Annotated in this window: 50 protein-coding genes, 1 pseudogene and 1 riboswitch (1 of these 52 cut by a window edge); of the genes and pseudogenes, 21 read left to right on the top strand and 30 right to left on the bottom strand. The window is 69.8% G+C overall.

Going from position 1 to position 55,855, the window contains the following annotated elements; all coding sequences use genetic code 11:
• Positions 1-44, top strand: the 3' end of a protein-coding gene (locus ACGFJ2_RS53105) for a helix-turn-helix transcriptional regulator (RefSeq protein WP_357646300.1). The gene continues 292 nt to the left of window position 1, outside the view; the window shows 44 of its 336 coding nt (coding positions 293-336); its start codon lies off the left edge, out of view; it ends in the stop codon at positions 42-44.
• Here ACGFJ2_RS53105 and ACGFJ2_RS53100 read toward each other — a convergent pair.
• Positions 15-707, bottom strand: a complete 693-nt coding sequence (locus tag ACGFJ2_RS53100; RefSeq protein ID WP_358184820.1) for a permease prefix domain 1-containing protein — start codon at positions 705-707, stop codon at positions 15-17. The genes ACGFJ2_RS53105 and ACGFJ2_RS53100 overlap by 30 nt on opposite strands.
• 92 nt (positions 708-799) lie before the next feature.
• Between ACGFJ2_RS53100 and ACGFJ2_RS53095 the strand changes: the two genes are divergently transcribed.
• Genes ACGFJ2_RS53095 through ACGFJ2_RS53085 form a run of 3 tightly spaced genes read left to right on the top strand, consistent with a single transcriptional unit; the run spans position 800 to position 1,918 of the window.
• Entirely contained in the window at positions 800-1,153 is a 354-nt protein-coding gene (locus ACGFJ2_RS53095) for a VOC family protein (RefSeq protein ID WP_357952545.1), read from the top strand.
• Positions 1,150-1,491 carry a metalloregulator ArsR/SmtB family transcription factor gene (locus tag ACGFJ2_RS53090; RefSeq protein WP_358184814.1) on the top strand — a complete coding sequence of 114 codons (342 nt, stop codon included), beginning with the start codon at positions 1,150-1,152 and terminating at the stop codon, positions 1,489-1,491. The genes ACGFJ2_RS53095 and ACGFJ2_RS53090 overlap by 4 nt, the downstream gene beginning before the upstream one ends.
• Complete coding sequence (locus tag ACGFJ2_RS53085; protein ID WP_393481940.1) at positions 1,484-1,918, top strand: SRPBCC domain-containing protein; 435 nt, start codon at positions 1,484-1,486, stop codon at positions 1,916-1,918. The genes ACGFJ2_RS53090 and ACGFJ2_RS53085 overlap by 8 nt, the downstream gene beginning before the upstream one ends.
• A gap of 72 nt (positions 1,919-1,990) precedes the next feature.
• On the opposite strand, the gene ACGFJ2_RS53080 is transcribed toward ACGFJ2_RS53085, so the two are convergent.
• Positions 1,991-3,424: a pentapeptide repeat-containing protein gene (locus tag ACGFJ2_RS53080; protein ID WP_393481937.1), complete on the bottom strand. Its 1,434-nt coding sequence runs from the start codon at positions 3,422-3,424 to the stop codon at positions 1,991-1,993.
• Positions 3,425-3,530: 106 nt separating this feature from the next.
• On the opposite strand from ACGFJ2_RS53080, the gene ACGFJ2_RS53075 reads away from it, so the two are divergent.
• Positions 3,531-5,213 carry an ExeM/NucH family extracellular endonuclease gene (locus ACGFJ2_RS53075; RefSeq protein ID WP_393481934.1) on the top strand — a complete coding sequence of 561 codons (1,683 nt, stop codon included), beginning with the start codon at positions 3,531-3,533 and terminating at the stop codon, positions 5,211-5,213.
• A gap of 298 nt (positions 5,214-5,511) precedes the next feature.
• Positions 5,512-7,122 carry a DUF6880 family protein gene (locus ACGFJ2_RS53070; protein ID WP_393481931.1) on the top strand — a complete coding sequence of 537 codons (1,611 nt, stop codon included), beginning with the start codon at positions 5,512-5,514 and terminating at the stop codon, positions 7,120-7,122.
• 119 nt (positions 7,123-7,241) lie between these two features.
• On the opposite strand, the gene ACGFJ2_RS53065 is transcribed toward ACGFJ2_RS53070, so the two are convergent.
• On the bottom strand, positions 7,242-8,276 hold the full coding sequence (locus ACGFJ2_RS53065) for an iron-containing alcohol dehydrogenase family protein (protein ID WP_357952863.1): 1,035 nt from the start codon (positions 8,274-8,276) through the stop codon (positions 7,242-7,244).
• A 352-nt stretch (positions 8,277-8,628) separates the two neighbouring features.
• On the opposite strand from ACGFJ2_RS53065, the gene trxA reads away from it, so the two are divergent.
• Positions 8,629-9,003 carry a thioredoxin gene (trxA, locus tag ACGFJ2_RS53060; RefSeq protein WP_357952551.1) on the top strand — a complete coding sequence of 125 codons (375 nt, stop codon included), beginning with the start codon at positions 8,629-8,631 and terminating at the stop codon, positions 9,001-9,003.
• Between the two features lie 104 nt (positions 9,004-9,107).
• On the opposite strand, the gene ACGFJ2_RS53055 is transcribed toward trxA, so the two are convergent.
• The 3 genes from ACGFJ2_RS53055 to ACGFJ2_RS53045 form a co-directional block, all read right to left on the bottom strand.
• Positions 9,108-9,884 (bottom strand): SAM-dependent methyltransferase, encoded by a 777-nt coding sequence (locus ACGFJ2_RS53055; RefSeq protein ID WP_357952552.1) that lies wholly within the window; start codon positions 9,882-9,884, stop codon positions 9,108-9,110.
• A 122-nt stretch (positions 9,885-10,006) separates the two neighbouring features.
• The gene (locus ACGFJ2_RS53050) at positions 10,007-11,344 is read right to left on the bottom strand and encodes a class II 3-deoxy-7-phosphoheptulonate synthase (protein WP_393482178.1); all 1,338 of its coding nucleotides are present in this window, start codon (positions 11,342-11,344) and stop codon (positions 10,007-10,009) included.
• Positions 11,345-11,432: 88 nt separating this feature from the next.
• Positions 11,433-12,632, bottom strand: coding sequence for an FAD-dependent oxidoreductase (locus tag ACGFJ2_RS53045; protein ID WP_393482175.1), 1,200 nt, complete (start codon positions 12,630-12,632; stop codon positions 11,433-11,435).
• Between the two features lie 120 nt (positions 12,633-12,752).
• On the opposite strand from ACGFJ2_RS53045, the gene ACGFJ2_RS53040 reads away from it, so the two are divergent.
• A complete protein-coding gene (locus ACGFJ2_RS53040) occupies positions 12,753-13,613 on the top strand; it encodes an anti-sigma factor domain-containing protein (RefSeq protein WP_393481927.1) in 861 nt (286 codons plus the stop codon).
• A 58-nt stretch (positions 13,614-13,671) separates the two neighbouring features.
• Complete coding sequence (locus tag ACGFJ2_RS53035) at positions 13,672-15,918, top strand: M64 family metallopeptidase (RefSeq protein ID WP_393481924.1); 2,247 nt, start codon at positions 13,672-13,674, stop codon at positions 15,916-15,918.
• Here the strand turns inward: ACGFJ2_RS53035 and ACGFJ2_RS53030 are convergent.
• The 9 genes from ACGFJ2_RS53030 to ACGFJ2_RS52990 all read right to left on the bottom strand — a co-directional run bounded on the left by ACGFJ2_RS53030 (position 15,862) and on the right by ACGFJ2_RS52990 (position 25,516).
• Positions 15,862-16,860 (bottom strand): phosphotransferase family protein, encoded by a 999-nt coding sequence (locus ACGFJ2_RS53030; RefSeq protein WP_393481921.1) that lies wholly within the window; start codon positions 16,858-16,860, stop codon positions 15,862-15,864. The two genes, ACGFJ2_RS53035 and ACGFJ2_RS53030, sit on opposite strands and share 57 nt — an antisense overlap.
• A 54-nt stretch (positions 16,861-16,914) precedes the next feature.
• A complete protein-coding gene (locus tag ACGFJ2_RS53025) occupies positions 16,915-17,757 on the bottom strand; it encodes an aldose 1-epimerase family protein (protein ID WP_393481918.1) in 843 nt (280 codons plus the stop codon).
• Positions 17,758-17,801: 44 nt separating this feature from the next.
• Positions 17,802-18,803, bottom strand: coding sequence for a LacI family DNA-binding transcriptional regulator (locus tag ACGFJ2_RS53020; RefSeq protein WP_357952558.1), 1,002 nt, complete (start codon positions 18,801-18,803; stop codon positions 17,802-17,804).
• The gene (locus ACGFJ2_RS53015) at positions 18,784-20,193 is read right to left on the bottom strand and encodes a GH1 family beta-glucosidase (protein WP_357952559.1); all 1,410 of its coding nucleotides are present in this window, start codon (positions 20,191-20,193) and stop codon (positions 18,784-18,786) included. Before ACGFJ2_RS53015 ends, ACGFJ2_RS53020 begins: the two co-directional genes overlap by 20 nt.
• Entirely contained in the window at positions 20,190-21,020 is an 831-nt protein-coding gene (locus tag ACGFJ2_RS53010) for a carbohydrate ABC transporter permease (RefSeq protein WP_357952560.1), read from the bottom strand. The genes ACGFJ2_RS53015 and ACGFJ2_RS53010 overlap by 4 nt, the downstream gene beginning before the upstream one ends.
• Entirely contained in the window at positions 21,017-21,937 is a 921-nt protein-coding gene (locus ACGFJ2_RS53005; RefSeq protein ID WP_357952561.1) for a sugar ABC transporter permease, read from the bottom strand. The genes ACGFJ2_RS53010 and ACGFJ2_RS53005 overlap by 4 nt, the downstream gene beginning before the upstream one ends.
• Before the next feature lie 57 nt (positions 21,938-21,994).
• Positions 21,995-23,335, bottom strand: coding sequence for an ABC transporter substrate-binding protein (locus tag ACGFJ2_RS53000; RefSeq protein ID WP_393481913.1), 1,341 nt, complete (start codon positions 23,333-23,335; stop codon positions 21,995-21,997).
• Positions 23,336-23,730: 395 nt separating this feature from the next.
• A complete protein-coding gene (locus tag ACGFJ2_RS52995; RefSeq protein WP_393481910.1) occupies positions 23,731-24,975 on the bottom strand; it encodes an RNA polymerase sigma factor in 1,245 nt (414 codons plus the stop codon).
• 109 nt (positions 24,976-25,084) lie between these two features.
• Positions 25,085-25,516: a YciI family protein gene (locus tag ACGFJ2_RS52990; protein ID WP_393482172.1), complete on the bottom strand. Its 432-nt coding sequence runs from the start codon at positions 25,514-25,516 to the stop codon at positions 25,085-25,087.
• 640 nt (positions 25,517-26,156) lie between these two features.
• On the opposite strand from ACGFJ2_RS52990, the gene ACGFJ2_RS52985 reads away from it, so the two are divergent.
• Positions 26,157-26,891, top strand: a complete 735-nt coding sequence (locus tag ACGFJ2_RS52985) for a hypothetical protein (protein ID WP_357952564.1) — start codon at positions 26,157-26,159, stop codon at positions 26,889-26,891.
• A gap of 90 nt (positions 26,892-26,981) precedes the next feature.
• Here the strand turns inward: ACGFJ2_RS52985 and ACGFJ2_RS52980 are convergent, their stop codons facing one another.
• From ACGFJ2_RS52980 to ACGFJ2_RS52965, 4 genes are all read right to left on the bottom strand, one after another.
• The gene (locus tag ACGFJ2_RS52980) at positions 26,982-27,146 is read right to left on the bottom strand and encodes a hypothetical protein (RefSeq protein WP_214641500.1); all 165 of its coding nucleotides are present in this window, start codon (positions 27,144-27,146) and stop codon (positions 26,982-26,984) included.
• 288 nt (positions 27,147-27,434) lie between these two features.
• Positions 27,435-28,121, bottom strand: a complete 687-nt coding sequence (locus tag ACGFJ2_RS52975; RefSeq protein ID WP_393481906.1) for a CHAP domain-containing protein — start codon at positions 28,119-28,121, stop codon at positions 27,435-27,437.
• Between the two features lie 12 nt (positions 28,122-28,133).
• Positions 28,134-28,272: riboswitch (cyclic di-AMP (ydaO/yuaA leader) on the bottom strand.
• Between the two features lie 118 nt (positions 28,273-28,390).
• Positions 28,391-29,344 carry a Gfo/Idh/MocA family protein gene (locus ACGFJ2_RS52970; protein WP_393481903.1) on the bottom strand — a complete coding sequence of 318 codons (954 nt, stop codon included), beginning with the start codon at positions 29,342-29,344 and terminating at the stop codon, positions 28,391-28,393.
• Positions 29,345-29,363: 19 nt separating this feature from the next.
• Positions 29,364-30,191 (bottom strand): aldo/keto reductase, encoded by an 828-nt coding sequence (locus ACGFJ2_RS52965; RefSeq protein WP_393481900.1) that lies wholly within the window; start codon positions 30,189-30,191, stop codon positions 29,364-29,366.
• 120 nt (positions 30,192-30,311) lie between these two features.
• Between ACGFJ2_RS52965 and ACGFJ2_RS52960 the strand changes: the two genes are divergently transcribed.
• On the top strand, positions 30,312-31,232 hold the full coding sequence (locus tag ACGFJ2_RS52960; protein WP_393481897.1) for a hypothetical protein: 921 nt from the start codon (positions 30,312-30,314) through the stop codon (positions 31,230-31,232).
• 174 nt (positions 31,233-31,406) lie between these two features.
• The gene (locus ACGFJ2_RS52955; RefSeq protein WP_393482169.1) at positions 31,407-32,567 is read left to right on the top strand and encodes a DUF6716 putative glycosyltransferase; all 1,161 of its coding nucleotides are present in this window, start codon (positions 31,407-31,409) and stop codon (positions 32,565-32,567) included.
• Between the two features lie 45 nt (positions 32,568-32,612).
• Here ACGFJ2_RS52955 and ACGFJ2_RS52950 read toward each other — a convergent pair whose 3' ends face one another.
• The 5 genes from ACGFJ2_RS52950 to ACGFJ2_RS52930 all read right to left on the bottom strand — a co-directional run bounded on the left by ACGFJ2_RS52950 (position 32,613) and on the right by ACGFJ2_RS52930 (position 39,128).
• Positions 32,613-33,851, bottom strand: coding sequence for a polysialyltransferase family glycosyltransferase (locus ACGFJ2_RS52950; protein ID WP_358184798.1), 1,239 nt, complete (start codon positions 33,849-33,851; stop codon positions 32,613-32,615).
• Positions 33,848-34,828: a glycosyltransferase family 2 protein gene (locus ACGFJ2_RS52945; RefSeq protein ID WP_358184795.1), complete on the bottom strand. Its 981-nt coding sequence runs from the start codon at positions 34,826-34,828 to the stop codon at positions 33,848-33,850. The genes ACGFJ2_RS52950 and ACGFJ2_RS52945 overlap by 4 nt, the downstream gene beginning before the upstream one ends.
• A gap of 11 nt (positions 34,829-34,839) precedes the next feature.
• Positions 34,840-36,876, bottom strand: a complete 2,037-nt coding sequence (locus ACGFJ2_RS52940; RefSeq protein ID WP_393481894.1) for an N-acetylneuraminate synthase family protein — start codon at positions 36,874-36,876, stop codon at positions 34,840-34,842.
• Between the two features lie 72 nt (positions 36,877-36,948).
• Entirely contained in the window at positions 36,949-37,614 is a 666-nt protein-coding gene (locus ACGFJ2_RS52935) for a response regulator (protein WP_393481891.1), read from the bottom strand.
• A complete protein-coding gene (locus ACGFJ2_RS52930) occupies positions 37,611-39,128 on the bottom strand; it encodes a sensor histidine kinase (protein ID WP_358184792.1) in 1,518 nt (505 codons plus the stop codon). The genes ACGFJ2_RS52935 and ACGFJ2_RS52930 overlap by 4 nt, the downstream gene beginning before the upstream one ends.
• Before the next feature lie 105 nt (positions 39,129-39,233).
• Here ACGFJ2_RS52930 and ACGFJ2_RS52925 point away from each other — a divergent pair, with 105 nt between their 5' ends.
• Positions 39,234-40,574 (top strand): cation:dicarboxylate symporter family transporter, encoded by a 1,341-nt coding sequence (locus tag ACGFJ2_RS52925; RefSeq protein WP_357952574.1) that lies wholly within the window; start codon positions 39,234-39,236, stop codon positions 40,572-40,574.
• Between the two features lie 40 nt (positions 40,575-40,614).
• On the opposite strand, the gene ACGFJ2_RS52920 is transcribed toward ACGFJ2_RS52925, so the two are convergent.
• The 3 genes from ACGFJ2_RS52920 to ACGFJ2_RS52910 form a co-directional block, all read right to left on the bottom strand.
• Positions 40,615-41,433, bottom strand: a complete 819-nt coding sequence (locus tag ACGFJ2_RS52920; RefSeq protein ID WP_393481888.1) for an SAM-dependent methyltransferase — start codon at positions 41,431-41,433, stop codon at positions 40,615-40,617.
• Between the two features lie 77 nt (positions 41,434-41,510).
• Positions 41,511-42,851: a HAMP domain-containing sensor histidine kinase gene (locus tag ACGFJ2_RS52915; RefSeq protein ID WP_357952576.1), complete on the bottom strand. Its 1,341-nt coding sequence runs from the start codon at positions 42,849-42,851 to the stop codon at positions 41,511-41,513.
• A gap of 79 nt (positions 42,852-42,930) precedes the next feature.
• On the bottom strand, positions 42,931-44,418 hold the full coding sequence (locus ACGFJ2_RS52910) for a glycoside hydrolase family 13 protein (RefSeq protein ID WP_358184786.1): 1,488 nt from the start codon (positions 44,416-44,418) through the stop codon (positions 42,931-42,933).
• A gap of 267 nt (positions 44,419-44,685) precedes the next feature.
• Here ACGFJ2_RS52910 and ACGFJ2_RS52905 point away from each other — a divergent pair, with 267 nt between their 5' ends.
• The 5 genes from ACGFJ2_RS52905 to ACGFJ2_RS52885 are packed head-to-tail and all read left to right on the top strand — an operon-like array spanning position 44,686 to position 51,464.
• A complete protein-coding gene (locus tag ACGFJ2_RS52905) occupies positions 44,686-45,969 on the top strand; it encodes a maltose ABC transporter substrate-binding protein (RefSeq protein WP_358184783.1) in 1,284 nt (427 codons plus the stop codon).
• Positions 45,970-45,973: 4 nt separating this feature from the next.
• Positions 45,974-47,542, top strand: a complete 1,569-nt coding sequence (locus tag ACGFJ2_RS52900; RefSeq protein ID WP_393481883.1) for an ABC transporter permease subunit — start codon at positions 45,974-45,976, stop codon at positions 47,540-47,542.
• On the top strand, positions 47,539-48,378 hold the full coding sequence (locus ACGFJ2_RS52895; RefSeq protein ID WP_358184781.1) for a sugar ABC transporter permease: 840 nt from the start codon (positions 47,539-47,541) through the stop codon (positions 48,376-48,378). The genes ACGFJ2_RS52900 and ACGFJ2_RS52895 overlap by 4 nt, the downstream gene beginning before the upstream one ends.
• A gap of 6 nt (positions 48,379-48,384) precedes the next feature.
• The gene (locus ACGFJ2_RS52890; protein WP_393481880.1) at positions 48,385-50,160 is read left to right on the top strand and encodes a glycoside hydrolase family 13 protein; all 1,776 of its coding nucleotides are present in this window, start codon (positions 48,385-48,387) and stop codon (positions 50,158-50,160) included.
• A 59-nt stretch (positions 50,161-50,219) separates the two neighbouring features.
• Positions 50,220-51,464 carry a right-handed parallel beta-helix repeat-containing protein gene (locus ACGFJ2_RS52885; protein ID WP_393481877.1) on the top strand — a complete coding sequence of 415 codons (1,245 nt, stop codon included), beginning with the start codon at positions 50,220-50,222 and terminating at the stop codon, positions 51,462-51,464.
• 8 nt (positions 51,465-51,472) lie between these two features.
• Here ACGFJ2_RS52885 and ACGFJ2_RS52880 read toward each other — a convergent pair whose 3' ends face one another.
• Together ACGFJ2_RS52880 and ACGFJ2_RS52875 are read right to left on the bottom strand one after the other, a co-directional pair.
• A complete protein-coding gene (locus ACGFJ2_RS52880; RefSeq protein ID WP_393481874.1) occupies positions 51,473-52,591 on the bottom strand; it encodes a hypothetical protein in 1,119 nt (372 codons plus the stop codon).
• Entirely contained in the window at positions 52,588-53,088 is a 501-nt protein-coding gene (locus ACGFJ2_RS52875; RefSeq protein ID WP_358184775.1) for a SigE family RNA polymerase sigma factor, read from the bottom strand. Before ACGFJ2_RS52875 ends, ACGFJ2_RS52880 begins: the two co-directional genes overlap by 4 nt.
• Before the next feature lie 145 nt (positions 53,089-53,233).
• Here ACGFJ2_RS52875 and ACGFJ2_RS52870 point away from each other — a divergent pair, with 145 nt between their 5' ends.
• Both ACGFJ2_RS52870 and ACGFJ2_RS52865 read left to right on the top strand, forming a co-directional pair.
• A complete protein-coding gene (locus ACGFJ2_RS52870; RefSeq protein ID WP_393481870.1) occupies positions 53,234-54,877 on the top strand; it encodes a family 43 glycosylhydrolase in 1,644 nt (547 codons plus the stop codon).
• Positions 54,861-55,049: a helix-turn-helix domain-containing protein gene (locus ACGFJ2_RS52865; protein ID WP_358184845.1), complete on the top strand. Its 189-nt coding sequence runs from the start codon at positions 54,861-54,863 to the stop codon at positions 55,047-55,049. The genes ACGFJ2_RS52870 and ACGFJ2_RS52865 overlap by 17 nt, the downstream gene beginning before the upstream one ends.
• Positions 55,050-55,094: 45 nt before the next feature.
• On the opposite strand, the gene tnpA is transcribed toward ACGFJ2_RS52865, so the two are convergent.
• Entirely contained in the window at positions 55,095-55,523 is a 429-nt protein-coding gene (gene tnpA / locus ACGFJ2_RS52860) for an IS200/IS605 family transposase (RefSeq protein ID WP_393481867.1), read from the bottom strand.
• A 23-nt stretch (positions 55,524-55,546) separates the two neighbouring features.
• Here tnpA and ACGFJ2_RS52855 point away from each other — a divergent pair.
• Positions 55,547-55,855 (top strand): annotated as a pseudogene (locus tag ACGFJ2_RS52855) (RNA-guided endonuclease TnpB family protein); the annotation flags it as partial.

Below are 55,855 nucleotides of genomic sequence, written 5' to 3'. Positions count from 1 at the left end.
TGATCGGCGGAGTGCTACGGCCGGGGATCAGGCAGTCCGGGTGAGGCGCAGACGGCCCGGGTGAGGCGCAGGCAGCGCGTCGCGCCGTAGAGCTGCAGGCCCCAGCAGGCCGACGTCACGAGGTTGGCGAGCACGGTGGGCAGGAAGAAGTCGACGCCCTGCGGCAGATCGGCTCCATAGTTGAGCAGCAGGCTCAGCCCGCCGACCACCGGCAGCATCGCCCAGACGACGATCCCCAGCCCTTTGGTCACCAGATGCGGCCTGAGGCGCCACCGGCCGCCCCGGCTCAGCGCGAACAGCGATAGCCCGCCGAACACGCCCGTGCCCAACTGCAGGATGTCGAGCGCCCGCGAGACGGGCGAGAACCAGGCGGGCCTGTTGGTCCAGGCGGTGGGGTCCATGGGGTAGAAGCGCCAGAGCACCGACCACATCAGCGCGGTCATCGGCACGCTGATGAGCAGCAACGTGCCCAGCATCCGGCCGGCCGCGACGGTCAGCTCTCTCTGGTAACCGGAGACGATCTCGGGGATCGCGCCGAACTGCCGCACCGCCAGCCGCTCGGCCTCGGCTCGGGTCAGGCCCTCGGCCTCCAGCGCGTCGGCGGTGTCGGCCAGGCTGTCACGCGCCTCGACGACCAGGTCGCGCTTGGGCCCCGGCGGCCCGGCCAGAGACCTGCCCAGCTCGGCCACGTAGTCGTCGATCCGCATGCCCCCATCCTACGAAGGCGGAACCCGGTACGTAATCAGGGATCTCCCCGATACCTTGATGCGTAGGGAAATTCCTACATATACTGGCCCACATGCCAATCTCCAGCATCACGACTGTGACCGTGCCGGTAACGGACCAGGAGCGAGCGCTCGCCTTCTACGGTGGCGTCCTGGGCTTCGAGACCCGCACCGACAACCCGTTCCCGATGGGCCGCTGGCTCACGGTCGCCCCGAAGGGGGCCGAGACCACGCTGCTGCTCGCCTCCTGGTTCCCGGACATGGCCCCCATCGGCGGCCTGGTGGTCGCCGCCGACGACCTCGACGCGCTGGCCGGGCGCCTGCGCGAGCACGGTACGGCCTGCGAAGGCCCGACGGACGAACCGTGGGGCAGGCAGTTGCTGTTCCAGGACCCCGACGGCAACGGGTTCGTGGTCAGTCAGGCATGACCGCCGACCACGTGTTCACCGCGCTGGCCAGCCCGGCCCGGCGGGAGTTGCTGCGGCTGCTGCTCGATGAGGGCACTCAACCGGCCGGGCGGTTGGCCGAACGCTTCGACATGAGCCGTCCCAGCGTCTCGGAGCATCTCAAGGTGCTCCGGGACGCCGGGCTGGTGGCCGAGACGCGCCGGGGGAGAGAACGGCTCTACCGGCTGGAGGCGGCGCCGCTCATGGAGATCCGTGAGTGGCTCACGCCGTACGAACGCTTCTGGAGAGAGAAGCTCTCCGGCCTGAGCGACCTGCTCGACGAGATGGAAGACGATGAAAGGGAAGACAGGGATGTCTGACGACCTGCGCTCGATCCGGCTGGACCAGTTCCTCGGGCACCCGCCCGCGAAGGTGTGGCGGGCGCTGACCGAGCCCGAACTGGTGGCCCGCTGGCTGATGCCCAACGACTTCAGCCCGCAGGTGGGGCACCGGTTCACCTTCACCACCACGCCGGTGAAGCAGACCGGCTTCGAGGGCATCGTCTACTGCGAGGTGCTGGAGTTGGAGCCGGAGAAGCTGCTGAAGATCAGCTGGAGCGATGGCAGGCTCGCCGACTGGACCGTCACCTGGCGGCTGGAGCCCGAGGGCACGGGCACCAGGCTCTTCCTCGACCACGAGGGCTTCGACCCCGACGACGCCATGCAGCAGATGGCCCGCAAGATCATGGGCGGCGGCTGGCGCTCCATGCACTTCACCGCCATCGGCAAGGTCCTCGACGAGCTGTGACGGACGGCTTGTGATGGACGGCTTGTGACGGACGGCGTCTATGGGCGGGCGGCGTCCGCGGGTGGACGGCCGCTATGGGTGGACGGCGGGTGCGGGTGGTTGTTCGGCGCCGCGTGCGGCGTGTGAGGTCGAGGTCCAGAACAAGGCGGCCACGGTGATCGCCATCAGCAGGGCGAGCCAGCCCGCGGCCCGGCCCATCCGCATGCCGTACCCCCATAGAAGCCACGAAAGGGACAGCCACCACCGGCGGCCCGCCTGGCGGCGCATCTCCATCGCCGCGAACGCGAAGTCGGCCGAGGTGCCCACGTCGTCGACCTGGGCGCGCAACCCGGAGTAGAGGGCGGCCAGCCGGTCGGGTCCGGCCGGCGGGTCCTGCGCCGCCGGAGCGCCGTACGCGGCCGGCGGGCGGGCCGGGCTCTTGTCCGGAGCGGGGGCGGGGGGAGCCCAGCCGCGCATCGTGTGCTCGTCGGCCAGCGCGCTGCGCCGGGAGAACCAGCGCAGCATCGGCCAGTGCAGGCTCACCCGCACCCCCCGCGGGGTCAGCGCGAAGGTGCAGTTCTTGACCCGGACCGCGGCCGGGCGGGCCAGCCCGGCGAACCGGCAGCCCGACAGGTCGAGGCCGAACAGCGCCAGGTCGGCCGCGTCGACGTGCCGCAGCGAGGTCAGCGCGGACCCGCCGCGCCCGGTCACCATCGCGGGCCCGCGCAGCACCGACCCCTCCAGGTCGGCATCGGAGTCGGCGAGCCGGATCGTCGTCGCGCCGGTGACCTCCATCCGCCGCAGGTTCGCGCGGCCGGCGGCGACGGCCACGTCGAGCGTGCCGTCGGCCCGGGCCCGCGAGGCGGACAGCCGCCCGGTGACCGACAGGTAGGCGTCGGCCGCGAAGTGCGCGGTGTCGAACCAGGCGGGGCCGCTGACCTTGCGGAAGGACAGCGTACGGCCGAACCTGGCGCCGCGGAAGCTCGCGCCGTCGCCCAGCGCGGCCCCGTCGAAGGTGGCGTAGCCGTCGAACCTGGCCCGCTCGCACGACAGCCCGTGGCCGAACACGGCCTGGCTGAACAGCGCGTCACGCGACATCACCGCCCGGTCCAGCGACACGTGGCCGCGCACTCGGACGCCGTGGAAGGACAACTCGCGGGCGAACCCGGCCCCGGCCAGCGAGACGTTGCCCTCGAACCGGGCGCCGAAGAAGGAGGCCAGCCGCTCGAACCTGGCGCCGTCGAGCGACACGTCGCCGGCGAAGGTCACGCCGGACAGCCGTACGTCGCCGGTGAACGTGACCCGGTCCAGCCGGGCCCGCCCTGGTCGGCCGCCCGTCACCTCGATGATCCTGCTGAGCAGCGCGCCGTTGATCGGCGTGCCGCGCAGGTCGAGCAGGCGGCCGGGAGCCATCTCGTCGAGGATCTCGGCTACTTCGTCCGGTTGCAGATGTGCCAGGCAACGGTCGTACGGCTGGTGGGCGATTCCCGAGCAGGCTGCCGAATAGGCGCAGGTGACCCAGTCCATGCAGTGCTCATACCCGCAAGGGGGCAGTGTCAAGGTTCGATGATTTAATGTTCTAGCCACTTTTTGGTGGAAATCTGTGACCGCAATTCCCTCTAAAGTGCTGGTCATGCGTGTTTTATCCAGAACTTTTCTCGTCGCGTTCGTCGTAGCGGCCGCCCTCCCCGGCACACCGGCGCTCGCCGCACCGGCCAGCGCGTGCGACACGCCGCCGAGCCGGCGCATCTCGGAGGTGCAGGGGAGCGGTGACGCCAGCCCCCTGGCCGGGCAGACCGTCACCGTCGAAGGCATCGTCACCGGCGACTTCCAGCGCGGCGACCAGCTGAGCGGTTTCTTCCTGCAGGACCCGAAGCCGGACGCCGACCCGAAGACCTCCGAAGGGCTGTTCGCCTACGCCCGCGACACCTTCAAGGACGTCGCGGCGGGCGACCGGGTGCTCGTGACGGGCAAGGTGACGGAGTACAACGGCTGGACGGAGCTGTCACCGGTCACCACGGTGGACGTCTGCGGCACCGGCTCGGTGGCGGCTCAGCCGTACAAGCTGCCGGACGACGGGCGGGAGTCCGTCGAGAACATGCTGCTCACCTTCCCGCAGCCGCTGACCGTCAGCGAGCACTACAACCTGGGCCGTTACGGCGAGGTCACCGTCTCCTCCGGCGGCCGGCTGTTCCAGCCGACGGACCGGCCCGGCGTGGACGCGGCGCTGAACAAGCGGCGCTCGCTGCTCATCGACGACGGCTCCAGCAGGGAGAACCCGGCCACCCTGCCGCCCATCGTGCGTACCGGCGACCTGGCCGCGGGCATCACCGGCGTACTCGGCTACGGCTTCGGCACCTACCGCCTGCAACCCACCAAGCCGATCAACTACCACAACACCAACCCCCGGACGCCGCGGCCCTTCCCGGTCATCGGCAACGTCAAGGTGGCCTCGTTCAACACGCTGAACTGGTTCACCACCCTCGGCTCGCGCGGCGCCTCCAACGCCGTGGAGCAGCAGCGGCAGCTCGCCAAGCTGGTGGCGGCGCTGAAGGGGCTCAACGCCGACGCCGTGGGCCTCATGGAGGTCGAGAACAACGGTCAGACGGCGCTCCAGGCCCTCGTGGACGCCGTCAACGCCGAGGTCGGCGCGGGTACGTACGCGGCGCTCCAGCACCCGTACCCCGGCACGGACGCCATCCAGGTCGCGGTGATCTACAAGCCGGCCAAGCTCACGCCCGTCGGCGCTCCCCAGGCGTCGCAGGACGCGGTGTTCAGCCGGCCGCCGCTGATCCAGACGTTCCGCAGGACGGCGGGCGGCCAGCCGTTCACGATGGTCGTCAACCACCTCAAGTCCAAGGGCAGTTGCCCGGCCGACGGCCCCGACGCCGACCAGGGCGACGGGCAGAGCTGCTGGAACGCCACCCGCGTCAAGCAGGCGCAGGCGCTGCTCGGCCTGGTGAAGGACCTGCCGAACCCGGTGGTGCTCGGCGACCTCAACGCCTACGGCGAGGAGGACCCGATCCACACGCTGGAGGCGGGCGGGCTGACCAGCCTGACCAAGAGGTTCGTGCCGGCGCGGCAGCGCTACAGCTACCTGTTCGACGGCCTGGCCGGGGAGCTCGACCACGCGCTGGTCGGCCGGCAGCTGCTCAAGCGGGTCACCAGCGCGACGATCTGGCACATCAACTCGGACGAACCACGCATTCTCGATTACAACACCGAGTACAACCCGGCGTCCCTGTACAAGCCGGACGCCTTCCGGTCCACCGACCACGACCCGCTCGTCATCGGCCTCACCCTGCCGGGCCACTGATCCTTTCGTCACGGGCGGCCTGTATTCCGTACGGGCCGCCCGCTTGCGTTGCGTATGGGCGGCCGGTGTTGCGTACGGGACGCCCGCCTGTGTTGCGTACGGCGGCCTGGGGGTTCCCTACGGACGCCCGCCTATGTTGTGTATGGGCGGCACGTGTTGCGTGCGGTCGCCCATGTTGCGTAGGGGACTCCTGTTCTGTATAGGAGCCTGTGTCCCTTACGGGCCGCCTGTGGCGTGGACATCGAGTGCTCACCTACCCGGGGCGACCACAGTTGATCATTGCGGGATAATCGAAATCATGGCGCTCATCCAGGTTGACGAGGAAGCCGTACGGAGCCAGGTCAGCGAGCCGGTGTTCGCCGAGGCTCTGGCGCTGGTCGCCGGCGGCATGGTCGCGGGGTTGACCGAGAAGGGTCCGTCGGTCGCCGCGCTGGTGAGCGGGCGTTCGGTGACGGTCACCTTCACCGCGCGCGGGATGCGCGCGGTCTGCGAGTGCCTGGATCCGGAGTTGTGCGCCCATGCGGCCGCCGCGGCGGTGACCTGGGTCTGGATGGGCGATGTGCGGCCCGCGCCCGACCTGTACGCGCTGCTGCGTACCCAGGACTCCGACTGGCTGGCCCGCCGCCTCGCCACTCTGGCCGCGACGGACCCCGCGCTCGCCGACCGGCTGCGGACCGAGCTCGCGGAGACCATCATCGGCGAGGAGTCGACCGACCTCCTCGCCGACCTGGAATCGATCATGGCGGACCTGCTGGCCGAGGCCGCGGATGTGTGCGACTCCTGGTACGAGGGTGAGTGGTATCCCGATCTCGAGGACCTGGAGGAGATCCTCGACGAGATCGACGACCTGATCGAGCCGTCACCGGACACCGCTCGCGAGCTGACCGTCCGCGCGATCGACCTCATCGAGGAGGTGCTGGACACCGGGGAGGTCTATGGCGGCCAGCTCGTCGACGATCTCGAACGCGTCCAGGGCATGCATCGGGACGCTTGCCTGGCCGGCTCGCCCGACCCGGTGCGGCTGGCGGAGTGGCTGATGGGCAAGGTGCGGACCAGCAACTGGTGCACCTTCGAGAGCTCGCTGCCCGGCTATGCTCCCGTGCTGGGCGACCAGGGCCTGCGCCACTGTCACGAGCTGCTGGACGGGACCCTCGCACGCGGGATCCGCGACTACAAGCTGAGCACGCTGCGCGAGTCGCTCGCCCGCGCCGAGGGCGGCACCGACGCCGTGATCGCCTTGCTCGCCCAGCGGGCCGCCGGCAGCGGTGACATCGAGAAGATCGCCCGTCTCCTGATCGGCGAGGAGCGCCACGACGAAGCCCTGGCCTGGATCGATCAGGGGATCGGCCGCTACGGCCGCGATCAGCACCTCCTCACCCTCGCCCTTGACTGCCATCAGCGCGCCGGACGGACCGAGCAGGCGCTCGAGACCCGCTGGCAGCTCTTCACCCTCTCACCGTCCACGCACACCTATCAGAGCCTGATCCGCCAGGCCGCCCCGGACACGGCCCCGTGGCAGGCCAAGGCCATCACACACCTCCGCTCATCGCCCGCCATGGCCCCCACACTGGCCGAGGTGCTGCTGATCAACGGGGACGTGGCGGGCGCCTGGGAGGTCCTCCAGACGTACGGACTGGACTCTGACCTGCGCATGCGCGTGGTCAACGCCCGTGCCCAGACCCATCCGCAGGACGCCATCCCGGTCTACCGGGAACTGGCCGAATCCTGCGTCAGCCGGGCGAGCAGACCCGGTTACCAGGAGGCGATCCAGTATCTCTTCACGCTACGGACCCTGTTCGAACGCGCCGGAGATCAGACCGAGTTCGCCTCCTACGTCGCCCGCCTCCGCGCCGCCCACCCAGGCAAGAAGGCTTTCCACACCCAGCTGGACGGTGCGGGCCTCCTCTGACGCCATCACGCGCACGCCGACTCAGACGCCATCACGCCCCTCCCCCTTGTACGTGGGCTAGTCCGCGACGTGCGCGGGTTAGTCCGCGACGTGCGCGGGTTAGCCCCGACGTACGTGGATCAGTCCGCGACTGTCTTGACGTAGGCCCCCACGTGGTCGGCGAGCTGGGCCTCGGATAGGTCGAGATGCTCGAGGATGGTGTATCGGCCCGGACGGGTTCGCGGCGCGTACGCCACGGCCTTGGCGAAGTCGGCGTCTGACAAGCCGAGATCGCCGGGGGTGCGCGGGAGGCCGTGCCGTCCCAGGCATGCGGAGATCAGCTCGACCTTGGCTTCGTCCTGACGCAGGTAGCTGCAGAACAGCGCACCGACTCCGGCGAGTTCTCCATGGCTGGCCGTGCCGGGGTAGAGCTGATTGATGGCATGCATGATCTCGTGGTCCCCGCCGCTGGCCGGTCGGCTCGATCCGGCGACCGCCATCGCCATGCCGGACAGGATCAGCGACTCGGCCAGTACGGTGAGGAACTCGTCGTCTCGAGCCAGACCTGGCTGGTGCAGGACCACCAGCGCCGCTGATCTGGCCATCGCCACCGCCAGCCCGTCGATGTGCTCGCCGGCCTCGGCAGCGGCCAGTTCCCAGTCGGCCACCGCGGACAGGTCGCTGATCGCATCTCCGATCCCGGCCGTGGAGAGGGCAGCCGGGGCCGACCGGACGCGATCGAGATCCACCAGGACGGCCGCCGGCATCACGACGCCGTAGGAGCCCGTGCCCGACTCGTGTCGCAGCGTGCTGACCGGTGAGGCGATGCCGTCGTGGCCCAGGCTCGTGGTCACCGCCACCATCGGGATGCCCGCCATGTGCGCGGCGAACTTGGCCACGTCGATGGTCTTGCCGCCGCCGATGCCCGCGATCGCCTCGAACTGCCCGGCCCGCAGTTGCTGTCCGAGCTCAACAGCGGCGGCAAGGGTTCCGTTGGGAATACGGAGCACCTCGGCCCCATCGATCCGCAATTCCTCGCAGATGCCGTCACCCTGACTGGGGCCGACGGCGACGGCCACCCTGCCCTGCCGGGCGATCTGCAGGTCGGTCAGCAGCGTGCCGAGGCTGGCGACCGCACCGGCCCGGACGTCGACGAACAGGGGCGCGGAGAGCATGCGAGCCAACAGCGGCATAGGTGTCCTTGTCCTCGGATGAATGTCGACGTCTGCGACCGGGCTGAGCTGATCGAATGCGTGAGATTAGCAGCATCTATCGATCTTCGTGTCCGGGACGTCAACAGTCGTCATCCGCGCTGCAGCTGGAGGTCGCCTTCATGGCCGATCGAGGCATTCGCCGTGTTCAGTTCGCTAGTGCGTGGTCCGGACAGGTCGCTGTCGAGGAAATCCCCGCGCCCGTTATGTGAGGCCCGACGGCGTGGGCATGGAATGCTGGTGGCGGGTACGTGGTTGACAGCTTTGCACCCTGGGATGACATACAGACTTCACGCGACGATAAGAGGAGCCACTTGTGGCGACTATCGAGGTAACCGAGACGAACTTCAACGACATCGCCGACAAGGGGATCGTCCTGCTCGACTTCTGGGCCGAGTGGTGTGGCCCGTGCAAGATGTTCGGGCCGATCTTCGAGAAGGCGTCCGACAAGCATGAGGACATCACCTTCGGCAAGATCGACACCGATGCGGAGCAGGCCCTCGCTCAGGGCTTCGACATCAGCTCGATCCCGACGCTCATGGCGATCCGCGATGGGATCGTGGTCTACGCGCAGCCCGGCGCGATCCCGGCGCCCGCGCTCGAGGACCTGATCAGCCAGGTGCGCGCGCTCGACATGGACGCGATCAGGACCGAGCTCAACGAGGAGATGAAGAACGCCGAGCAGAACTGACCGTCGCACCACGAAGCCCCGCCATTCCAGCGGGGCTTTTCTCGTTCTACGGGGCCGCCAACGAGCGACGGGGCCGCCAACGATCTGCGGGGGCCGCCAACGATCTACGGTTTGCGGCCGACTCCCGCGTAGCCGACGTCGGTGACGGCCTTCGTGCCCAGCAGGGGTTCGCCGGGGTCGGGGCGCCAGTCCTGTGGGTAGACCAGGCCGGGCTCGGCCAGCTCGTACCCCTCGAAGAAGGCGGCGATCTCCTCGGCCGTCCGGAGGTTGAGCGCGGCCGTCGCCTGCTTGTAGATCTCCAGCGCCTGCGGAGTGGAGTCGGGCGCGGCGTCCACGGCGTGGCTGATGACCAGCCGGCTGCCCGCGGGACCCGCGTCGCGCAGCCTGCCGACGATGCCGTACGCGGCCTCGTCGGGCAGGAAGTGCAGCACGGCCAGCATCAGGAACGCCACCGGGCGGCCGAAGTCGATCGTCTCGGCCAGGGTCTCCAGCAACTGGTCGATGTCCCTGATGTCGGCCTCTACGAACTCCACGTTCGCGCCCCTGGACAGCAGGGCCCGCCCGTGCGCGCACACCACAGGGTCGTAGTCGACGTAGACGACGCGCGCCTCGGGCGCGATCTCGTGCGTGTTGCCCTGAGTGGGCAGTCCGGCGCCGAGGTCCACGATCTGGTCGACGCCGGAGTCGACCAGGTGGCGTACGGCCCGGCGGAGGAAGTCGCGGTTGGCCCTCGCGGAGTCCCGCGTGCCGGGGAACAGCTTCAAGATCTGCTCGGCCGCTTCCCGGTCGGAGGCGAAGTTGTCCTTGCCGTCCAGGAAGTAGTCGTACATCCGGGCGATGTTGGGCACGCTCGGGTCCACGCCATCGGGGGCGCTGTCCACGATTTCTCCCAATAGTTGAGGAATTCTCACCTTTGTCAGGCCGATCATAGAAGATCGCGGACGGGCGTGACCGAAGAATCCTCTGGCAGCCCCGGCCCGACCCGGGGCTGCCGCCTACGTACTCAGCTGGAGCGGTAGAGCTCCGCCACCCGGAAGGCGAGGTCGAGCGACTGGCCGCGGTTGAGACGCGGGTCGCAGGCCGTCTCGTAGCGGCGCGAGAGGTCGTCCTCGACGATCTCGTGGCCGCCGCCCACGCACTCCGTCACGTCGTCGCCCGTGAACTCGATGTGGATGCCGCCGGGATGCGTGCCGAGCGAGCGGTGCACCTCGAAGAAGCCCGTCACCTCGTCGAGCACGTCGTCGAGCCGGCGCGTCTTGTGGCCGCTCGGCGCCTCCCACGTGTTGCCGTGCATCGGGTCGCAGATCCACGCGACCTGCGCGCCCGCCGCGGTGACCTCCTTGACCAGCGCGGGCAGGTGCTCGCGGATCTTGGAGGCGCCCATCCGGGTGATGAACGTGAGCCGCCCCGGCTCGTTCTCGGGATTGAGCTTCTCGACCAGCGCCAGGGCCTCGGAGGGCGTGGTGGTCGGGCCGAGCTTGACGCCGATGGGGTTACGGATGCGGGAGAAGAAGTCGACGTGCGCGCCGTCGAGCTGGCGGGTGCGCTCGCCGATCCAGACCATGTGCGCCGACACGTCGTACGGGCGGCCGGTCCGCGAGTCGATGCGCGTGAGCGCCCGGTCGTAGTCGAGGATCAGCGCCTCGTGCGAGGAGTAGAACTCGACGGTGTGGAACTCCTCCGGGTCGGCCCCGCAGGCGCGCATGAACGCGAGCGCCTGGTCGATCTCCCTGGCCAGCTGCTCGTAGCGGCGACCGGCGGGGGACTCGCCCACGAAGTCCTGGTTCCAGGCGTGCACCTGGCGCAGGTCGGCGTAACCGCCCTTGGTGAAGGCGCGGGCCAGGTTGAGCGTCACAGCCGAGGAGTGGTAGGCCTTCAGCAGCCGCCACGGGTCCGGCGTGCGGGACTCAGGGGTGAAGGCGAAGCCGTTGACCATGTCGCCTCGGTAGGCGGGCAGCTCCAGGCCGTCACGCGTCTCGGTGCCTTTGGAACGCGGCTTGGCGAACTGCCCGGCCACGCGGCCGATCTTGACCACCGGCACCTTGGCGGCGTAGGTCAGCACGATGGCCATCTGCAGCAGCGTCTTGAGCTTGTTGCGCACGTTGTCGGCGGTCGCCCCGGCGAACGTCTCGGCGCAGTCGCCGCCTTGCAAGACGAACGCCTCGCCTCGGGCGACGGCGGCCAGTTGCTCCTTGAGCTGGTCGCACTCGCCGGCGAAGACGAGTGGGGGCAGGCCGCCGAGCTCGGCGACGACCTTCTCGAGCTCGCTGCGGTCAGGCCAGTCAGGCTGCTGGGCCGCCGGCAGGGCTCGCCAGGAATCGAGTTCCTCGGGATTGCTCAGTGCGCTCACGACATACGAGGGTATGCTACCGGCTCGGCGTCACCGACCCCGATGTCCACGTTGTGAGAAAGCGGGCCCGCGGGGCGGGTCAGAGTTCGGGTGTCCGTACGTGCTCAGGGCGCACCCCCAGCCCGAGGAAACGCCGAAACACCCCGCCGACCAGGGGATTCTGCGGCAGCTTCGCCGGAATGCGCGGCGGCCCCACTCGGCTGTCGATCGTCGGGCCGATCAGCCGGTCCTGACCCACGCGCTGCGCGGCCTGGGTGATCCTGGTGGGCAGCATGCGGCGGCGCTCCAGCTGCCGCAACATGGCCTCCGGGATGGGCCGGCCCGCCCGCAGCGGCTCGGCCAGCAGGTTGGCCGTGGCGACCGCGTCCTGCACCGCCAGGTTGATGCCGACGCCGAACATCGGCGACATCGCGTGCGCCGCGTCTCCGATGGCCAGAAATCCGGGCCGGTACCACCGGCGGAGCCGGTTGATCGCCACCGTGAGCATGCTGACGTCGTCGAAGCTCGCGATCTGCCCGACGCGCCCCTCCAGGTACGGCAGCAGCCGCGCCACCGTCTCACGGAACGCGTCGATGCCCCGATCGGTCAGCTGGTCGTAGCCGCCCTTGGGGATGAGGTAGGCCAGCTGCCAGTACGTCTCCCTGTTGATGCCCACCATCGCGTTGCCGGTGGAGATCCGCAGGAACGTCTGCTCAGGGTCGCTGCCGAGGCGCGGCAGCCGGAACCACAGGACGTCCATCGGCGCGCCGAACTCCTGCGGCACCAGCCCGGCGGCCGCGCGCAGCGTCGAGCCGCGGCCGTCCGCGGCCACGGTCAGCTCCGCCCTGATCTCGTGCTCGCCCGACTTGTCGCGGTAGCGCAGTCCGCGGGCCGCGCCGTCCTCGCGGATCAGGCCGTACGCCTCGGAGTTCATGAGCAGCCGGAACGTCGGGTACTTCTCGGCGGCCGACGTAACGAGCTTCAGGAAGTCCCATTGCGGGACGAACGCGATGTAGTTGTACTTCCCCGGCAGCCGACGAAGGTCGGCCATCTGGATCGGCCCGTCGTCGGTCAGCAGGGTGAACCCATACGTCTTGCGGTGGGGGATCTTCAGGAACTCCGCGGCCAGCCCGAGCTCGTCCAGCACCTGAAGCGTGGACGGGTGGATCGTGTCGCCGCGGAAGTCGCGGAGGAAATCGGCGTGCTTCTCCAGCAGGGTCACCTCGACACCCGCTCTGGCCAGCAGCAGGGCGAGCATCGCGCCCGCCGGGCCGCCGCCGGCTATCACACAGGAATTCATCACGTATTGAGTTTAACCCCGTCTATGGAGAAATGCACTTGCCCGGTGCCATCCGGCACGCCCGAAACGCCGAAGTACTACCGAAGTAATGACGTGACCCCGACCGACGTGGAGTGCGACATGAGCGATGAGCTCCACACCCTTTCCGGCGCCTATGCCGTGCACGCGTTGCCGGACAGCGACGGGGTGCTGTTCGAAACGCACATGGAGGAATGCCCGTCGTGCCGGACGGAGGTACGGCGGCTGCGCGAGACGGCCGTCCTGCTCTCCCTCGCGGTCGCCGAGCCACCCCCCGCCGCCCTGCGTACCCGCGTTCTCACGGCCGTCGCCCGCACGCCCCAGGCTCCCGCAGGCTCGCCCCGACAGACTCTCCGCGACGTGCGGCGTCCGGCGGGTGACGTGACCGTCTGGGCGGCGGGGCCGTCCTCGGGTGACGCGACGGTCTGGTTGCCGAAGCCGTCCTCAGCCGGTCAGGCGGTGACCGGGAGTGACGTCGTGCCCCTGCGGCGTCGGCGAGGGCGGGGGAGGGCGGTGGCCGGGTTGGCGGCCGTGTCCACGGCGGCGGCCGTCGCGCTCGGCGTCGTGGTGTTCGACGCCCGCCGCGACCTGGGCGACCTCCAGGCCAGGGACGGCGAGGTCGCGGCGGTCCTGGCCGCGCCCGACGTCCGGACCGTACGTCTGCCGGTCACCGCGGGTGGCAGCGGCACCGTCGTGGTGTCACGCGCGCGGGGCCGGATGGTGTTCACGTCGTCGGGCCTGCCCGAACTGCCCCGGTCGAGGGTGTACGAGCTGTGGCTGATGGGCCCGGACGGCATCCGCTCGGCGGGACTCCTGGACCGGCGCCCTGACGGCGTCACCACGCCCATGCCGGCCGCGGCGGCCAAGGGGGACGAGCGCATCGGCCTCACCGTCGAACCGGCGGGCGGCTCCAAGCAGCCCACCACCCAGCCGGTCCTGTTGGCCGAACTCCCCACAGCCTGACCAGATTTATCGGCTTTGGGATGAGACGCCGGCACACAACGGGCCGATAATGCGGATCATGCGTAGATCCGCGGCCCTGGTCCTGGCCGCCGCCGTCTTATACATCCCCCCAGCCAACGCAGACGCAGCCGCCGCGCCCGGCGCTGCCACCGTCGTGCCGGTCCAGGTCACCGGTACGCCCGCCAAACGGTTCAACCTGGTCATCATGGGCGACGGCTACACCGAGTCCGAGCAGGCGAAGTTCCAGGCGGACGTCGACCGGCACCTCAACGTGATGTGGTCCATCGAGCCGTACAAGTCCTACCGCGCCTACATCAACGTCTACCGGGTGGACATCGTCTCCGGCGAGTCGGGTGTCAGCTGCGACCCCGCCTTGACCTCACCGAAGAAGACCACCCCGCTCAGCATGGGCTTCTGGGGCCAGTGCAACCCCAGCAGCGTCCAGCGGCTGATCACCATGGACAACACCGCCGCCACCCGCTACGCGAACCTGGTCACCGGCACGACCTCGGCCAACCGGCAGATCCTCGCGCTCGCCAACAGCGGGACGTACGGCGGCGCGGGCGGTTCCTACGCGACCGCCTCCGGCAGCAACTCCATGTCCGCCCTGATCAGCCCGCACGAGCTGGGCCACTCCCTGGGCGGCCTGCAGGACGAGTACGACTACTACCAGCGCGGCGTCCCCGGCGGCCCGTACACGGGGCCCGAGCCCGCCTCCGCCCACCACACACTGCTGACCGAACAGCAGATGCTCGACCAGAAGAAGAAGTGGTGGCGCTGGCTCGGCGAGCCCAGCGAGTCCGGCGGCCCGATCGGCCGCTACGAGGGCGGCATGTACGCCACCACGGGCGTCTGGCGGCCGAGCCGGCACTCGATGATGAAGACGCTCGGCTACTACTACGACCAGGTGAGCCGGGAGGTGATGGCGCAGCGGATCACCGGCAAGACGACGGTGATCCAGGACGCCACCCCCTCGGCCGCGCCCGTCGGCGCCGACCGGGTGCTCTGGGTGGAGCCGATGCGCCCGAACGGCCACGCGCTCACCGTCACCTGGAACGTCGACGGCACGGACCGGCCCGCCGGACAAGGCACGGCCCTGGACTTACGCGCGCTCGGCCTCACCCCTGGCACCCACACGGTCAAGGCGACGGTCAGCGACCCGACGAACTTCGTCAGGGACCCGGCCATCCGCGCCGCGATGTCCGCCTCCCGCACCTGGACCGTCGACACGTCAGTGACCACCCCGCCCGACGGCGTCACCCCCGGCATCGTCTCCGCCACCTCGGTGGAGCGGCCGCTGGGCCGTACCGAGGTCGTGTACGTGGAGACCACGCACCCGGCGGCGAGCGTTCCCGCGGTCGCGTGGGCGCTCGACGGGAAGCGGGTCGGCGAGGGCGACAGCGACCTGGACCTCGGCGCGCTGAAGCCGGCCGACGGCACGCACACCCTCACCGCGACGGTCGGCGACCGGACGCTGACCTGGACGGTAGACGCCACCTCGCCGAAGACCGGCTACGAGCTGTCGCCGCCGCTCGTCAGGTCCGGCGACACCTATGTCTACAACGGGCCGTTCTCGATGAAGCTGACCGGCACTGACGATCAGGGCGGTTACGTGGTCTCGGAGTCGAGGGTCGACGGCGACGGCTGGTTCAACTACTTCGGCTGGCCGACCTCCTCCGACCTGCCGTGGACGTTCACCGAGGACGGCACGACCATCGACTCCCTCGTGTACGGCAAGCTCCCCAGGGGGCGGCACACGATCGAGTACCGCTCGATCGACGGCTCGGGCAACTACGGCAGGGCGGGCAGCTTCACCGTCACCACGATCGCCCCGCCGCCCGCCTGCACCAGGACCCTCACCGGCGCCCAGCGCGGCCCGCTGACCGTCGCCGACGGCGTCACCTGTCTGGACCACGCGCAGGTGAGCGGGCCGGTGACCGTGCGGGCGGGCGCATCGGTGGTCGTCACCGGCAGCCGGCTCTCCGGCGCGCTCATCGCCTCGCGGGCCGCCTCGGTGCAGGTCCTCGGCGCGCGGGTGGACGGCGCGCTGAACGTCGACCGCGCCGGCTCGCTGGCCGTCGTGGGCGCCGACATCCGCGGCGCCGCCCTGCTGACCGCGAACACGGCGCCGATCCTGTCGGGCACCACGGTCAAGGGCGCGCTCGCCTGTACGGGCAACACGCCCGCGCCCGTGGACCTGGACGTGCCCAACAAGGTCACCGGCGTGGGCGCGGGACAGTGCGGCAAGCTAGGCGCGGGAGCCGGGGGCACCTCCTACGAGGCGGTCCAGGACGTCCGTGAGTGAGGTGGTGGACAGGTCGCGGGCCCGCGCGTACTCCGACTCGGGATACTGCCGCGGCCCGTTCTCCACCAGCAGGATCAGGTAGAGGTAGGCACGATAGAGGTCGAGCCGGGTCCGCGCGGCGGGGGTGAGCTCCAGCGGGGTCACCTCGCGGTACCCGGCCAGGAGCGGGTCGTCGTCGCGCAGCTCGCCGAAGATGGTCGGCGTGACGAACTCGGCCAGCGGGTCGCCCCAGAACGCCCGCTCGTGGTCGATGATCGCCTGGATCCTGGGCGTCCCGGACAGGTCCAGGAAGACGTTGCCCGCCCAGACGTCGAAGTGGACGAGGTGCGGCGTGGTCACCTCGTCCAGCACGGGCGCGGCGGCGGCGAGCAGCTCGCCGATCTCCGCGGCGGGCCGGGGGAGCGGCGTCGGGTAGCGCTCGGTGTCGGCCAGCAGCGCCCCCACCATGGCCAGGTACGCCTCGCGCCAGGTGCGGCCGGTGATGCCCGCGTGCGGGTAGCCGAACACCTCGCCCGTCACCGCGTTGAACCTGGCCAGGTGGCGGCCCAGCTCACGCCGGAGCGCCGCGTCGGCGCCGTCCGGTTTCACGTCGTTCCACGACACGCCGTCCAGCGTCCCGAACAGCAGGTAGTCGCCGCCGAGCACCGGATCGTCGAACCCGGCGGCCAGCAGCCTCGCCACCGGCACGCCCGCGGCGACGGCCAGCTCGCAGGCCGCCGCCTCCATCCGCAGCAGGTTGCGTTCGTAGCTGAGCTGGTCCAGCTCGGGGGAGGGGGCCAGCTTGAGTACCACGTCGCGGCCGTCGTCGAGGAGGAGCCGCCAGACCGCGTTGGCGTAGCCGTCGGTGAGTTCGGTGGATTGGGTAACACCCGCGCCGAGCGCGCGCCGGGCGAGATCGTCGAGCTCGGTGGGCGATAGACGCCGTTTCGTCCTGCTGTCCACGAGACCCGATTGTGGGGTCAGGCCGCGCTGATCGTCCAGCTCGGCCCGAACTCGTCAGGCGGTGCTGATCGTCCAGCTGGCCACGTGCTCGCCGCCCGGTTCGAGAACCACCACGTCGGTGCCGGAGTTGAACGCGTCGGGCGGGCAGGTCATGGGCTCCACCGCCACGCCCTCGTAGCCGAGCTGCCCGCTGGTGCAGACCTGTACCCACGGCAGCACGGCCGGGTCCCACGTCATGCGTACGCCCCCGACCCGGGCCTCTCCGGCCGCCAGCCCGGTGAACGCGTGGTCGATCACGTCGCCGTCGAGCACCCTGGCCTTGCGGAAGTCGTACGGGGAGCCGGACACGTCGTCCAGGGACCGCGGCAGCAGCTGTTCATCGGTGATCAGCACCTTGGCGGCGGGCAGCTCCAGGTCGTCGCCGAGCAGCCAGGGATGGGGGCCGCAGCCGTAGGGGGCGGCGTCGGCGCCGTCGTTGCGGGCGGTGACCGTGGTGGTCAGTCCGTGCTCGTCGAGGCGGTGAAGCACCCGCAGCGTCAGCGTGAACGGGTAACCGGCCGTGGGGGTGATCGTGTGCGCCAGGCGTACGAAGGCGTGGTGGTCCTCGGCGGCCAGCAGCTCCACGACCTGCCAGTCGACGCCGTACACCAGCCCGTGCAGGGCGTGGCCGCGCTCGGGCTCGCTCACCGCCAGCTCGTGCGTCCGCCCGCCGAACGGATAGCGGGCCCCGCCCACCCGGTTCGGCCAGGGGGCGAGGATCGTGCCCGCGAAATAGGGGACCGGGCCCTCGGCGGGCCAGCTCGTGATCAGGTCGCGCGCGCCGTGGCGGAGCGTCCTGAGCGCGGCGCCGCGCGGGCTGATCCGCGCGGTGTATCCGGCGGCGGCGAGCTGGGGCACGGAAGAATCCTCTCTCGGGGGGTTGAGCAAAGGGTATCCCGAGGTCAGGCCGACTCCCGGCGGACCAGGTGGGTGTCGAGGATGACCACGGGCTGGCGGAGCGCCTCGCCGTTGATCCGCGCCACCAGCAGCCGCGCCATCTGGCGGCCCATCTCCTCGGCCGGCTGGTGCACGGTGGTCAGCGGCGGGTCGGCGTGCAAGGCGACCTTGGAGTCGTCGAACCCCACCACCGCCACGTCACCCGGGATGGCCCGGCCCTCGAGCTTGAGCACCCGCATCGCCCCCACCGCCAGCGGGTCCGAGGCGGCGAACACGGCGTCGAGCTCCGGCTCGGCGGCCAGCAGCTCGCGCATCGCCGCCGCGCCGCTCTCCTCGGAGAAGTCGCTGCCATAGGCGACCAGCTCCCGAGCTCCCAAGGTGAGCAGCGCGTCGTGGTAGCCGGCCAGCCGGTCGACGCCCACGCCCATGTCCTGCGGCCCGGCGATCGTGGCGATGCGCTGCCTGCCGAGACCCAGCAGGTGCTTGACCGCCTGCCGGGCGCCGGCCCGGTTGTCCATGTCGACGTAGCTGTAGGGGGTGAGGCCGACCGGGCGGCCGCCCAGCACGGTCGGCACGCCCATCGCCTCCAACCGGCCGGGCAGCGGGTCGGCGCCGTGCAGCGACAGGAGCAGCACGCCGTCGACGTGCTGCCCCGTCAGGTAGTGCTCCAGGCGTTCGTGCTCCTCCTGCGACTGGGCCATGGCCAGGATCAGCTGGAGGCCCGTCTCGGCCAGCGCCGAGCCGATGCCCCTGATGGTCCCGGCGAAGTAGGGCTCGTCGAAGACGCGCAGCTCGGACTCCGACACCACCAGCGCCACCGTGTCGGTGCGCCGGGTGACCAGCGCCCGCGCCGCGCGGTTGGGGACGTAGCCCAGCTCCTGGATGGCCCGTTGCACGGCGTCGCGGGCCTTCTCGCTCACGTTGGGTGAGCCGTTGATGACTCTGGACACCGTGCCACGGCCTACTCCGGCCAGAGCGGCGACTGCCTCAAGAGTCGGTCGGTTCATGACGCCTATTCTGCCGGATGATCTCCGAGTACCAGATAGCGCTGTCCTTGAGCACGCGCCGCTGGCTCTCGAAGTCCACGTGCACGAGGCCGAAGCGCTTGCCGTAGCCCCATGCCCACTCGAAGTTATCCATAAGCGACCAGGCGAAATAGCCCTCCAGCGGCACCCCGGCGTCGATCGCGTCGCGGCAGGCGCGCAGGTGGTCCTCGAAGTAGGCCACCCGCTCGGAGTCGTGTACCCGGCCGTGCTCCAGGACGTCGTCGAAGGCCGCGCCGTTCTCGGAGACGACCATCGGGATCGCCGGGTAATCCCGCGCCACCCTGGTCAGCACCTCCACCAGGCCGCCCCGGTCGATCTCCCAGCCCATCGCGGTGACCGGCCGGCCGCCGTCGACGAACGACACATGCTCGCTGCCCACCCAGGGCGAGGCGGAATCCGTGGGCGCCGCCGCCGCTGAGGCCCTGCCGCCTGGTGCTCCCGAAACCGTGAAGCGGCTGTAGTAGTTGACGAGCAGCACGTCGATCGGCGCCTTGATGGTCGCCAGGTCACCGTCCCTGATGAAGTCCAGGTCCATCCCGAGGTCGTCGAGGACGTCCTGCGGGTAGCGGCCGGTCATCAGCGCGTCGAGGAAGAACCGGTTCTGCAGCCCGTCGATGCGCCGCGCCGCGTCCTGGTCCGCCTCGCTGTCGGTGGCCGGGGTGATCGCGTAGAGGTTCACGCAGCCGCCGACCCGCCTCGCGCCCATCGCCTGTACGGAAAGGCCGTGCGCGAGGTTGAGATGGTGCGCGCCCCTGATCGCGTTCTCCGGCTCGCGACGGCCCGGGGCGTGCTCGCCCGAGGCGTAGCCGAGGAACGCGGTGCACCATGGCTCGTTGACGGTGCTGAAGGTATGTACGTGATCCTTCAGCGCTTCGTGCACGGTCGCCGCGTAGTCGGCGAAGCAGTAGGCCGTGTCGCGGTTGGGCCAGCCGCCCCTGTCCTCCAGCGCCTGGGGCAGGTCCCAGTGGTAGAGGGTCAGCCAGGGGTCGATGCCGTGCTGCCGCAGCTCGTCGGTGAGCCGTTTGTAGAAGTCGAGGCCCTTTTGGTTGATCTTGCCGGACCCGTCGGGCTGGATCCGGGGCCAGGATACGGAGAAGCGGTAGGCGGTCAGGCCCAGCTCCGCCATGATCTGGGCGTCTTCCCGGTATCGGTGGTAGTGGTCGATGGCCACGTCCGCGTGGTCCCCGTTGAGCACGCGGCCCGGGGTCTTGGTGAAGGTGTCCCAGATGGACATGCCGCGCCCGTCCTCGGCGACCGCGCCTTCGATCTGGTACGCCGAGGTGGCCGCGCCGAACGCGAATCCCGTGGGGAACTGCAGCCCGGCACGCGTCTGTTCCTCTTGTGTCGTCACGCCTTGACCGCACCTTCCATGAGTCCGCCGACGATTTGGCGGCCGAATGCGACGAATACCGCGATGAGCGGAATGATGGACAGCGCCGTTCCCGCGAAGATCAATGTGTAGTTGGTGGAGAACCTGGCGTTCAGCGAGGTGATCGCGATCTGCACCGTCGGATTGTCCGGAGTGAGGACGATCAGCGGCCACATGAAGTCATTCCACATCAGCATGAACGTATTGATCCCGAGCACCGCCATGCCCGGCCGTACGGCCGGCAGCACGACGTTCCACCAGATCCGCAGGGTGGCCGCGCCGTCGACCCTGGCCGCCTCGACCAGTTCCATCGGCACCGCCTGGCGGGTGTACTGGGTCATCAGGAACACGCCGAACCCGTTGAGCAGGTACGGCAGGATGACCGCCTTGAGGGTGCCCGTCCACTCCAGGCTGACCATCAGCCGGTAGAGCGGCACCACGCCCATCTGCTGCAGCGGCACCGCCATCGTCAGCAGTACGGCCAGGAGCAGCACGTTCCTGCCCTTGAACGACAGGTTGGCGAAGGAGAAGCCGGCCAGCGTCGAGATGATGACCACCGAGACGGTGACCACGCTCGCCACGATGAACGAGTTGGTCAGGCCGAGCAGGAAGTGGGCGTCCTCGTTGTTGAGCACGGCGAGGATGTTCTGGCCGAGGTTCCCGCCGGGCAGGAACGGCGGCGGCACCGCGACCGCGTCGGCGTTGGTCCGCGAGGCGATGACCAGCATCCAGTACAGCGGGAAGGCGGACAGCACGATGGCCAGCGCCAGCATGACCCGGGTGATGAGGGTCGGCGACCAGTTGGTCATTTGGTGCCCCCGATCCTGCGGACGAACAGGAAGTTGATCAGCGCGCCGATGAGGATGAGCAGGAACAGCAGCCAGGCCGCCGCGGCGGCGTAGCCGTAGTCGAACTCGCGGAAGCCCTGCTTGACGATGAACATCGCGACCGTCTGGAACTGGCCCTGCGACCCGCCGTCGACGTTGCCGTTGTAGAACGTCGTCGGCTCGGAGAACAGCGTGAGCCCGCCGATCGTGGAGTTGAGCACCACGAAGATCATGGTCGGGCGGAGCATCGGCAGGGTGATCTGCCAGAACTGCCGCCGCCGCGAGGCCCCGTCGATGGCCGCGGCCTCGTACAGGTCGCGCGGAATGGTCTGCATGCCGGCCAGGAAGATGATCGCGTTGTAGCCGGTCCAGCGCCAGTCGACCATGGTGGCGATGGCCAGCCACGACGGGACCCGCTCGGCCCGCCAGTTGATGGCGTCCACGCCGAACCAGCTGAGGATCCAGTTGACCAGCCCCCAGTCACGGGCGAAGAGCTGGGTGAACACGACCGCCACCGCGACCACCGAGGTCACCAGCGGCAGCAGCACGCTCATCCGGATCGCCAGGCGCAGCCGGAACCGCTTGTTCAGCGCGTTGGCCAGGAACAGCGCCAGCAGCAACTGCGGGATGGTGGCCAGCAGGAACATGCCGACCGTGTTGACCACGGCGTTCCAGAAGTCCTCGTCGGCCAGCAGTTTGGCGTAGTTGCCCAGCCCGGTCCACTTCGTGGTCCCGGCCAGGTCGTAGTCGTAGAGCGAGTAGTAGAGGGTGAACGCCAGCGGGAAGAGCCCGAAGGCGGCGAACAGGATGAAGTACGGGGACACCAGCGTGTACGGCATCACCTTGACGTCCAGTCTGGAACGCCAGAGACGGCCGGTCGGAAGGGTGTCGATACTCATAGGAGACCTTTCGGCGGCAGTAGCCCGGCCCGCTCATGGCGGGCCGGGCGGGGAAGATCAGCCCGCGGCCTTCACCGCGTCGTCGACCAACTGCTGCCAGGCCTTGCCGTAGGGCACCGAGCCGTCGTCCATGCCCTGGATCACCGACTCGATGGCGTTCTTGACCTGGGCGTGCTTCACGCCGAGGAAGACCGGCTGGAGGCTCGACGCCGACTTGGCGAAGATCTCGCCGATCGGGGCGTCGTTGAAGAACTCGTTCTTCGCGCTCTGCACGGCCGGGTCCTGCTGCGCCTTCGTGTTGCTCGGCATGTTGCCGAAGTCGGTGAAGATGCTCGCCTCGGTCTGCGCTTGGGTCAGGTAGTCCGCCACCGCCGCGGCTTCCTTCGGGTGCTTGCTCTGCTTCGGCACCGACAGCCAGGAGCCGCCCCAGTTGCCGCCGCCGCCGGGTACCGCGGCCACGTCCCACTTGCCCTTGCCGCCGTCGCCGGCGTTGCCGCTGACCACGCCGAGCATCCACGACGGGCAGCCGACCGTGGCGAACGCGCCCTTCTGGGTGCCCGCCGCCCACTCGTCGGTGAAGTTACGCAGCTTGGCGGTCAGGCCCTGCTGGCTCATCTTCGTGGCGAAGTCGAAGCCGGCCTTCACCGCCGGGTTCTTGTCGACGATGAGGTTGTTGTCCTTGTCGAAATAGGTGACGTTGCCGTTCTTGGCCGCCTCCTGGTAGAGGACCACCTGGTAGAGCGTGTTCGTGCCGTCGGCGAACTTGGTGTCCTTCACCTTCGCCTGGAACTGCTGGCCGACCTTCATGAAGGCGTCCCAATCGGGCCACAGGGCGCTGACCTTGTCGCGCTCGGAGGGCAGTCCGGCCTTCTTGAACAGATCCGAGCGGTAGCAGATGCTCATACCGCCGATGTCGGTGCCCAGGCCGAACAGCTTGCCGTCGGCGGTGAGGCCGTTCTCCCACTTCCAGGCGGGGAAGTCCGCCTTGCGGGAGTCCAGGCCGAATTCCTTCAGGTCCGCCCACCACTCCGGGTGCGCCTTGGCCAGGCCCATGCCACCTTCGTCGATGCCGACCACGTCGCCCGCGCCGTTGCCCGCCTGCAGCCACTGGATCATCTGCGGCCAGTACTGCTGCTCGAACTGGTCGGTCAGGTGCTCTTCCTTGATCTGGATGTCCTTGTGCTCGGCGTTCCACTTCGTGATGGCGTTCTTGTAGCCGAAGTTCGAGCCGCCGCCGAAAGTCTGCACCCGGATCGTGACCGGTTCGGCGGCCGCCGAGGACGCGGGTGCGTTGCTGGCCGCCGGAGTGCCGCCGGAGCCGCAGGATGCGACGGTCAGGGCCGCCGCCGCCAGGGCGGAAGCCGCGGCGAGACCGCCGCGACGCTTGCGGTTCAACATGGTGGACCCCTTCTCGGGTGAATGGGTGGGGAGGTGCACCGCGACACACGCTCCGGGCCGCGGTGGGAAATCCTTGGGAGCGCTCCCACAAAGGGTGCACTTATGGCCTGTGCCCGTCAATGCGCTGAAACGCAACCGTTACCAATGGTGCGATTTCTCATTCTGAAAGGGGATTTTTGGTGACTTACGACGCAAAGGGCCGTTTGGGAGCGCTCCCATCACAAGGGACTCGTTTGTGTTTGCTTTCTGGGCATGTCGCCCACACACTGCGGGCTTTTCTCGTGGTCACGCCCGTGGTCACGAGCGCAGTAGGGCTCGCGGTCGCGACTGCTGAGGCGTCCGTACGGCGCGTTGGCGGCGATCAGCAGGCGACAGGGATCAGCGGGCGACAGGGATCAGCAGGCGGCGGCGCGCTCTCGCAGCAGGGTGCGCTCGCGGGCGTTGCGGGTCATGGCCGCCGCCCGTTCGAACTCGGCGCGCGCCTCACCCTGTCGCCCCAGCTTGACCAGCAGATCCCCGCGTACGCTCGGCAGCAGGTGGTAGCCCTTCAGCGCCGGTTCGTCGACCAGCTGGTCCACCAGCTCCAGCCCGACCGCCGGACCGTACGCCATGGCGAGCGCGACCGCCCGGTTGAGCTCGACGACCGGGGACCGCGACATCCGCGCCAGCGCCTCGTAGAGGGTGGCGATGGCCCGCCAGTCGGTCTCCTCGGGGGTGAGCGCCCTGGCGTGACAGGCGGCGATGGCGGCCTGCAGCACGTACGGGCCCAGGTCGCCGTCGAGATCCTCGGCCCGCTGGAGCGCGTCCAGGCCACGGCGGATCAGCAGGCGGTCCCAGCGGCCCCGGTTCTGCTCCAGCAGCAGGATCGGCTCGCCGGACGGTCCCACCCGGGCGGCCGCGCGCGACGCCTGGATCTCCATCAACGCGACCAGGCCGTGCACTTCGGGCTCCTTGGGCATCAGCTCGGCCAGCACCCGGCCGAGCCGCAGCGCGTCCTCGCAGAGTCCGGGCCGCATCCAGTCGTCACCGGCCGTGGCCGAGTAGCCCTCGTTGAAGATCAAGTAGATGACCTCCAGGACCGACGACAGGCGTCCGGCCAGCTCCTCACCCTGCGGCACCTCGAACGGCACCTGCTTGTCGGCCAGCGTCCGCTTGGCTCGGACGATCCGCTGCGCCACCGTCGGCTCAGGGACCAGGAACGCCCTGGCGATCTCGTCGGTGCTCAGCCCGCCGAGCACCCGCAGCGTGAGCGCCACCCGGGCCTCCGTGGACAGCACCGGATGACACGCCGTGAACACCAGCCGCAGCAGGTCGTCCTCGATCTCATCGGTGCCGGGCAGCTCCTCGTCGGCACCCGGCTCCTCCGACAGCTCGCGGCCCATCTCGGTCAGCTTGCGCGCGTAGCGTTCCTGACGGCGCAGCAGGTCGATGGCGCGGCGTTTGGAGACGGTCATGAGCCAGGCGCCGGGATTGCCCGGCACCCCCGACTCCGGCCACTGCTCCAGCGCCGCGACCAGGGCGTCCTGGGCCAGCTCCTCGGCCAGGCCGAGGTCGTGCACCAGCCCGGTCAGGCCGGCGATGAGCCGCGCCGCCTCCATCCGCCAGACCGTCTCGATCGCCCGATGCGTATCGGAAGCCATCACGTGGCCATAAGACCAGCCCGCCCCACCCCCCGCAAGCCGGGACCGGAGCCTGGTGGGCGATTCGGGCCCCCAACGGAGAGTTGGGCTCGCGGGCGGGAAGCGGCTTCTATCGTTCGGCGGAACCCATCAGGCGCTCCCGCAATGCCGCCTCGCGTTCGGCCTCCTCGGGGGTCATCGACCCGGCCGGCAGGTCGGCGGCGTCGAACACCTGCCAGACGTCCAGCCCGACCCCCTCATGCCCACCGGGAACCGGCACCCGCAGCGCCCATTCGATGGCCTCCTCCCGGGACTTGACCTGGATCAGCCAGAACCCGGCGATCAGCTCCTTGGCCTCGGCGAACGGCCCGTCGAGCACCGTCGCCTTGCCATCCTTGGTGTAGGCGATCTGCGCACCGTGGGAACTGGGGTACAGCCCTTCGGCGGCCAGCAGCACCCCCGCCTTGGCCAGGCTCTCGTTGTAGGCGCCCATCGCGTCGACGAGCTCCCGGCTGGGCAGTTCGCCGGCCTCGGTCGCCTCGTTCGCCTTCCCTACGATCATGAACTTCACGATCCGCCTCCTTCACTCTCACGAACGCGTCGAACGGTCAGGCCCCGAATCGACACGTGAGCAGAAATTCTTCACCAGGAGACGTCGCAGCGTCATCGGCACCGCGGACCAAGACCGGCGCCTTCAGCCCGCCGGCGGTAAGGACCGGCGATCTACGTTCCAGCGAGGACCCCGGACAACCTCCTGGCCGTGATCCGGGCTTGGGATCCGCCGTAGTCCGCTTCTCGCCAGTTCTTGCGGTAGTACAGGAGCGTATAGATGGCCAGTGTCCTGCCCTGCCGCAGGACGGTGCCGTCATGGCGGAGGCGTCCGCCGCGCGGGCGGGCACGCCGGAGCCGATCAGGACCACGAAGGCGACCGCCGTCGCAGGCAGCAGGCGGAAGTCGGGTGACTTGTGAGCTGTTCGAGTCCTGACTCCAGGGGCTGCAGATAGTCGGCGGCGAACCTCGCGTGTCATTACACAGAGTAGCGATTATGGCGCATACCGTATCTGTTGGGCTTCTGCGCCGTTTCCGTCGTCACGATGTTCTGGGCTACGTCCTCGAACGGCACCCGAGACACCCATGGTCCGCAGAACCCGGCGGCTGCCACCAGGGCAGCCGCGCCGACCGTCAACGGTTAGGGGAGCGCGATGAGCGACGACAAGGAACCGAAGCTGATCTACGGCCAGGGGGCCGATGCGTGTCCCGAGGGGCACTTCTGTCTCTATCGGGCCAATAACTTCAACGCGGGCCAGACCCCGGGGCGTGGCGACAAAATCCTGGCCATTCCGATGGGCGCGCATGCCAACGACTTCTCCGAGTACGGGTTCGACCACAGCGGTGACGGGGTGAGCGCCGTCGTCAACAACACCGTCGAGGACAACGCGCTCTTCTCGGCCGCCAACCAGCAGGGACACTCACTGCCGGTGGAGCGGGGAGCCTCGATCGCGAGGTTGTCGGACATCCCCATGGCCGAGAGCCCGAACGGCTCCTGGAACGACCAGGCCCAGTCCGCGCTGGCGGCCCGCTTCGTGGGGAACCTGCGCGTCGATCAGGAGTTGCGAGGCCACTGGGCGGAAGGCTCGGGCCACATCTACTCCTACCGGCTCACGATGCACGCCGAGGACACCCGCGTCATGAAATGGGCCGTGGGCTTCGGCGGCTTGCCGGAGGGAACCTTGCTGTCCAAGAGCTTCGTCGACACCTTCTGGGGCGAGATCTTCCGCGACGGCAGCGACGGCGCCGTCCTGCTCGGCTCCCCCGAAGGCGGCGGGCACAGCGTCGATCCTGGGACAGCCCTTCCCATTGACATCCAGGTCGTCTACCCAGGCGAAAGCCCCGCCTACGAACGCCTCACCGGCCTGAACGCCCAGCAACTGGGCTGACTCGCCGGATCGCCGAAAGCGTCGTCCAACGCCGAACTCCCCGCGAAGCCGTGGCGTCGCGGGGAGATCGGCCGGGGGTCCGGTCTTGCGTCAGATGTGCTCGGCAGGGTTCGCCGGGAGGTAGAAGTTCCAACTGCCGTGTCCCTCGTGGGCGCCGCCCGCGGGGCAGTGTCCGTTGTCGGGGCGGCCATTCCACCAAAGGGTGTAGCACTTGTTACAGAAGCGCCAGTTGTCCTGCTGCGTCGTCGGTGACATGTCCCCTCCTCCAGTATCGAGAACCGGCTCGCTGTCCGGCCACCGTCAGTGTCCGAGGTGACGGCAGGCCCGTGACATCCCCAAACTTGGGGGGTTGCGGTCGGATGGGCAGATAAGGCAGCCATGCGCTGTTCAGCCCAACGTGGTGGGCTTTTCGGCAGCCGGTACGGGAGCGTAAGCAGCCGGTACGTGAGAGTAAGACGCCGGTACGGGAGAGTAGGACGCCGACGAGCGCGCGTCCAGTAGGACGCGCGCTCGTCGGCAGGAGAGCCCTCGATCAGGAAGTCGTCAGGCCCCGTAGTTCGGGTAGCCGTAGCCGACCACCTGGGACGTCGGCCGGACGCGCTGCTGGACGCTGCCGTTGCCGGTGTTGCCCTCGATCGTGGAGATCGTGCCGTCGTGGTTGTCCTTGACGACGAAGCCGACGTGCTCGATGTCGTCCAGGCTCTTGCTGCCGCCCCACGAGAAGAACACCACGGCGCCCGGCTTCGGGGTCGTGCCCCAGTGGTTGTTGTTGGCGAACCACTTCGCGTGCTCGACCGTGTAGGCGTCCCAGCCGATCATGCTGCGCGCGCCGGACTGCTCGCCGACCCACGAGACGAACATCGAGCACCAGGCGGCGTTCAGGTAGTCCGCCCGGGTGCCGCCGTCGCGCCTGAGGGTCTCCAGGGCGCGCGGGGAGTTCATGTACCACTTCTGGAACTTGGTGCCGCCACCGTAGGCGTTCTCAGTGGTGCCGACCTGGGCCTTGGCCAGCGCCAGAACCCGCGAGACCGTGGCCTTGGCCTTGACCTCGCTCTCCGGGTGGCTCTTCGCGGCGGCGGCGGCGTGTGCCGGGGCCGCGGCAGCGTGGGCGGTGGCGGTGTCCGCGTGGGCGGCGGACTGGCCGGCGAAGGCGGCGGCCGCGACGCTCACGCCGAGGACGGCGTGAGCGAAGGTCGACTTGGTGGCGCGAAAAAGATGGGACTTGGCCATCGAGGGGGTAACTCCTTGCTTCCATGCCGCTTACCGGGTTAGCTGACGGGTTCGGACGTGGAAGCTGTCCTACGGCACGTGACGTGCCGATACACCCCAAAGGACGGTGGGTCCCCGGTTCCGCGCGAGGCGGATTCAGCGGTCACAGGACGGTCCTGTGATGCCTTTGTGCGATGGTCTGGCAACGAACGGACAAACCGGACGTATGCCTCATATGACCACAAAGGTAATGCAAGTGGCAAGGGTCTTACAAATGGATAAATCGCCAGCTAAGAGAGCTGCTCCCTCGCGTCGGCCAGAAGCCCCATCATGGCAAGGCTTTCGTCAAGTGGCATGATCGCGGATTCGGTCCTGCCTTCGGCCATGGCGTCCCGTACCTCGCGCACCTCGCCGGCGTACCCGTTGTCCGCCGGATCGAGCACGAGCTCCTCCGTCTCCATCGACGGCCCGCTCAGCACGACCCGCTCCGGCGCCCAGAACGGCGCCTTGATGTGGGCGCGCATGTCGGTGCCCACCACGACGGCGTCGTTGGCGTACGGGCCCAGCAGCGAGCACTCCACCAGGGCCCGCCTGCCGCCCGGATAGACCAGCACCCCGCCCGCCTCCGCGTCCACCCCCGAGGGCGCCAGCGAGCCCGTGACGTGCATCCGTGAGGGCATCCCGAGCAGCAGCTGCGCCAGTCCGAACGAGTAGACGCCCAGGTCGAGCAGCGCCCCGCCGCCCAGCTCCGGCGCCCACAGCCGGTGTGCGGGATCGTAGGGAGCCTTGAAGCCGAACGACGCCTGGACCGAGCGGATCTCGCCGAACCGGGGATCGCCGGCCACCCGCTGGATGAGCGGATTGAACCGGGTCCACATGGCTTCCATCAGGAACACCCCGGCATCGCGGGCGAGCTGGACCATCCGCTCGGCGTCGGCGACGGACGCGGCGAGCGGCTTCTCGCACAGCACCGCCTTGCCCGCCGCGATCGCCGCCTCGGCGACCTCCAGGTGCTGGGCGTGCGGGGTCGCCACGTAGACCGCGTCGACGCCGGGGTCGGCGCACAGCTCCGCGTACGAGCCGTACGCCGACTCGGCGCCCAGTTCCGAGGCCAGCGCCCGCGCGCGGCCGAGGTCGCGTGAACCGACGGCGGCCACCCGCATTCCCGGCTCAGCGGCGATGACCGCCCCGACCCTTGCAGCGATGACACCCGTGGCCGCTATGCCCCATGCGAGATCCTTCATGGGGAAAGATCCTAGGGACTTACCCCATCCAGCTGAAAGTCTCCGGGTCGGGCCCGATCCGGCCGTCCTGCTTGGTCAGGGCGCCTATGGCCGCCATGTCCTCGGTGTCGAGGACGAAGTCGAACACCTCGAAGTTCTCCTTGATCCGCGCGGGCGTGACCGACTTGGGGATCGTCACGTTGCCCAGCTGGATGTGCCAGCGCAGCACGATCTGGGCCGGCGTCTTGCCGTGCTTCTCCGCCAGCACGGCCAGCGCCGGGTCGCCGAGCAGGCCCTTGCCCTGCCCCAGCGGGCTCCACGCCTCCGTGAGGATGCCGTTGGCCTCGTGGAACTCCCGCAGCGCGCGCTGCTGGAAGTACGGGTGCAGCTCGATCTGGTTGATGGACGGAACGATGTCGGCCTCGTCGATGACCCGGGTGAGGGTCTCGATGGTGAAATTGGACACACCGATCGCCTTGGCCCGTCCCTGACGGTAGATCTTCTCCAGGCCGCGCCAGGCCTGCAGATACTTGTTCCGGGACGGCACCGGCCAGTGGATCAGGTACAGGTCCACGTAGTCGAGACCGAGCCGGGACAGGCTCTCGTCGAACGCCTCCTCCGCCCGCTCGTGGTCGTTGTTGAAGAGCTTGGTGGTGACGAACAGCTTCTCGCGCGGGATCCCCGAGGCGCGTACGGCCCGGCCGACGCCCTCCTCGTTCCCGTACGCGCTGGCGGTGTCGATGTGGCGGTAACCGGTCTCCAGAGCGGCCGTCACGACCTGTTCGGCCTCGTCGCTCGGCACCTGCCAGACGCCGAACCCGAGCTGCGGCACCTGCACGCCGTCGCTGTTGAGTAGTAGCGAGTTCATGGGTCCCATTGTTCATGTCCCGTTTCTGGCGGCTTAAGGCGGCCGGGCTAGCTTGAAGCGGTCGTGATCGGGCTATCACCCCGCGGGGGTAACAGAGTGGGCAAACAGGCGTCGGCCTGGGTGGAGTCCCCGCTTCAGATGCTGTGCGCCATAGAGGCGCACCGCGCTGGACTGCTCGGGCCTGCCACGGTCGTCGTGCCGCGTGCCGGGCTGCGAGCGCTCAAGGCCACTCGCCGGGAGCTGTCCGGTCTGGCTCTGCCCGAGGGGCTGGAGCTGGCCGAGCCGCGCGAGCGCATGCCGCGCTCCCCGCACGCCGTCGGCGACGCCTTCTCCGGCCGGGTTCAGCTGCGCTGGCTCGTCTCCCATCCGGGCCGCATCGTGATCGTCGATGACGGGCTGGCCACGCTCCGGTTGCTGTCTCTGCTAGCCGAAGGGCCGTACAAACCGCTGTTGCGGGCGCGGGCCCACCCGGGAAAGCTGCGCGCGGCCCTGGGGCTGGCGGCGGCGATCAGGCTGCGCGCGAGCCGGGTGTCGGTCTTCACCGCGCTGCCGGTGACCGACGAGCTGGCGGCGGCCGTCCGCGCGGCGGGCGTCGACCTGGTCCGCCACGACTTCGGCTGGCTGCGCGAGCAGCCGCTGAGCGGGCCGGGCCCGGCCGAGCGGACCGTCGTGCTCGGCACCTCCCTGGTCAGGAACGGACTGGTCCACCGGGATCGCTACCTGAGCTGGCTGATGGAGCGGGCCGCCGAGGAGCCGCTCGCCTACTTCCCGCATCGCCGCGAGGACCCCGCTGACGTGGCGGTCATCCGCGAGCGGCCCGAGATCACCGTGCACGACGCCGGCGTACCCGCTGAGCTGACGCTGCGCGGTCTCGACCCCGCCCAGCGGGTGCTCAGCCTGCCGTCCACCGCGATCACCTCGCTGCGCGTGCTGCTCGGCCCGCGCGGCGTCGCGGTCGAGGCGGTGGACGTGCCGGACGACTGGTGGACCAGCAGGGCGGCCCCCGACCTGCGCTCCCATCTGACCGGAGTGGCCGGATGATCGGCTTATCTCGCCGCTGATGGGAGTCGCCGGGTGACCGGCTCATCCCGGAGCTGATCGAAGTCGCCGGGCGACCGGCTTACTCCGTACGTGACTGGAACGGCCGGTCAAGACCGGCGTTCAACCCATACGACTGGGCGTCTGCCCGTATTTGACTGGAGTGACCACTTGAGAGTGCTGGCCGTGGCCGACTCCGACTCGTACCTGAAGTGGGCGTCCTGCCTGCTGGAAGACCTGCCGCCCGGCTGCGAGACGGACCTCGCGGTGGTGCGCACGCCGATCGCGCCCTCGCCCGAGCAGATCGCCGCCGCCGTGGGCGGGCGTCCCGCGCCGCCGCTGATGCCGGCGCGGGCGGTGCGGCGTCTGGCGGAGCGGACGCGGCCGGACGCGATCATCGTGGCCTGTACGGGGCCGGTCGTCGACGTACTGGTGGCCGAGGCGTTCGCCGGGCTGTGGCCGCGGCCGGTGTTCGTGACCGGGCTGCCGGGCATCTCGGTGCCCGCGACGGAGAAGGCGTGGCTGTTCCGCAGCGGGTGCGACCTGTTCGTGGTGCACAGCGAGCGGGAGGTGGCCGAGTTCGGCGGGATCGCCGCCCAGCTCGGCGGGGGAGGGGCGGTCGGGCTGGCCCGGCTGCCGTTCCTGCGCCCGCGGGCCGTGCGCGGCGGCGGGAACCGGGTGGTGTTCGCCACCCAGGCCAAGGTGCCGCGTGAGCGCGAGGATCGCGAACGCATACTGCTGTCCCTGGCCGAGCTGGCCGCCCGCCGCCCGGACCTGGACGTGGTGGTGAAGCTGCGCGCCCTGGAGGACGAGCGGCAGACGCACAACGAGCGCTTCCACTACCAGCGGCTCTGGCGCGAACTCGGCGAGCCGGGGCGGGTGGCGTTCGAGGTGGGTTCGATGCACGACCAGCTGGCTCAGGCGGCCGGGTTCGTGACCGTCAGCTCGACGGCGGCGCTGGAGGCCATCGCGCAGGACGTGCCGCTGCTGGTGCTGAGCGACTTCGGCGTGAGCGCGGAGATGATCAACCTGGTGTTCGAGGACAGCGGGCTGCTGGGCACGCTCGACGAGCTGGCCGGCGGCGGCTTCCGCGCCGCCGACGCAAGGTGGTGCGCGGCCAACTACTTCCACCCGGCGGAGCGCAACGACTGGGCCGCGCTGCTGGGCGGGCTGGTGGCCGGCGGCCCGCGGGTCCCGGCCAGGTCGCTGCTCGACGGGCCGGAGCACGCCGCCGCCCGCCGCCGGGCCAGGATGCGCCTGGACGTGCCGCCCACCATGCTGCGCGTCGGCTACCGGGCCAAGCGGCGGATGCGCCGGTATCTGCGGGCGCTGTCCTGAAGTCGTTGCCCCCGGAGAACGCTGTCCTCCGGGGGCGCCGCTCGTTCAGATCGCGGAGCGGATCTTGCGGCGCAGCCGCGTCAGCGCCGTGGGCTTGGCCGTCAGCCCGAGCGTCTCCAGACGCTTGCGCTTGAAGTAGCGCGGGTCGAAGTCGAAGTCCACCGGCCGCAGCTCCGGATAGGTCTCGGCCTGCATGCAGTAACCCACGGCCCGCACCAGCTCCCGCAGATAGCCGCGCGGCGCCGGCTCGATCGTGCCGTCCGCCGACATGCGGGGCAGCAGCGCGTCGACGATCGTGACGGGCACCCGGTTGCTGTTCTCGTACGGGGCCAGCCGCTCCAGCACCAGATCGGTCCCGTACGAGGCCACCGGCAGCCCGAAGTAGCGCCCGGCCGTGATCAGGCCGGTCGAGAAGCAGCCCACGACCAGCTCGGGCCGGAGCGCCGAGAAGCACACCTCGGCCGGGACGCTCTCCCCGGCGACCAGCAGCCGCACGTCCAGCGGCTCGGCGGCGGCCCTGAGCAGCTGCGCGTGCCGGCGCCCGGCCGCCGGGTGCGGCTTGAACACGACGGTCGAGTAGCCCCGGGCGACCAGGCCGCGCAGCATCGTCTCGTGCAGCGCCGCCTCCTCCTCCGGCGTGACGATCTCCAGCGCGGACAGGTACTGCCCGAGGATCATCGCCTGCCCGGCCAGCATGTCGGGCGCGGTCGTCGCCACCTGCCGGACCACCGCCAGGAACGCCTCGTCCGGCAGGATCTGGGCCGGCACGCCGTACTCGCTGAGCAGGAGCGGCTCCAGCCCCGGCACGAGGTCCAGATGCAGCAGGCGGGTGATGCGGCGGAAGATCTCGGCGGGCAGCGGGTCGCGGGTCGGGCCGTAGCTCATCAGGCCGTCGGAGTAGACGGTGATCGGGCAGTCGCGCACCAGCCCGGCGATCGTCCGGGCGGGCGGCACGGCGATCGACTCCAGCACCAGCTCGGCCGCGTCCTCGAGCCCCAGCTGGGCGCGGATCAGCCGCTCCATCATCGGCACCTCGATGACGCGGGCCTTCCAGTCCGACGGGTGCAGCGGCGCGATCAGGTCGTTCCACGAGTGGATCTCGTCGAAGCGGGAGCGCAGCACCGCGAAGCCCGGCGTCCGGTCGAGCGGGACGGTCACCTCGGGGATCGCCGCGTTGTTGGACACGATGAGGACCCGGCGTCCCTCGGCGAAGCGGCCGTCGTCGATCCCGGCCGCCAGCGACATCGCCCCGAACAGCGTCGAGGCGTAGAAGACGGTCGTCATGAGTCCTCCCGTTCGCGGCGCGGCCGCACGTGGGGGTTCGGGGGGAGGTCGGGCAGCAGGGCCCGCAGGGTGGCCTCGCGTTCCACGGACATCCGCGACACCACGTCCGCCACCAGGCCGGTGGGCAGCGTGCGCACCATCTCCGCGCCGCGCTCCTCGAACCGGGCGCGCAGCTGCGGGGTGAAGCGGTCGGCGATCTCCAGGTGGTGGGCCAGCAGCGCGCAGAAGTTCCGTACGGCCTTGGGCAGGAACTCCTCCTCGAGGTCCTTGAACACCAGCTCGAAGGCGTCGAAGAAGTGCAGCTGCCGCTCGTCGCCCACCCGCGTGAGCGACCCCGACACCATCCGCCGGTAGAACACCCCGGCCAGGGAGACCACCGCGAACGAGGCCGCCTCCCTGTGCAGCCGCCAGATCCACGGCCGGTCCTCGGCGGTGTGCAGCGAGCCGGGGAAGTGCAGCAGATCGTGCAGCGAGCGCCGGTAGATCCCGGCCCAGGCGTAGGGATAGTCGACCATGGTCCGCACGTTCGCGGGCAGGATCGCGTCCCGAGGGTTGAGCACCACGCCCCGCCGCGCCAGCGGAGCGCGGTGCACGACCCGCTTACGTCCCTCGACCTGTACGTGGTCGGCGCGGACGAAGTCGCAGCCGAGGCCCTCGATGGCCTCGACGAGCCCGGCCAGGTAGCCGGGGGCGAGCCAGTCGTCGCCGTCCATGAACGTGACGTACCGGCCCGAGGCGGCCGACAGCCCGGTGTTGCGCGCGTCGGCGAGCCCGACCGGCGCCGGATTGCGCAGGACGGACAGGCCGGGCAGGTCGGCGCGGAAGTCATCGGCGATGGCGCCGGTGGCGTCCACCGAACCGTCGTCCACGACGATGAACTCGAAGTCGCGCCGGGCGTTGCGGCAGAGCGAGGAGAGCGCGTCGGCGATGAAACGCTCGCCGTCACGCACGGGCACGATGACGGACAGAGTGGTCAAGATCGCGCTCGTCAGACGGTGACGCGGCGCAGGCGGGCCTTGGGGGCCTCCTCACCGGGGAAGACGCGCTTGACGCCGTCGCCCATGGCCTGCTCGATGATCCGGATGTCGCGCACCAGGTGCTCCAGACCCGACGGCTCCAGCGACGCGGCGTGGTCGGAGCCCCACATGGTCCGGTCGAGCGTGATGTGCCGCTCCACGCAGACCGCGCCGAGCGTCACCGCGGCCAGCGAGATCTGCAGGCCGCGCTCGTGCCCGGAGTAGCCGACGGGCACGCCGTAGCGCTCCTTGAGGGTGGTGATCGTACGCAGGTTCGCCTCCTCCGGCGGGAGGGGGTAGGTGGAGGTGGCGTGCATCATGATCAGCTTGTCGGTGCCGAGGATCTCGACGGCCTGGTCGATCTCGGAGAGCGTGGACATGCCGGTCGACAGCATCAGCGGCTTGCCCGTCGCCGCGAGGGCGCGCAGCAGCTCATGGTCGGCGACGCTGGCCGAGGCGATCTTGTGCGCCACGACGTCCATCTCTTCGAGGAAGTCGATGGAGGGCACGTCCCACGGCGAGGCGAACCAGTGCAGGCCGCGCTCGTCGCAGTACTTGGCGATCTGGCGGTACTCGTCGTAACCGAACTCGGTCCGCTCCTTGTACTCCAGATAGGTCATCTCGCCCCAGGGCGTCTGCCTGATCTGCCCCTTCTGCGCCTCGGGCACGCAGATCGCCGGGGTGCGCTTCTGGAACTTCACCGCCTGGCAGCCCGCGTCGGCCGCCACGTCGATGAGCCGGCGGGCCAGGTCGAGGTCGCCGTTGTGGTTGATGCCGATCTCGCCGATGACGTAGACGGGCTCGCCGTCGCCGACCAGCACCTCGCCGACCGCCACCGGGCCGAACCTGGGACGCTCCCTGACCTCGGGCGTGGGCTCCGCGGGCCGGGCCGCCACGACCCGGTCGCACAGCTCGCGTACGGCGCCCTCGCCGCCCGCCTTGGACAGCACGACCCGGGCGGCCGCCCGGACCCGCGGGTGCGCGTCGGGCACCGCGATCGGCCAGCCCACCTCGGCCATCGGGCCCAGGTCGTTGACGTCGTTGCCCACGTAGGCGACGCGGGCCGGGTCGAGGCCCTCGATCGTCAGCCAGTCGCGCAGCACGACCCGCTTCTCGGCGATGCCCTGCAGCACGGGCACGCCCAGCTTGCGGGCGCGGGCGGCCACGACCGGGTTGTGCTCGGTCGACATGACCAGCACCTTCACCCCGGAGCGGCGCAGCAGCGCGATGCCCATCCCGTCGGAGCGGCTGACCAGCACCATCTCGCGGCCGTCGGAGTCGACGTAGGCGCGGTCGTCGGTGTGCACGCCGTCGAAGTCGGTGATGACCGCGTCGACGTCGATCGGCTCGGGCAGGTCCACGAACGGGGCCAGCGCGCGGGCCAGCTCCAGGTCCTCGGGGTCGTCGATCTCGATCGCGTGCCGCACCGGCACCGGCTGCACGGCGATGGTGCCGAAGAAGCGGTGGCCGTGCTCGCGCAGCCCGGAGGTGCGCATGACGTAGAACGCGCCGTTCTCGCGGAACTGCGGCTCACGGTCCTGCCTGCGCGGCCTGAACGCGGGGTCGTGGTTGATCCCGGCGCCGGCCGGGGTCCAGAGGAACTCGTGCGTCGGCAGGCCCGACACGACCGCGTCGGCCTCGCCGTCGAGTACCTTGCGCACGGCCGCCGACAGGTCCTCGGAGTCGATGAACGCGCTGGTGCACTGCACGAGCACGACCACTTCCGGGTCCTCACCGAGCGTGTCGAGCGCGTGCAGGACCGCCGACTCGCTGGAGGCGGTCGAGCCGCTCAGCTCCTCCGGACGGTCCACGACGTGCGCGCCCGCCTCCTTGGCGGCCTCGGCGATTCCCGCGTGGTCGGTGCTGACCACCACCCGGTCGATCAGCTCGCTGCGCAGCGCGGCGCGTACGGCTCGGGTGACCAGGGGGATACCACCGACCGGCGCGAGGTTCTTCAGGGGAACACCCGCAGAACCGCCGCGGGCGGGAACAACGGCCAGGACTCGCAACGTGACTCCTCAGTGCTTACGGATTGCATCCCGAAGCTAGAGGCACGGATTGAACGAGCAGCATCCCCTTTATTAACTTTCCGGGGGGATCCGGTAGAGCAACTCTGGACGGCCCACTCCGCCGTACTGTGGCATCCGTATCGCGATCCCCAGCTCCACCAGGTGTTCCAGGTATCTGCGGGCTGTCACCCGGGAGACCCCGGCCGCCGTCCCCACGGCTTGGGCCGACATCCCCGCGGGGCGCCCGCGCAGCTCGGCGACGACCACGTCGAGGGTGTCGCGGGCCATGCCTTTCGGCAGCTCGGAGCGGCCGCGCAGGGTGCCGAGCACCCGGTCCACGTCACCCTGCCCGACGATCTCGCAGGCCTCCTCCTTGAACCGGGCATAGCGGGTCAGCTTCTCGTGAAGTGTCGAGAAGGTGAACGGCTTGAGGAGGTACTGCGAAATGCCCAGCGACACCGCCGAGCGCACCATGGCCAGATCGCGCGCGGAGGTGACCGCGATCACGTCGCACAGCAGCCCGCCCGCCCGTACGGCCCGGCAGACCTCCAGCCCCGGCATGTCGGGCAGGTACAGGTCGAGCAGGATGAGATCGACCGGCGTGCGCCGCAGGAACCGCAGCGCCTCCCCGCCCGAGCGCACCACGCCCGCCACCTCGAAGCCCGGCACCCGGGCCACGTAGATGCGGTTGGCCTCGGCGGTGATCTCCTCGTCCTCGACCACCAGCACCGAGATCATCGGACCGGCTCCGTCGCGGGCTCGGGAACGGGCAGTCGTACGGTGAACACCGAGCCGTCCACCTCGATCGACCCGCCCAGCCGCCGCACCGCCTGCCCCACCAGCGCGAGCCCCAGGCCGTGCCCGTCGCCCTTGGTGGTCCAGCCCTTCCGGAACGCGTCGGGCGCGATCAGACCGGGCCCGTCGTCGGCCACCCTGATGAGGAAGCCGTCCGGCCCGGCCCGCAGCAGCACCTCGACCCGCGTCGCCGCGTCGATCGCGTTGTCGATGAGGTTGCCGACGATCGTGACGAGCTCCCCGGCGTCCAGGCCGAGGTCGTCCAGCTCGCTGTCCTCGCTGATCACCAGCTCGCCGCCGCGCTCGGCCGCCTCCGCGCTCTTGCCCAGCAGCAGCGCGGCCAGGACCGGCTCGCGTACCGCGCCCATCACCCGGTCCGTCAGATGCTGCGCCGCCCGCAGCTCCGCGGTGCCGAACGCCACGGCCTGCTCCGTGCGGCCCAGCTCCACCAGTGTGATGACCGTGTGCAGCTTGTTGGCCGACTCGTGGGCGGCCGACCGGAGCGACTCGGCGAACCCGCGCTCGGCGTCCAGCTGCCCGGCCAGCGCCTGCAGCTCGGTGTGATCGCGCACGGTCACCACCGTGCCCAGCCTGCTGGCCGCGCCGTTGACGGCCAGCACCCGGTCGCCGACCAGGTGCACCCGCTCCTCCTGGCCGGCGTCCAGCACCTCCGACAGGCCCAGCTCGTCCAGGTGCCGCCCTTCGGCGTCGGCGGGCAGGCCGAGCAGCTGCCGCGCGGCGTCGTTGCAGAGCGTCAGCGTGCCGTCCTTGCCGACCAGCAGCAGCCCCTCGCGTACGGCGTGCAGCACCGCGTCATGGTGCTCGTGGATGCGGCCCAGCTCGGCCGGCCCGAGCCCGTGGGTCTGCCTGCGCAGCCGGGCCGTCACCAGCCAGGTGCCGGCGGCGCCGAGGGCGAGCACGACCAGCGCGATGAGCCCGGTCCAGAAGAGCAGGCCGCGCAGCCTGGCGCTCACTCTCTCGACCTTGATGCCCGCGCTGACCAGCGCCCGCACCGGGCCGGTCGCGCCGTGCGCGCGGACCGGGGCGACCGCCCGCACGGACGGGCCGAGCGTGCCGGTGTAGGTCTCCGTGAACGTCTGCCCGCGCAGGGCCTGGTCGATGTGGCCGAGGAAGCGCTTGCCGATCTCCGCCGGGTTGGGGTGGGTGTAGCGGGTTCCGTCGGGCTTCATGATGGTGACGAAGTCGACGCCCGTCTGGGTACGCACCTGCTCGGCGAACGGCTGCAGGCGGCTGGTCGGCGACGGAGCGTCCAGCGCGGCCAGCACGTCGGGCGAGGCCGCCACCGCGGTGGCCGCCGCCCTGGCCTGGGCCGCCGCCTCGGCCGTGACGAGGTTGCCGGCCAGCACGGAGACGAGCGTGGCGGCGCTCACCAGGGTGAGGACGACAACGAACAGTTGCAGGGCCAGCATCTGGCCGGCCAGGGTCCATCGGCTCATGGGAATCTCTTCAGTGTACGAAACTTACGCAATGGTGACCTGCGTCACCACAGAGCGCATATTCGCATGGTTAGCAGTCTCGTCCATACGACCGGAGACCGTCCCATGCGTCGTGATCGCACCCACCTTCTCTACATGGCCGTCATCGTGGCGGTGCTGCTAGGGATCCTGGTCGGATTCGTCTGGCCGGACGTCGGCAAGGAGCTCAAGCCGCTCGGCACCGCGTTCGTCAACCTCGTCAAGATGATGATCGGCCCGATCATCTTCTGCACGATCGTGCTCGGTGTCGGCTCGGTCAGCAAGGCGGCCAAGGTCGGCAAGGTCGGTGGCCTCACCATCGGCTACTTCACCATCATGTCCACCGTAGCCCTGATCATCGGACTCGTGGTCGGCAACTTCATCGACCCGGGCTCAGGGCTGCACCTCACCGACGCGGCCAAGCAGGCCGCGGAGGCCGAGGCGGCCAAGGGGGCCGCCGCCGGATCGACCGACTTCCTGCTCAGCATCATCCCGACCACGCTGGTGTCGGCGTTCACCGAGGGACAGACGCTGCAGACGCTGCTGGTCGCGCTCCTCGTCGGGTTCGCGCTGCTGGCCATGGGACCCAAGGCCGCGCCGATCCTGACGGCCGTCGAGCACATCCAGCGGCTGGTGTTCCGCATCCTCGCCATGATCATGTGGGCGGCGCCGATCGGCGCGTTCGGCGCCATCGCCGCCGTCGTCGGCGCCACCGGCCTGGACGCGCTCAAGGCCCTGGGCATCATCATGGTCGCCTTCTACATCACCTGCCTGCTGTTCGTCGGCCTCGTGCTCGGCCCGCTGCTGTGGATGGTGGCCAAGGTGGGCATGTGGCCGCTCTTCCGCTACCTGGGGCGCGAGTTCCTGCTGATCCTGTCCACGTCGTCGTCCGAGGCCGCGCTGCCCCGGCTGATCGCCAAGATGGAGCACCTCGGCGTGAGCCGTACGGTGGCCGGCATCACCGTGCCGACCGGTTACTCCTTCAACCTCGACGGCACCGCGATCTACCTGACCATGGCCACGCTGTTCGTCGCCTCGGCCACCGGAGCGCCGCTGTCGTTCGGTGAGCAGATCGCGCTGCTGCTGTTCATGATGATCGCCTCCAAGGGCGCGGCGGGCGTGACCGGAGCGGGCCTGGCCACGCTGGCCGGTGCTCTCCAGTCGCACCGGCCGGCGCTGGTCGACGGCGTCGGCCTCATCGTCGGCATCGACCGGTTCATGTCCGAGGCCCGCGCCCTGACGAACTTCGCCGGCAACGCGGTCGGCACCATCCTCGTCGCCACCTGGACGGGGGATTTCGACAAGGAACGAGCCGCCGAGGTGCTCGCCGGCAACGCGCCGTTCGACGAGTCGACGCTGCTGGACGAGGACGAGCGGCCCGAGCCGCCCGCGGCGGACGACGAGCGGCGGGAGATGTCGCCGGTCTGAGCCGCTGGTCGTCGCAAGCTCTGCTCCGTCGTCAGACGGGTCAGAGCTTGCGGCCGATGCCCGCGTAGCCCATCCGCGCCATCTCGTCGTCGAGGAAGATCGTCTCCTCTGGGTCGTTGAACGGCCAGCCGACCTCCGGCCCCAGGCCGCTGGCCAGCCCCGGCGGGATCAGCTCGAAGTCACCGAAGAACCGGGCGATCTCCGCGCCGGGGCGCGGGCAGAACGGCGAGTTGGCCTTCTGGTAGAACTCAACGATCTTGGCCACCCGCTCCGGCACGACGTCGTTGCCGACATGGGAGATGGCCAGGTAGCTGCCCGGCGCCAGCGCGTCCCGGTAGGCGGCCACGAACTCCTGCGGGCGGTCCTCGTCGGGCACCAGGTGCAGGAAGAACATCATGAGCACCGCGACCGGCTGGTCGAAGTCCAGCACCGACAGCACCTCGGGATGCCGCAGGAGCTTCTCCGGCTCGCGGCCGTCGCCCAGCACCATGGCGACCTTCTTCGGGTCGGCCAGCAGGGCGCGGCCATGCGCGGCGACCACGGGGTCGTTGTCGACGTAGACGATGCGCGCGTCCGGCGCGAACCGGTGGGCGACCTCGTGCACGTTCTCCGCGGCCGGGAGGCCGGAGCCGAGATCGAGGAACTGGGTGATGCCCTGACGGCACAGGTATTCGACCACTCGCCCGATGAACTTGCGGTTCTGCCTCGTGCCCTCTCTGACCTCGGGGAGGACGCTCATCACCAGTTCGGCGAGATCCCGGTCGGCCTTGAAGTTGTCCTTGCCACCGAGAAAGTAGTCGTACATCCGCGACGCATTGGGGATGTGCGGGTCCACACCTTGCGGCGCTTGTTCCGTCATGTGCCCATGATCTCGGACAAACAATCAGGAAATCCACCGTTTCATGTCACAAGGTGACTAACGGGAGGTGGATCGTGTCACACGGCAGGCAGCCTCAGCACGAAGCGGGCGCCGCCGCGACACTCCTCGACGTGGATCTCGCCGCGATGCGCCACCGCCACGTCGCGCGCGATGGCCAGGCCCAGGCCGGTGCCGCCGGAGTCGCGGCTGCGGGCCGCGTCCAGGCGGGTGAAGCGCTCGAAGATGGACTCGCGGTCGGCCCGCGCGATCTCCACGCCGTCGTTCTCCACGGCCAGTACGGCCATGTCCCCGTCCCTGGTGACCGCCACCTTGACGATGCTCTCGGCATGCCGCTGGGCGTTGTCCAGCAGGTTCGTCAGCACCCGGGCCAGTTGCAGGCGTACCCCCTCCACCACCACGCCCTCGTCCAGCATCAGCTTGACGGGCAGCCGGTCATTGCGGGTTGACAGCTCGTCGCGGACCAGGACGGCGAGATCCACCCGCTCCTTCACCACGTCCACGCGGGAGCCGATCCTGGCCAGCAGCAGCAGGTCGGTGATGATCGCTTCGAGCCGGTCGGTGTCGCGCAGCGCGCTGTCCACCAGCGCGATGAAGTCGGTGTCCTCGGGGTAGAGCTGGGCGCTCTCCAGCTGCGCGCGCAGCCCGGCGATGGGGGTACGCAGCTCGTGCGAGGCGTCGGAGGCGAACCGGCGCTGCTGGTACGCCGAGCGTTCCAGTCGGGCCAGCGTGCCGTTGACGGACCTGGCGAGCTGGGCGACCTCGTCCTTGCCCGGCGGCTGGCTCACCCGGCTGCTCAGGTCGCTGGCGTTGACCGCGTCGAGCTCGGCCCGCATCGCGCCCACCGGCCGCAGCGCCCGGCCCATGACCAGCCAGGTCGTCCAGGTGGCCAGCGCGATGAGCACGAGGATCTCGGTGAGTACGACGGCCTCCAGGATCCTCGTGTCCAGCAGGCCGGGGGTGGTGCGCCCGGCGTACACGACGTTCGAGGTCGGGGACGGCGACGTGCGGACGGCCGTCAGGTGGACGCACTGCCTCGGCAGGCAGTGCGTGGTGCTGATGACCCGGTTGTCCGCGGTGGGCCAGACGTCGCTGAGCGGCGGCAGGTTGCGGGCCGCGTCGCTGGTCGCCACCACCTGACCGGTCGGCGTGACGACCTGGATCAGGTCGACGGAGGGGTCGATCAGCGGCATCGCCGCGCCCAGCGGGAGGTCGCCCACGCGCCACTCGGCCGCCACCTGCTCGGCGGTGTCCCTGGTCTGCTTCCACACGTTCGCCTCGACCACGGACCTGGCCACGAGGATCGTGCCGGTCCCCACGGGAATCAGCACAGCGGTAGCCACCGCGGCCGCCACCAGCGTGATGCGGCCGCGGAGAGAACTCGCCCATAGGCGTGACATCAAATCGAGGCTACTAACGGCATTTACCCCGATATGTCGGACAAGGGGAAAGTTTGTCCCATTCTCCAACAGCCCCGTGTCAGTGCTGGAGCCACACCGTGGTGTCGGGCGGCAGGGTGCCGTCCGCGGTGAGCGGGCCGCTCGACAGCAGCACCTCGCCGGTCACCTCCACCGGCTGGTCACTGGTGTTCAGCATGACGACCAGGCCGGGCGAGCGCTCGATGGCCAGCACGTCCTTGGGCGAGTCGAGCCAGGTCAGCGTGCCGCCGCCGAGTGCCGGGTGGGCCTTGCGCAGGCGCAGCGCGGTCCGGTAGAGGTTCAGCGTGGAGCCGGGGTCGTCGTGCTGGGCCTCGACCGACAGCGCCGCCCACGAGGCGGGGATCGGCAGCCACGGGTCCTGCCAGCCGAGGCCGGGGGCGGTGGTCCACGGGATCGGCACCCGGCAGCCGTCGCGGCTCTCGCCGCTGCGCAGGAACGCCGGGTCCTGCCGCAGCTCGTCGGGCAGGTCGAGCACCTCGGGCAGACCGAGCTCCTCGCCGTTGTAGAGGTAGGCCGAGCCGGGCAGCGCCAGCATCAGCAGCGTGGCCGCCTTGGCCCTGGCCAGGCCGCCGTGGCGGGTGACGTGCCGGGGCTTGTCGTGGTTGGACAGTACCCAGGTGGTCGGCGCGCCCACCAATTCCGCCTCGGCCAGCGCCTTCTCGATGACCGCGCGGAAGGACTTGGCGTGGAAGTCGGCCAGCAGGAAGTCGAAGTTGAACGCCTGGTGCAGCTCGTCGGGGCCGACGTAGCGGGCCAGCCGCTCGGGGGAGGACACCCACGCCTCGGCGACGGCCATCCGCCCGCCGGGGTAGGAGTCGAGGATCGGCCGCCACTCGCGGTAGATCTCGTGCACGCCGTCCTGGTCGAAGTACGGCACGCGCTCGTCGCCGAGCATCTCGGCCTGGCGGCCCTCCTTGGGCCCCACGTCGGGCAGCCCGGCGGCCTTGACCATGCCGTGCGCCACGTCGACGCGGAAGCCGTCCACCCCGCGCTCCAGCCAGAACCGCAGGATGTCGCGGAACTCGGCCCGCACCTCCGGGTTGTCCCAGTTGAGGTCGGGCTGTTCGGGCGCGAACAGGTGCAGATACCACTGCCCGTCGGCCACCTGGGTCCAGGCGGGGCCGCCGAAGATGGACTCCCAGTCGTTGGGCTCGTCCCGGAAGATGTAGCGGTCGCGCAGCCCTGCCTGGAACCACGGGTGCCGGTCGGAGGAGTGGTTCGGCACCAGGTCCACGATCACCCTGATGCCCCGCTCGTGCGCGTCGGCGATCAGCCCGTCGAGGTCGGCCAGCGTGCCGAACATCGGATCCACGTCGCGGTAGTCGGCCACGTCGTAACCGCCGTCGGCCATCGGCGAGGTGTAGAAGGGGCTCAGCCAGATGGCGTCCACGCCCAGCTCGGCGAGGTAGTCCAGGCGCTCGCGCACGCCCGGCAGGTCTCCCATGCCGTCGCCGTTCGCGTCGGCGAAGCTGCGTGGGTAGACCTGGTACACGACGGCGTCCCGCCACCAGTCGTCGTTGCCGAGCATGGGGGTCCTTCCGGGGTTTGTCCGTGATGTCTGGTGCAGGATGGCCTGCATGGTTCAGTGGGGTCAAGTGTAAGTTGCGGAAAGTTGCAGATGGGGCCCCACTTCTCCGCCGCGTTCGGTTGGCGAGGTCAAGGGAGTATCCAGCGGGTCTGGATCGGGTAACGCTCTTTCGCAAGTTCTTCCAAATTTTGCAAAGAGTCGCTAACGTCCCGGAAACATAAGCCGCGAAAGCGGTCAATTGCTCCCTCCGTGACCTCAGGAGGTCCCATGCGCAAGCGAGCCCTGGGTGTGGCCGCTCTCACGTCCCTGGCATTAGCCGCCACGGCCTGCGGCGGTTCTCAGCCCGGCACCCCCTCCGCCGCCCCCAGCGGTTCCGCCGCCGCCTCCTCCTCGGCCCCCGCCGACAAGGGCAGCGGCAAGCTGGTGATCTGGGCCGACCCCAACCGGGTCAAGGCGCTCAAGCCCTTCGCCGAGCAGTTCGGCACCGAGAACGGCGTGACCGTCGAGGTGAAGGAGATCAGCAAGGACAACCAGCAGACCTTCCTCACCGCCTCCCAGCAGGGCAGCGGCCCGGACATCATGGTCGGCGCGCACGACTGGATCGGCAACCTGGTGCAGAACGGTGCCATCGACCCGGTCAACCTCACCGACGCGCAGAAGGCGGCGTTCCCGGAGATCGCCATCAAGGCGGTCACCTTCGACGGGCAGGTGATGGCCGCGCCGTACGCGGTGGAGAACATCGCGCTGATCCGCAACACCAAGCTCGCGCCCGAGGCCCCCGCGACGCTCGAGGACATGGTCAAGAAGGGCAAGGAGCTCAAGGCGGCGGGCAAGGTCAAGGAGGTGCTCTGCCTGCCGGTGGCGCAGAAGGGCGACGCCTTCCACGTCTACCCGATCTTCGCGGCGGGCGGCGGCTCGCTGTTCGGCACCACCGCCTCCGGCGACCCGGACCCGAAGAAGGTGCTGCTCGGCTCGCCCGACTCGGTCAAGGCGTTCGGCAAGCTGAAGGAGCTGGGGGAGAAGGGTGACGGCGCGCTCAAGACGTCCATCACCAACGAGAACTACATCGCCAGCTTCGCCGGCGGCAAGTGCGCGTTCCTGATCTCCGGCCCCTGGGCCATGGGCGATGTGAAGAAGGGCGGCATCAGCTACGACATCACGCCCGTCCCGTCGTTCAAGGACGGCAAGCCCGCCACCCCGTTCGTCGGCGTCCAGTCGTTCTTCGTGGCCTCCAAGGGCAAGAGCAAGACCCTGGCGCAGGAGTTCGTCGCCAACTACGTGACCAACAAGGACGTGGCCAAGGCCCTGTACGCGGCCGACCCGCGGCCCCCGGCGCTGACGGAGGCGCTGCAGGAGGTCGGCGCGACCGACCCCGACGCGGGCAAGTTCATGGACGCGGGCAAGAACGGTATGCCGATGCCGGCCATCCCCGAGATGCAGGCCGTCTGGGAGCCGTTCGGCATCGCCGAGGCGGCGGTGGTCAAGGGCGGCGACGCGGCCAAGGCCGCCGAGGCCGCGCAGAAGGCCATCGACAGCTCCCTCAAGAACTGACGTCATGTCCCTGGACGTGCGTGCGGCCGCGGGATCCCATGCTCCCCCGCGGCCCCGCCGCGAGATCACCACGGCGTTCCTGGTCAGCAGGGTCGTGGTGCTCGCGGTGGCGGCGGCGCTCCTGGTGTACGCGGCGCCGCCCCTGGTCGCCGCCGGGTCGTGGCCCGCCCTGGCGGTTCTCGGCCTGGCCACCGCGGCCATCGCCTACCTCTACCTGACCCGCCGCTTCATCCCGGCCAAGTACCTGATCCCCGGCACCGTCTTCCTGATCGCCTTCCAGGTGTTCCCGGTCCTCTACACGGTCAGCACGGCGTTCACGAACTTCGGCGACGGCCACCGCGGCGACAAGCAGGCCGCCATCACGGCGATCGAGACCGGCTCCGTACGCCAGGCGCCCGGCTCACCCGAGTACAGCCTGACCACGGCGCTCAAGGGCGACCGGCTGGTCTTCCTCCTCGTGGACCCGAAGACCAAGCAGGTCCAGGCCGGCGACCCGGCCGGGCTCGCGCCGGTGCCCGGCGCCCAGGTGGGCGTGACGGGCAAGGTGCTGCGGGCGCCCGGCTTCACCGTACTGACGGCACCGCAGGCGGCGGCCAGGGCGCAGCAGATCGCGGCGCTGGCCGTACCGACCCGTGGCGGCCTGATCAAGGCGAACGGCCTGAGCCGCGCGGTCGAGGGCCGCTCGGCGCTGGTCTATGACGCGCGCTGCGACTGCGTCCAGGGCGAGGGCGACCGATGGAAGGCCGACGAGGGGCAGGGCTACTTCGTCAACGCCACGGGCGCGCACCTCGCGCAGGGCTGGCAGGTGAGCGTCGGGTTCGCGAACTTCACCCGCGTCCTGACGAACCCCACGATCTCCGGATATTTCATCGGGGTCTTCGGGTGGAACGTGGTGTTCGCGCTGGCCTCCGTGGCGGCCACGTTCGCGCTAGGCATGGCCGTGGCGCTCGCGCTGCACCATCCGCGCATGCGCGGCACCCGCTTCTACCGGATCGCGCTGATCCTGCCGTACGCGATGCCCGCCTTCGCGATGCTGCTGGTCTGGCGGGACATGTTCAACCGCGACTTCGGGCTGATCAACCAGCTGTTCGGGCTGGACGTCGACTGGATGGGGCAGCCGTCCACCGCCAGGTTCGCGGTCATCCTGGTCAACCTCTGGCTCGGCTTTCCGTACATGTTCCTGGTGACCACGGGCGCGCTGCAGGCCATCCCGCGCGAGCTGACCGAGGCGGCCTCCATCGACGGGGCGACGCCGTGGCAGGGCTTCCGCAAGGTGACGCTGCCGCTGCTGCTGGTGGCGCTGACGCCGCTGCTGATCTCGTCGTTCGCCTACAACTTCAACAACTTCAACGCGATCGCGCTCACCAGCGAGGGCGGCCCGTTCCCGGCGGAGAGCCCGCAGGTGGGGGCCACCGACCTGCTGATCACCTACACCTTCCGGCTGGCGTTCGGCACCTATGGTGCCCAGTTCGGCTTCGCCGCCTCGATCTCGGTGTTCATCTTCGCGATCGTGGCGATCATCTCCGCGGTGGCCTTCCGCCGGACCCGCAGGCAGGAGGAGGTCTACGCATGAGACTCGCGTTGCGGCACGTGTTCGTGCTGGTGGTGTGCGCGTTCGCGGTCTTTCCGATCCTGTTCGTGGTCTCCGCCGCGATCAACCCGCTGGGCACGCTGGCCTCCACCGACCTGCTGCCGACCGGGGCCAGCCTCGGGAACTTCGCCGACCTGTTCACCTCCGACCGGTATCCGTTCGCCAGGTGGTTCATCAACTCGGTGTTCGTCGCGCTGACGTCGTCGTTCGCCAGTCTGCTGCTGTCGATGTTCGCCGCCTACGCCTTCAGCCGGATGCGCTTCCGGGGGCGCCGGGTCGGGCTGCTGGCGCTGCTGCTCATCCAGATGTTCCCGCAGTTCCTGGCCATCGTGACGATCTTCATGATCTTCACCAAGGTGACCGAGCTCTATCCCGCGTTCGGCTTCAACACCGTGTGGGGGCTCATGCTGCTCTACCTGGGCGGCGCGCTGGGCGTGAACACCTGGCTGATGAAGGGCTTCCTCGACACCGTCCCCAAGGAGCTCGACGAGGCGGCCACGGTCGACGGCGCCACGCACGCGCAGATCTTCTGGCGGGTCATCATGCCGCTGGTCACGCCGATCCTCGCGGTCACCGCGCTGCTGGCCTTCATCGGCACGATGAGCGAGTTCATCATGGCCAACGTCTTCCTGCGCGATCCGGAGAGCAAGACGCTGGCCGTGGGCATGTACGGGATGATCGCGGGGGACCAGCGCAACGCCAACTTCGGCATGTTCGCCGCGGCCACGCTGCTCACCGCCGTCCCCACGGTCGGCGTGTTCCTGTGGTTGCAGAAGTACATCGTCTCCGGGCTCACGGCCGGGGCCGTCAAGGGATAGGTCTCATTGCGCTTTCTCGGCGAGCCGCATCACGACGGCTCCGCTCTGTACGTCTCCACCCAGGCGCCGGCGCCCGGCTCGACGGTGACGGTCCGGCTGCGGGCGCCGCTGTCGGCCGGGATCACCGGCGTGCACGTCCGTACGGTCCGCGACGGCGAACCCCGCTTCACCGCCGCCTCACTCGACACCCCCGGCTCCGTTGGCGGGTACGGCGAGACGGACATCTGGTGGCGCGCGGACCTCGTCGCCGCCAACCCGGTCACCCCCTATCGCTTCCTCCTGCACACCACGTCCGGCCAGGCGTGGCTGACCGCGGCCGGGCTCGTCGCGCACGACGTCACCGACGCCACCGACTTCCGGCTGGTCTGCCACGAGACGCCGCCCCCGTGGCTGGCCGACGCGATCGTCTACCAGATCTTCCCTGACCGTTTCGCCAGGTCCAGGCCGATGCGGGAGCTGCCGGACTGGGCGCTGCCGCGCGACTGGGACCGCGACCCGGTCATCCCCTCGGGCCCCGGCACGTCCCAGCAGTTCTACGGCGGCGACCTCGACGGCATCGACCAGCGTCTTGACCACGTCCAGGCGCTCGGCGCGGACACCGTCTACCTGACACCGATCTTCCCGGCCCGCTCCAACCACCGCTACGACGCCGCCGACTTCGACCGCGTCGACCCCCTGCTCGGCGGAGACGAGGCGCTGCACCGGCTCGCCGACGCGCTGCACGCGCGCGGCATGCGGCTGATCGGCGACATCACCACGAACCACTGCGGCCGGACGCACCCCTGGTTCACCGCCGCGATGTCCGACGTGGGCGCGCCGGAGCGGGAGATGTTCTACATCGACCCCGCCACCGGCGACTACGAGTCCTGGTACGGCGTCAAGTCGCTGCCCAAGCTCAACTGGGGCGGCGACCTGGTGCGGGCGCGGATACCGGCCGTACTGAAGAAGTGGCTGGGCCCGCTCGACGGCTGGCGCGTCGACGTCGCGAACATGACCGGCAGGCACGGCCGCGACGACCACAACCACGAGATCGCCGCCCTGCTGCGGCGCGCGATCGGGCCCGGCGCGGCGCTCATCGCCGAGCACTGTCACGACGCCTCGCCCGACCTGGACCGCGACGGCTGGCACGGCACGATGAACTACGGCGGCTTCACCCGGCCGGTGTGGGCCTGGCTGCGCTCGCCCGACCTGGAGCTGGCGAACTTCCTCGGCGTGCCCGGCGGGGTGCCGTCGCGTGACGGGCTCCAGACGTACGCGACGTTCCGCGCCTTCGCCTCCCACCTGTCGTGGCGCTCGCAGGCGCACTCATGGCAACTGCTCGACTCGCACGACTCGCCGCGCATCCGCACCGTGACCGGCTCGGCGGAGCGTCACCTCGTCGCGCTCGGGCTGCAGGCCACGCTGCCGGGCACGCCGATGGTGTTCGCGGGCAGCGAGTTCGGGCTGACGGGGGTGAACGGCGAGCACGCGCGTACCCCCATGCCCTGGGACCGGCCCGCCGATCAGGACCTCGCGACGCTGGCCGCCTACCGGGAGCTGCTCGGTCTGCGCCGGGCCGAGCCCGCGCTGCGCCACGGCGGGCTGCGGTGGCTGCACGCCGACGCCGACTGCCTGGTCTTTCTCCGGGAGAGCGCCGAGGAGTCGCTGCTGGTGTGCGCGCGCAGGGCGCCGGGCCAGGCCATTCCCCTTCCCATGCGGGCGGCAGGGGTTTATAACGCTTCTGACACCGATGTGTTGCCGGGTGATGGCCCTTCGCTGCGTGTCTGGCGCCTCGCGCGGTGACGCGCTAGCGTGGGCGCCCCCCCATCGTTCAGATTTAAACTAGATAGTGGTGTGTTCGCATGAGGTTGCTCTCCGTGGCCGTCATCGCCTCGCTCGCGCCCGCCCTCCCGGCCTCGGCCCTGGCCCGCGCGGGCACCACCTACTACGTCGATTCGCGGACGGGCGACGACTCGGCTGCCGGGACCAGCGCCACCAAACCCTGGAAATCCCTCGAGAAGATCGGCGCCGCCGACCTCAAACCCGGCGACGCGGTCAGCGTCAAACGCGGCAGCAAGTGGACGGGCACCCTCACCCTGAGCGCCAAGGGCACGGCGGCCAAACCCATCGTCATCCAGCCGTACGGGACCGGCCCCATGGCGAAGATCTCCGGCATGGACGGCAACTGCGTCGTCGTGATCGGCAACCACTGGCGCATCAGCGGCCTGCGCGCCTCCGGCTGCCAATGGGCGGGGTTCGAGCTGAGCGGCGACGGCAACGAGCTCGTCGGCGTACGGGCCGACCGCAACATCGCCGGAGTGCTGGTCACCCCCAGCGGCTCCCGCAACGTCATCAGGGACAGCACGCTGACCTCCAACGCCCGGATGAGCGTGAACGACTCCGAGCCCGACAACGACTCCGGGGCGTTCGGCATCCTGCTGAACGGCGACGACAACACGGTGACGGGCAACACCATCACCGGCAGCTACGCGCCGAGTAACGACTATGGCTTCGACGGGGCGGCGATCGAGATCTTCGACGGCGACCGCAACCTGATCACGCACAACACCGCCCGCGACAACGAGACGTTCACCGAGCTCGGCGCCCGCAAGGGGAAGACGGCCGCCGGGAACGTGTTCGCCTTCAACGTGGTCACCTCCTCGCGCAAGCATGGATCGTTCCTGATCACCCGTGGCCCCCAGCACATCGTCGGCCCGGTGACGGGGACCATCGCGGTGCACAACTCGGTCTACCTGCCCGCGCGCGAGACGATCGGCTGGTCCTGCCACGGCGGGTGCTCGCCGTCGATACTCAAGCTGCGCAACAACGCGATCTCGGTCGGCGGTGAGGCCGGGTACGAGGACGGGAAGGGCGCCGACGACGCGGGCGGCGTGTACAAGGGGCGGACGTACGCCTTCAAACTGGGGCCCAAGTCGGTGAAGGCGGACCCCCGCTTCGTCTCCCGTACTGACCTGCACCTACGGCCCGGTTCGCCGGCGCTGGGCCGGGGCGTCCGGCTCGGTGCCGCGTGGTTCGGCCGGGCGTCGGGCGGCACGGACATCGCGGGCCTGCCCGCCGCCCCGAACGCCGGCGTCTTTCAGCGCTGAAACCCTGTTCAGCGCTTTTCTTGGGTCTGCTGCCAGATCTCCACGCCCGCGTCGTCGTAGCCGATGATCTGGAAGCGTTCGTAGATGATGCTGCGGGCGCGATCGTGCGTCCCGGCGAACAAGCGGATGCCGAGGTTCCACGGGTCCGGCCGGGTGACGGCCGACAGGGAACGGCCGTCGCCGAAGAGCAGGGTGACCCGGGCGGTCTTCGCGCTGGCGATGCCCAGCCAGCGCTTGTCGTGCTCGGCCAGCTCCACGGGGTACTTCTTGCCGCCCATGTCGGTCATCAGGCGGTCGGGATCGACGAGATTCATGACGACGGTCTGTCCGTTCAGCTTCCAGAGCAGCGTCTCGCCGGGCACCTTGTAGAGACCTACGGACAGACCTCCCGGCATCCGCACGGCCGGGCCGACCGGCTGGGCCTTTTCCTCGGGGAAGATGGCGGGCTCGTTCTTGATCCGTGCCACGATCTGGCCCTTGGCATCCGCGAACTCGAACGCCGTCACCGTCTCGCTCGTGGGCGCGGACACGGTCCAGATGCCCTGGGGAGCGCCCTTCGGCCGGTGGATTGTCCCGGTCACCCGGTCGCCGCCCTCGATCAGGGCGGTCACGCGGGCGACCTCGAGCCGCGCGGTGCCGAAGAACATCACCACGCCCGTGGACGGATAGGGGAACGAGTCGGTCGAACTCTGCTTGGTGGCCTTCCGGTCGTCGAGCGGCTTGCCGCACCCTTGCGTCGTGACGCCGGTCCTGCTCTCGTAGGACTGGCAGAGGAACGTGCCCGTCTTACCCTTGGCGTACCAGAGAGTCAGGGGCCGCTCCTCGGACGGGTTGTCGATCAGCAGACGGTCGCCCATCGGAGTCTTGCCCTCCATGACGTCCCAGCTGCGGCGTGGGTCGATGGTGCCGGTGGCGACGTCGCCACCCTGCTGCCCGCCGGTGGCCGTCAGCGTGACCGGCAGGGCCACGGCGGTGACGGCCAGTGCCACGACGAGGGCCTGCCGGCGCGTCCTGCGCCGCCGCGACCGCGACACGACCTCCGCACGCAGCCCGAAAGGCGCCTTCGGCGCATGCTCGGCGGCGTGGCCGAGGGTCGAACGCAGGTGGGATTCCAACTGGTCGGTCATGCGGGGCTCCCGTCGATCGCTGAGGGGTGGGGCACGGTGGAACGGAGCTTGGCCAGGCCGAGCGACGCGTGACTGCGCACGGTCCCCCGGGAGATGCCGAGGACGCCGGCGATCTCCTCGTCGGCGAGGTCCTCGTAGTAGCGCAGGACCAGTACGGCCCGCTGCTTGCGCGGCAGGCCGGCGAGCGCCTGCCACAGGTCCTGCTCGATGCCGGAGGGCAGCACGTCGAGCTGGGCGGTCTCGGGCAGCGCCCAGTCGAGCCGCTCGCGCCTGCGCAGCCGCCAGACGCTGATGTGCAACCTGGCCATGATCATCCTGGTGTAGCTCTCGGGAGCCTGCTTCTGGCGCACCCGTGGCCAGGCCCGGTGCAGCCGGATCAGCGCCTCCTGGGTGAGGTCGGCCGCGTCGTGCGGGTTGCCGCTGAGCAGGTATCCGTAGCGCAGCAGGGCATCGGCCCGTTCCGCGACGAAGTCCTCGAAGCGCGAAATTTCATCCAATGGCCTATGCCTTTCCTTGGTCCGTCACGGCATAGACGGGCCGAGGGGCCGAACCGTTGAATCGGATCTGGATCGGAGCGGCGACGGAGGGCGTGCCAGAATAGCGGGGAAACGTTTTCTCAGCTGGCTGCGGGAGCTTGGACACATGGCAGACGAACCGGCCGGGCGGCTCACGTACCGCAACCCCGTGCTCAACGCCGACTGGCCCGATCCGGACGTCATCCGCGTCGGTGAGACCTACTACCTGGTCACGTCGAGCTTCAACCGCGCCCCCGGCCTGCCTGTCCTGCGCTCGCCCGACCTGCTGCGCTGGGAGCTGATCGGCCGCGCGCTGCCCGCCGTGCCACCGGCGGAGCACTTCACGGTGCCCCGGCACGGCGGCGGGGCGTGGGCGCCCTCCATCAGGCATCACGACGGCCTGTTCTGGATCTTCTACCCCGACCCCGACCACGGGGTTCATGTGCTGACGGCGACGGATCCGGCTGGGCCGTGGTCGGCGCCCCACCTCCTGCTCCCCGGCCCTGGGGTGATCGACCCCTGCCCCCTTTGGGACGACGACGGGCGCGCCTGGCTGGTGTTCGGGTGGGCGAAGAGCCGCAGCGGCATCAGCAACCGGCTGTCGCTGGTGGAGATGACGCCGGACGCCCGCGAGATCATCGGCACACCCGTCACCGTCATCGACGGGGACGCCCTGCCCGGCTACTCGACGCTGGAGGGGCCCAAGGTCTACAAGCGCGACGGTTGGTACTGGATCTTCGCCCCGGCCGGGGGTGTCGCGACCGGCTGGCAGTCGGTGTTCCGGTCACGGTCGCTGGCGGGCCCGTACGAGGACCGCGTCGTCCTGGAGCAGGGCGACACGCCGGTCAACGGGCCGCACCAGGGGGCCTGGGTCACCACACCGGAGGGCGAGGACTGGTTCCTGCACTTCCAGGACCGTGGCGTGTTCGGCAGGGTGGTCCACCTGCAGCCGATGCGATGGGGGGACGACGGGTGGCCGGTGATGGGGGCGGACGGACATCCCGTCCTGGAACACCCGGCCCCGGCGCGCGCCTCGGCGGCGGTCCTTCACTCGGCACCGGCGCTGGGACCGCATCCGGCTCCGGCTCGTGCTTCGGCGCTGGACCCTCGCCCGGCCGGTTCCGGGCAGGCGGAGCCGGGGCGGGACGACGACTTCCGGGCGGGGGAGCTGGGGCCGCAGTGGTACTGGCAGGCGAATCCGGCTCCCGGCCTGCTGCGTCTGGACGGCGACGGTCACGCGAGACTGCGCGCGGTGCCCAACGACGAGGGCAACCTGCGGAACCTGCCACAGGTGCTCGGCCAGCAGGTGCCCGGTGTGGCCGCGCGGTTCACCACCACACTCCAGCTGGCGGCGGATGAGCCGGGGACCAGGGCCGGAGTGGTCGTGCTCGGCGCCTCTTACGCGTACGTGGGATTGGCGCGCGACCGTGACGGGCTCAGCGTCGAGGTCCGGACGTACCAGGACGGTGATGAGGGCGAGGTGACACGGTTCAGCGCACGGCTGCCCGACGAGACCGCGATCGTCGGGCTACGGATCGACTCCGACGGCGCGGGGGTCTGCGTGCTGCGCTTCCGCCACCGCGGTGGCAACGGCGGCGCTGATGAGAGTGGCGCTGGTGACGGCTGGGTCACCGGATTCGAGGGGTTCCAGGCGGAGCAGGGACGGTGGATCTCGGCGGAACTCGGCCTGTTCGCGGCCGCCCCGCCCGGTTCGCCCGGCGAGGGCACGGCCGTCTTCGGCCCGGTGACCATCCATCCCCGCGCGCGTTGACAGCAGCTCCGGCTTCGCCGAGCTGGAACGCCGCGGGTTCTTCCTGGTCAAGCAGGCACCCGAAACGGCGGCCGCCGCACTCGGAGTCAGCCGCTTCACCATTTACCAGAATGTGGGCCAGTGCTCCGGCGTTTACACCGGGGGTGAAGGCCCACGCGGGAGTGCCCGCTAGGGCGCGAGCGTGCCCTGACCTTTCAGGTTTTGTCGGCAGTTTCGCTCACACAGGTCGTTTCTGCTGCTCGATGTACTGCTTGAGCACGGTGAGTGGCGCCCCGCCGACCGACCCGGCGAAGTAGGAACCAGACCAGAAATGTCCGCCCCAGAGGTATGTGCGGACGTGTGCGCTGTATTCCTTACGAAGGATCCGGGCCGAGACCCCTTTCAGCGAGTTGACGAGTTTGGACAGGGCGACCTTGGGCGGATAGTGGACCAGCAGGTGGACGTGGTCGTGCTCGCCGTTGAACTCGCGCAGTTCGACCTCGAAGTCGGCGCGTACCTCGCGCATGAGTTCCTCGCAGCGAATCAGCATCTCGTCGGTGAACACCCCACGCCGGTACTTTGTCACGAACACCAAATGGGCATGAAGGTTGTGGACGACATATCGTCCCCTTCTCACGTCGGGGTTCGGATTCCATCGTGGTGACATAAACCAAACGATATGATCAGTGCGTGGAGAAGGTGAAGCGGACTCGTGCGCACGTGGCGCGACTCGACCTCAGCCCGGCCCAGGAGGCCGCTTTGGACGGTCAAGCCCACACCGCGCGTGCCGTGTGGAACCTGCTCCATGAGTTCACCACCTTCCGCCAGGCCCGCCTCGCGTCACTGAAGGAGTGCGACGCGGCGATTCGGCAGGCCCGCCACGAGATCGAGTGGATGGGGCAGTTGCCCGCTCAGGCTGCGCAAGCCGTGCTGAAGACCTACCGGCAGGCGTGGGTGAACTTCTTCAATCCCGACCACCCGGCCGAGCGGCCGACGTTC

This window comes from Nonomuraea sp. NPDC049028 (assembly GCF_043197735.1).
GTDB lineage: Bacteria > Actinomycetota > Actinomycetes > Streptosporangiales > Streptosporangiaceae > Nonomuraea.
The sequence above is the reverse complement of the archived record's forward strand: the minus strand, read 5'-3'. Positions and strand labels throughout refer to the sequence as shown.

What these genes read in the sequence shown, in the direction of transcription:
- ACGFJ2_RS52995 (WP_393481910.1), bottom strand. Translation starts at nt 24,975, where the DNA reads ATGGCTTCCGATACGCATCGGGCGATCGAGACGGTCTGGCGGATGGAG.
- ACGFJ2_RS52975 (WP_393481906.1), bottom strand. Translation starts at nt 28,121, where the DNA reads ATGGCCAAGTCCCATCTTTTTCGCGCCACCAAGTCGACCTTCGCTCAC.
- ACGFJ2_RS53100 (WP_358184820.1), bottom strand. Translation starts at nt 707, where the DNA reads ATGCGGATCGACGACTACGTGGCCGAGCTGGGCAGGTCTCTGGCCGGG.
- ACGFJ2_RS52880 (WP_393481874.1), bottom strand. Translation starts at nt 52,591, where the DNA reads ATGACCGACCAGTTGGAATCCCACCTGCGTTCGACCCTCGGCCACGCC.
- ACGFJ2_RS52905 (WP_358184783.1), top strand. Translation starts at nt 44,686, where the DNA reads ATGCGCAAGCGAGCCCTGGGTGTGGCCGCTCTCACGTCCCTGGCATTA.
- ACGFJ2_RS53070 (WP_393481931.1), top strand. Translation starts at nt 5,512, where the DNA reads ATGGCGCTCATCCAGGTTGACGAGGAAGCCGTACGGAGCCAGGTCAGC.
- ACGFJ2_RS52970 (WP_393481903.1), bottom strand. Translation starts at nt 29,344, where the DNA reads ATGAAGGATCTCGCATGGGGCATAGCGGCCACGGGTGTCATCGCTGCA.
- ACGFJ2_RS53005 (WP_357952561.1), bottom strand. Translation starts at nt 21,937, where the DNA reads ATGAGTATCGACACCCTTCCGACCGGCCGTCTCTGGCGTTCCAGACTG.
- ACGFJ2_RS52900 (WP_393481883.1), top strand. Translation starts at nt 45,974, where the DNA reads ATGTCCCTGGACGTGCGTGCGGCCGCGGGATCCCATGCTCCCCCGCGG.
- ACGFJ2_RS53085 (WP_393481940.1), top strand. Translation starts at nt 1,484, where the DNA reads ATGTCTGACGACCTGCGCTCGATCCGGCTGGACCAGTTCCTCGGGCAC.
- ACGFJ2_RS52915 (WP_357952576.1), bottom strand. Translation starts at nt 42,851, where the DNA reads ATGTCACGCCTATGGGCGAGTTCTCTCCGCGGCCGCATCACGCTGGTG.
- ACGFJ2_RS53040 (WP_393481927.1), top strand. Translation starts at nt 12,753, where the DNA reads ATGAGCGATGAGCTCCACACCCTTTCCGGCGCCTATGCCGTGCACGCG.
- ACGFJ2_RS53000 (WP_393481913.1), bottom strand. Translation starts at nt 23,335, where the DNA reads ATGTTGAACCGCAAGCGTCGCGGCGGTCTCGCCGCGGCTTCCGCCCTG.
- ACGFJ2_RS53090 (WP_358184814.1), top strand. Translation starts at nt 1,150, where the DNA reads ATGACCGCCGACCACGTGTTCACCGCGCTGGCCAGCCCGGCCCGGCGG.
- ACGFJ2_RS52885 (WP_393481877.1), top strand. Translation starts at nt 50,220, where the DNA reads ATGAGGTTGCTCTCCGTGGCCGTCATCGCCTCGCTCGCGCCCGCCCTC.
- ACGFJ2_RS52935 (WP_393481891.1), bottom strand. Translation starts at nt 37,614, where the DNA reads ATGATCTCGGTGCTGGTGGTCGAGGACGAGGAGATCACCGCCGAGGCC.
- tnpA (WP_393481867.1), bottom strand. Translation starts at nt 55,523, where the DNA reads ATGTCACCACGATGGAATCCGAACCCCGACGTGAGAAGGGGACGATAT.
- ACGFJ2_RS52925 (WP_357952574.1), top strand. Translation starts at nt 39,234, where the DNA reads ATGCGTCGTGATCGCACCCACCTTCTCTACATGGCCGTCATCGTGGCG.
- ACGFJ2_RS52990 (WP_393482172.1), bottom strand. Translation starts at nt 25,516, where the DNA reads ATGATCGTAGGGAAGGCGAACGAGGCGACCGAGGCCGGCGAACTGCCC.
- ACGFJ2_RS52910 (WP_358184786.1), bottom strand. Translation starts at nt 44,418, where the DNA reads ATGCTCGGCAACGACGACTGGTGGCGGGACGCCGTCGTGTACCAGGTC.
- ACGFJ2_RS53020 (WP_357952558.1), bottom strand. Translation starts at nt 18,803, where the DNA reads ATGAACCGACCGACTCTTGAGGCAGTCGCCGCTCTGGCCGGAGTAGGC.
- ACGFJ2_RS52965 (WP_393481900.1), bottom strand. Translation starts at nt 30,191, where the DNA reads ATGAACTCGCTACTACTCAACAGCGACGGCGTGCAGGTGCCGCAGCTC.
- ACGFJ2_RS53045 (WP_393482175.1), bottom strand. Translation starts at nt 12,632, where the DNA reads ATGAATTCCTGTGTGATAGCCGGCGGCGGCCCGGCGGGCGCGATGCTC.
- ACGFJ2_RS53080 (WP_393481937.1), bottom strand. Translation starts at nt 3,424, where the DNA reads ATGGACTGGGTCACCTGCGCCTATTCGGCAGCCTGCTCGGGAATCGCC.
- ACGFJ2_RS52930 (WP_358184792.1), bottom strand. Translation starts at nt 39,128, where the DNA reads ATGAGCCGATGGACCCTGGCCGGCCAGATGCTGGCCCTGCAACTGTTC.
- ACGFJ2_RS53075 (WP_393481934.1), top strand. Translation starts at nt 3,531, where the DNA reads ATGCGTGTTTTATCCAGAACTTTTCTCGTCGCGTTCGTCGTAGCGGCC.
- ACGFJ2_RS52920 (WP_393481888.1), bottom strand. Translation starts at nt 41,433, where the DNA reads ATGACGGAACAAGCGCCGCAAGGTGTGGACCCGCACATCCCCAATGCG.
- ACGFJ2_RS52870 (WP_393481870.1), top strand. Translation starts at nt 53,234, where the DNA reads ATGGCAGACGAACCGGCCGGGCGGCTCACGTACCGCAACCCCGTGCTC.
- ACGFJ2_RS52985 (WP_357952564.1), top strand. Translation starts at nt 26,157, where the DNA reads ATGAGCGACGACAAGGAACCGAAGCTGATCTACGGCCAGGGGGCCGAT.
- ACGFJ2_RS52980 (WP_214641500.1), bottom strand. Translation starts at nt 27,146, where the DNA reads ATGTCACCGACGACGCAGCAGGACAACTGGCGCTTCTGTAACAAGTGC.
- ACGFJ2_RS52895 (WP_358184781.1), top strand. Translation starts at nt 47,539, where the DNA reads ATGAGACTCGCGTTGCGGCACGTGTTCGTGCTGGTGGTGTGCGCGTTC.
- ACGFJ2_RS53010 (WP_357952560.1), bottom strand. Translation starts at nt 21,020, where the DNA reads ATGACCAACTGGTCGCCGACCCTCATCACCCGGGTCATGCTGGCGCTG.
- ACGFJ2_RS53065 (WP_357952863.1), bottom strand. Translation starts at nt 8,276, where the DNA reads ATGCTCTCCGCGCCCCTGTTCGTCGACGTCCGGGCCGGTGCGGTCGCC.
- ACGFJ2_RS53095 (WP_357952545.1), top strand. Translation starts at nt 800, where the DNA reads ATGCCAATCTCCAGCATCACGACTGTGACCGTGCCGGTAACGGACCAG.
- ACGFJ2_RS52950 (WP_358184798.1), bottom strand. Translation starts at nt 33,851, where the DNA reads ATGACGACCGTCTTCTACGCCTCGACGCTGTTCGGGGCGATGTCGCTG.
- ACGFJ2_RS53035 (WP_393481924.1), top strand. Translation starts at nt 13,672, where the DNA reads ATGCGTAGATCCGCGGCCCTGGTCCTGGCCGCCGCCGTCTTATACATC.